Annotated in this window: 49 protein-coding genes and 1 pseudogene; 23 read left to right on the forward strand and 27 right to left on the reverse strand. The window is 69.0% G+C overall.

All coding sequences use genetic code 11. The features are described 5' to 3' along the window. Nucleotides 1-935: anhydro-N-acetylmuramic acid kinase (locus ACM14_RS21545; RefSeq protein WP_065347276.1), on the reverse strand; the 935-nt coding region annotated here is incomplete at its 3' end. Nucleotides 936-1,040: 105 nt separating this feature from the next. Further along, entirely contained in the window at nt 1,041-2,435 is a 1,395-nt protein-coding gene (locus ACM14_RS21550; protein ID WP_012207703.1) for a peptidoglycan DD-metalloendopeptidase family protein, read from the reverse strand. Between the two features lie 167 nt (nt 2,436-2,602). On the opposite strand from ACM14_RS21550, the gene tyrS reads away from it, so the two are divergent. Continuing rightward, nucleotides 2,603-3,835, forward strand: coding sequence for a tyrosine--tRNA ligase (gene tyrS / locus ACM14_RS21555; RefSeq protein ID WP_012207702.1), 1,233 nt, complete (start codon nt 2,603-2,605; stop codon nt 3,833-3,835). Between the two features lie 154 nt (nt 3,836-3,989). Here tyrS and ACM14_RS21560 read toward each other — a convergent pair whose 3' ends face one another. After that, the gene (locus ACM14_RS21560; protein WP_012207701.1) at nt 3,990-4,964 is read right to left on the reverse strand and encodes a LysR substrate-binding domain-containing protein; all 975 of its coding nucleotides are present in this window, start codon (nt 4,962-4,964) and stop codon (nt 3,990-3,992) included. Nucleotides 4,965-5,068: 104 nt separating this feature from the next. Between ACM14_RS21560 and glmU the strand changes: the two genes are divergently transcribed. Next, nucleotides 5,069-6,499, forward strand: a complete 1,431-nt coding sequence (gene glmU / locus ACM14_RS21565; RefSeq protein ID WP_065347277.1) for a bifunctional UDP-N-acetylglucosamine diphosphorylase/glucosamine-1-phosphate N-acetyltransferase GlmU — start codon at nt 5,069-5,071, stop codon at nt 6,497-6,499. 94 nt (nt 6,500-6,593) lie between these two features. Next, complete coding sequence (locus tag ACM14_RS21570) at nt 6,594-7,454, forward strand: ATP-binding protein (RefSeq protein ID WP_012207699.1); 861 nt, start codon at nt 6,594-6,596, stop codon at nt 7,452-7,454. A 25-nt stretch (nt 7,455-7,479) separates the two neighbouring features. Here the strand turns inward: ACM14_RS21570 and ACM14_RS21575 are convergent, their stop codons facing one another. Beyond that, complete coding sequence (locus ACM14_RS21575) at nt 7,480-8,634, reverse strand: sensor domain-containing diguanylate cyclase (protein ID WP_065347278.1); 1,155 nt, start codon at nt 8,632-8,634, stop codon at nt 7,480-7,482. Nucleotides 8,635-8,851: 217 nt separating this feature from the next. Continuing rightward, a complete protein-coding gene (locus ACM14_RS21580) occupies nt 8,852-9,367 on the reverse strand; it encodes an Lrp/AsnC family transcriptional regulator (RefSeq protein ID WP_065347279.1) in 516 nt (171 codons plus the stop codon). A 137-nt stretch (nt 9,368-9,504) separates the two neighbouring features. Between ACM14_RS21580 and glmS the strand changes: the two genes are divergently transcribed. The 3 genes from glmS (at nt 9,505) to ACM14_RS21595 (ending at nt 13,232) form a co-directional block, all read left to right on the forward strand. Further along, a complete protein-coding gene (gene glmS / locus ACM14_RS21585; protein WP_065347280.1) occupies nt 9,505-11,424 on the forward strand; it encodes a glutamine--fructose-6-phosphate transaminase (isomerizing) in 1,920 nt (639 codons plus the stop codon). Between the two features lie 257 nt (nt 11,425-11,681). Continuing rightward, on the forward strand, nt 11,682-11,840 hold the full coding sequence (locus tag ACM14_RS32120) for a hypothetical protein (RefSeq protein WP_016448437.1): 159 nt from the start codon (nt 11,682-11,684) through the stop codon (nt 11,838-11,840). Nucleotides 11,841-12,185: 345 nt separating this feature from the next. Further along, nucleotides 12,186-13,232 (forward strand): hypothetical protein, encoded by a 1,047-nt coding sequence (locus tag ACM14_RS21595; RefSeq protein WP_065347282.1) that lies wholly within the window; start codon nt 12,186-12,188, stop codon nt 13,230-13,232. 90 nt (nt 13,233-13,322) lie between these two features. Here the strand turns inward: ACM14_RS21595 and ACM14_RS21600 are convergent, their stop codons facing one another. From ACM14_RS21600 to ACM14_RS21630, 7 genes and pseudogenes are all read right to left on the reverse strand, one after another. After that, nucleotides 13,323-15,440 carry a TonB-dependent siderophore receptor gene (locus tag ACM14_RS21600; protein WP_065347283.1) on the reverse strand — a complete coding sequence of 706 codons (2,118 nt, stop codon included), beginning with the start codon at nt 15,438-15,440 and terminating at the stop codon, nt 13,323-13,325. A 170-nt stretch (nt 15,441-15,610) separates the two neighbouring features. Next, a pseudogene (locus ACM14_RS21605) lies at nt 15,611-18,094 on the reverse strand (TonB-dependent siderophore receptor). Between the two features lie 142 nt (nt 18,095-18,236). Beyond that, nucleotides 18,237-19,295 (reverse strand): FecR domain-containing protein, encoded by a 1,059-nt coding sequence (locus ACM14_RS21610; protein WP_065347284.1) that lies wholly within the window; start codon nt 19,293-19,295, stop codon nt 18,237-18,239. Beyond that, entirely contained in the window at nt 19,292-19,807 is a 516-nt protein-coding gene (locus ACM14_RS21615; protein WP_012207690.1) for a sigma-70 family RNA polymerase sigma factor, read from the reverse strand. Before ACM14_RS21615 ends, ACM14_RS21610 begins: the two co-directional genes overlap by 4 nt. A 103-nt stretch (nt 19,808-19,910) precedes the next feature. Beyond that, on the reverse strand, nt 19,911-22,022 hold the full coding sequence (locus tag ACM14_RS21620) for an IPT/TIG domain-containing protein (RefSeq protein WP_217491965.1): 2,112 nt from the start codon (nt 22,020-22,022) through the stop codon (nt 19,911-19,913). 103 nt (nt 22,023-22,125) lie between these two features. Next, a complete protein-coding gene (locus tag ACM14_RS21625) occupies nt 22,126-23,181 on the reverse strand; it encodes a helix-turn-helix domain-containing protein (protein WP_065347286.1) in 1,056 nt (351 codons plus the stop codon). A gap of 221 nt (nt 23,182-23,402) precedes the next feature. Continuing rightward, a complete protein-coding gene (locus ACM14_RS21630) occupies nt 23,403-24,041 on the reverse strand; it encodes a TetR/AcrR family transcriptional regulator (protein WP_034397292.1) in 639 nt (212 codons plus the stop codon). Between the two features lie 140 nt (nt 24,042-24,181). Here ACM14_RS21630 and ACM14_RS21635 point away from each other — a divergent pair, with 140 nt between their 5' ends. From ACM14_RS21635 to ACM14_RS21670, 8 genes are read left to right on the forward strand one after another with little or no spacing between them, the layout of a single operon-like run. After that, nucleotides 24,182-25,528: an NAD(P)/FAD-dependent oxidoreductase gene (locus ACM14_RS21635; RefSeq protein ID WP_065347287.1), complete on the forward strand. Its 1,347-nt coding sequence runs from the start codon at nt 24,182-24,184 to the stop codon at nt 25,526-25,528. Next, complete coding sequence (locus tag ACM14_RS21640; RefSeq protein ID WP_065347288.1) at nt 25,525-26,277, forward strand: DUF1365 domain-containing protein; 753 nt, start codon at nt 25,525-25,527, stop codon at nt 26,275-26,277. Before ACM14_RS21635 ends, ACM14_RS21640 begins: the two co-directional genes overlap by 4 nt. After that, the gene (locus ACM14_RS21645) at nt 26,274-27,542 is read left to right on the forward strand and encodes a cyclopropane-fatty-acyl-phospholipid synthase family protein (protein WP_065347289.1); all 1,269 of its coding nucleotides are present in this window, start codon (nt 26,274-26,276) and stop codon (nt 27,540-27,542) included. Before ACM14_RS21640 ends, ACM14_RS21645 begins: the two co-directional genes overlap by 4 nt. Then, complete coding sequence (locus ACM14_RS21650; protein ID WP_065347290.1) at nt 27,539-28,156, forward strand: hypothetical protein; 618 nt, start codon at nt 27,539-27,541, stop codon at nt 28,154-28,156. Before ACM14_RS21645 ends, ACM14_RS21650 begins: the two co-directional genes overlap by 4 nt. 18 nt (nt 28,157-28,174) lie before the next feature. Then, the gene (locus tag ACM14_RS21655; protein WP_065347291.1) at nt 28,175-29,515 is read left to right on the forward strand and encodes an MFS transporter; all 1,341 of its coding nucleotides are present in this window, start codon (nt 28,175-28,177) and stop codon (nt 29,513-29,515) included. Beyond that, the gene (locus ACM14_RS21660; protein WP_065347292.1) at nt 29,512-30,072 is read left to right on the forward strand and encodes a DUF3833 domain-containing protein; all 561 of its coding nucleotides are present in this window, start codon (nt 29,512-29,514) and stop codon (nt 30,070-30,072) included. Before ACM14_RS21655 ends, ACM14_RS21660 begins: the two co-directional genes overlap by 4 nt. Nucleotides 30,073-30,077: 5 nt before the next feature. Further along, nucleotides 30,078-30,869 carry an SDR family oxidoreductase gene (locus ACM14_RS21665; protein ID WP_012207677.1) on the forward strand — a complete coding sequence of 264 codons (792 nt, stop codon included), beginning with the start codon at nt 30,078-30,080 and terminating at the stop codon, nt 30,867-30,869. 5 nt (nt 30,870-30,874) lie between these two features. Next, on the forward strand, nt 30,875-31,315 hold the full coding sequence (locus ACM14_RS21670) for a nuclear transport factor 2 family protein (protein ID WP_065347293.1): 441 nt from the start codon (nt 30,875-30,877) through the stop codon (nt 31,313-31,315). Here the strand turns inward: ACM14_RS21670 and ACM14_RS21675 are convergent. Next, nucleotides 31,299-32,666, reverse strand: coding sequence for a PLP-dependent aminotransferase family protein (locus ACM14_RS21675; RefSeq protein ID WP_065347294.1), 1,368 nt, complete (start codon nt 32,664-32,666; stop codon nt 31,299-31,301). The two genes, ACM14_RS21670 and ACM14_RS21675, sit on opposite strands and share 17 nt — an antisense overlap. A gap of 69 nt (nt 32,667-32,735) precedes the next feature. Here ACM14_RS21675 and ACM14_RS21680 point away from each other — a divergent pair, with 69 nt between their 5' ends. From ACM14_RS21680 to ACM14_RS21690, 3 genes are all read left to right on the forward strand, one after another. Beyond that, nucleotides 32,736-33,140 (forward strand): VOC family protein, encoded by a 405-nt coding sequence (locus tag ACM14_RS21680; protein ID WP_065347295.1) that lies wholly within the window; start codon nt 32,736-32,738, stop codon nt 33,138-33,140. Between the two features lie 63 nt (nt 33,141-33,203). Beyond that, nucleotides 33,204-34,061, forward strand: coding sequence for a PhzF family phenazine biosynthesis protein (locus tag ACM14_RS21685; protein ID WP_043782983.1), 858 nt, complete (start codon nt 33,204-33,206; stop codon nt 34,059-34,061). A 22-nt stretch (nt 34,062-34,083) separates the two neighbouring features. Further along, nucleotides 34,084-34,644 carry a DinB family protein gene (locus ACM14_RS21690; protein ID WP_065347296.1) on the forward strand — a complete coding sequence of 187 codons (561 nt, stop codon included), beginning with the start codon at nt 34,084-34,086 and terminating at the stop codon, nt 34,642-34,644. Here the strand turns inward: ACM14_RS21690 and ACM14_RS21695 are convergent. The 9 genes from ACM14_RS21695 to ACM14_RS21735 form a co-directional block, all read right to left on the reverse strand. Next, nucleotides 34,614-35,372: a glycosyltransferase family 2 protein gene (locus tag ACM14_RS21695; RefSeq protein WP_013800478.1), complete on the reverse strand. Its 759-nt coding sequence runs from the start codon at nt 35,370-35,372 to the stop codon at nt 34,614-34,616. The genes ACM14_RS21690 and ACM14_RS21695 overlap by 31 nt on opposite strands. Beyond that, entirely contained in the window at nt 35,369-35,968 is a 600-nt protein-coding gene (locus tag ACM14_RS21700; RefSeq protein ID WP_065347297.1) for a class I SAM-dependent methyltransferase, read from the reverse strand. The genes ACM14_RS21695 and ACM14_RS21700 overlap by 4 nt, the downstream gene beginning before the upstream one ends. Beyond that, a complete protein-coding gene (locus tag ACM14_RS21705; protein WP_065347298.1) occupies nt 35,965-36,723 on the reverse strand; it encodes a PIG-L deacetylase family protein in 759 nt (252 codons plus the stop codon). Before ACM14_RS21705 ends, ACM14_RS21700 begins: the two co-directional genes overlap by 4 nt. After that, nucleotides 36,711-37,799 carry an acyl-CoA dehydrogenase family protein gene (locus ACM14_RS21710; protein ID WP_065347299.1) on the reverse strand — a complete coding sequence of 363 codons (1,089 nt, stop codon included), beginning with the start codon at nt 37,797-37,799 and terminating at the stop codon, nt 36,711-36,713. The genes ACM14_RS21705 and ACM14_RS21710 overlap by 13 nt, the downstream gene beginning before the upstream one ends. 112 nt (nt 37,800-37,911) lie before the next feature. After that, nucleotides 37,912-39,438 carry a trehalose-6-phosphate synthase gene (locus ACM14_RS21715; protein ID WP_065347300.1) on the reverse strand — a complete coding sequence of 509 codons (1,527 nt, stop codon included), beginning with the start codon at nt 39,436-39,438 and terminating at the stop codon, nt 37,912-37,914. Beyond that, nucleotides 39,435-40,190 (reverse strand): trehalose-phosphatase, encoded by a 756-nt coding sequence (otsB, locus tag ACM14_RS21720; protein WP_232245256.1) that lies wholly within the window; start codon nt 40,188-40,190, stop codon nt 39,435-39,437. Before otsB ends, ACM14_RS21715 begins: the two co-directional genes overlap by 4 nt. 100 nt (nt 40,191-40,290) lie before the next feature. Beyond that, a complete protein-coding gene (locus ACM14_RS21725) occupies nt 40,291-42,840 on the reverse strand; it encodes a cbb3-type cytochrome c oxidase subunit I (RefSeq protein ID WP_065347302.1) in 2,550 nt (849 codons plus the stop codon). Further along, complete coding sequence (locus ACM14_RS21730) at nt 42,819-43,757, reverse strand: c-type cytochrome (protein ID WP_065347303.1); 939 nt, start codon at nt 43,755-43,757, stop codon at nt 42,819-42,821. The genes ACM14_RS21725 and ACM14_RS21730 overlap by 22 nt, the downstream gene beginning before the upstream one ends. Next, complete coding sequence (locus ACM14_RS21735) at nt 43,754-44,140, reverse strand: cytochrome c family protein (protein ID WP_013800486.1); 387 nt, start codon at nt 44,138-44,140, stop codon at nt 43,754-43,756. Before ACM14_RS21735 ends, ACM14_RS21730 begins: the two co-directional genes overlap by 4 nt. Nucleotides 44,141-44,212: 72 nt before the next feature. Between ACM14_RS21735 and ACM14_RS21740 the strand changes: the two genes are divergently transcribed. Continuing rightward, complete coding sequence (locus ACM14_RS21740) at nt 44,213-45,091, forward strand: c-type cytochrome (RefSeq protein WP_065347304.1); 879 nt, start codon at nt 44,213-44,215, stop codon at nt 45,089-45,091. Nucleotides 45,092-45,098: 7 nt separating this feature from the next. Here ACM14_RS21740 and ACM14_RS21745 read toward each other — a convergent pair whose 3' ends face one another. Genes ACM14_RS21745 through ACM14_RS21755 form a run of 3 tightly spaced genes read right to left on the reverse strand, consistent with a single transcriptional unit; the run spans nt 45,099 to nt 46,239 of the window. Then, nucleotides 45,099-45,332 carry a hypothetical protein gene (locus tag ACM14_RS21745; protein ID WP_013800488.1) on the reverse strand — a complete coding sequence of 78 codons (234 nt, stop codon included), beginning with the start codon at nt 45,330-45,332 and terminating at the stop codon, nt 45,099-45,101. A gap of 34 nt (nt 45,333-45,366) precedes the next feature. Further along, complete coding sequence (locus ACM14_RS21750) at nt 45,367-45,888, reverse strand: low affinity iron permease family protein (protein ID WP_043821626.1); 522 nt, start codon at nt 45,886-45,888, stop codon at nt 45,367-45,369. A gap of 27 nt (nt 45,889-45,915) precedes the next feature. After that, the gene (locus tag ACM14_RS21755) at nt 45,916-46,239 is read right to left on the reverse strand and encodes a hypothetical protein (protein ID WP_013800490.1); all 324 of its coding nucleotides are present in this window, start codon (nt 46,237-46,239) and stop codon (nt 45,916-45,918) included. Between the two features lie 271 nt (nt 46,240-46,510). On the opposite strand from ACM14_RS21755, the gene ACM14_RS21760 reads away from it, so the two are divergent. Next, nucleotides 46,511-46,717 (forward strand): hypothetical protein, encoded by a 207-nt coding sequence (locus ACM14_RS21760; protein ID WP_013800491.1) that lies wholly within the window; start codon nt 46,511-46,513, stop codon nt 46,715-46,717. 63 nt (nt 46,718-46,780) lie between these two features. On the opposite strand, the gene ACM14_RS21765 is transcribed toward ACM14_RS21760, so the two are convergent. Then, on the reverse strand, nt 46,781-47,131 hold the full coding sequence (locus ACM14_RS21765; protein ID WP_043821710.1) for a hypothetical protein: 351 nt from the start codon (nt 47,129-47,131) through the stop codon (nt 46,781-46,783). A 342-nt stretch (nt 47,132-47,473) separates the two neighbouring features. Between ACM14_RS21765 and ACM14_RS21770 the strand changes: the two genes are divergently transcribed. Continuing rightward, nucleotides 47,474-48,439: a PA2169 family four-helix-bundle protein gene (locus tag ACM14_RS21770; protein WP_065347305.1), complete on the forward strand. Its 966-nt coding sequence runs from the start codon at nt 47,474-47,476 to the stop codon at nt 48,437-48,439. Nucleotides 48,440-48,475: 36 nt separating this feature from the next. On the opposite strand, the gene ACM14_RS21775 is transcribed toward ACM14_RS21770, so the two are convergent. Continuing rightward, nucleotides 48,476-49,888, reverse strand: coding sequence for a short-chain fatty acyl-CoA regulator family protein (locus tag ACM14_RS21775; protein WP_013800493.1), 1,413 nt, complete (start codon nt 49,886-49,888; stop codon nt 48,476-48,478). A 117-nt stretch (nt 49,889-50,005) separates the two neighbouring features. Here ACM14_RS21775 and ACM14_RS21780 point away from each other — a divergent pair, with 117 nt between their 5' ends. The 3 genes from ACM14_RS21780 to ACM14_RS21790 all read left to right on the forward strand — a co-directional run. Continuing rightward, nucleotides 50,006-50,404 carry an acyl-CoA thioesterase gene (locus ACM14_RS21780; protein WP_043821632.1) on the forward strand — a complete coding sequence of 133 codons (399 nt, stop codon included), beginning with the start codon at nt 50,006-50,008 and terminating at the stop codon, nt 50,402-50,404. Next, nucleotides 50,401-51,588 carry a 2-methylcitrate synthase gene (prpC, locus tag ACM14_RS21785; RefSeq protein WP_065347306.1) on the forward strand — a complete coding sequence of 396 codons (1,188 nt, stop codon included), beginning with the start codon at nt 50,401-50,403 and terminating at the stop codon, nt 51,586-51,588. Before ACM14_RS21780 ends, prpC begins: the two co-directional genes overlap by 4 nt. Before the next feature lie 60 nt (nt 51,589-51,648). Further along, a partial coding sequence (locus tag ACM14_RS21790; protein WP_254662115.1) for an aconitase family protein occupies nt 51,649-52,578 on the forward strand: 930 nt, incomplete at its 3' end.

Genomic DNA, 52,578 nt, shown 5'->3' on the forward strand with positions numbered 1-52,578 from the left:
CCTCCGCCGCAGACCAGCAGCTCGCCGCCGCCACGCCCGAAGCGCTGCACGGCACCGGCGCAGGCGCGGGCCGTGAATTCGGTGAGCGTGGCCTGCACGTCGGCAGGGCGGGCATCGGCGGCGCTGGTTGCACTGGCGGAAAGATGGCCGGCCAGCCAGTCCGCGTGGAACAGGTCGCGCCCCGTGCTCTTGGGGGGCGGCTGCTGCAGGAAAGGCTCGGCCAGCAGGCGGTCGAGCAGGGCGGGCAGCACCTGGCCCGTGGCCGCCCATTGGCCGCCGTCGTCATAGGGCTGGCCGGTGTGCGTCTGGCACCAGCCGTCCATCAGCGCATTGCCGGGGCCGCAGTCGAAGCCCAGCACCGTGCCATCGCCCGCCAGCACGCTGAGGTTGGCAATGCCGCCGATGTTGAGCACCAGCACCGTCTCGCCGGGCCGGCCGAACACGCCCTGGTGGAAGGCGGGCACCAGCGGCGCGCCCTGGCCGCCTGCGGCCACGTCGCGGCTGCGCAGGTCGGCCACCACGGCAACGCCGCTGAGCTCGGCCAGCAGGGCCGGGCTGTTGAGCTGCAGCGTGTAGCCCGTGCCGTCGAACATCTGGGGCCGGTGGCGCACGGTCTGGCCGTGGGCGCCAATGGCGGCGATCTGCGCGGGCGCCATGCCCGTGGCCTGCAGCAGTTCCCGCACCACCTCGGCATAGCTGCGCGCCAGCGCATTGGCCGCCAGCGCCGCGCGGTGGAGCTCGTCGCGGCCATCGGGGGTGTTCAGCGCCAGCAGCTCGGCGCGCAGCGCGGCGTCGAACCCCCGGCTGGCATGCCACAGCACCTGCGTGCCTTCGGCAAAGTCCACAAGCACGCCGTCCACCCCGTCGAGCGAGGTGCCGGACATCAGGCCTATGCAGTAGCGGTGGGCGATGGGGGAGGGGGTGGGCTGGTTCATGCCGGCAATGGTAGCCCTGCGGCCTGGGGCCCGCGATCACAAAAGGATGCGCCTGAAACAACAAAGGCTGCCAGGGCAGCCTTTGCGGGATGGGAGCGCGGTGGCTCAGCGTTCGCTGGCCAGGGCCAGTGCTTCGTTCGATGCCTGCAGCTCGATGCGCATCTGCGCGGCCATCTTGTCGAAGGCGGCGCGGCCGGCCTTGGAGACGGGGCGGGCGGCATCGGTGGCCTGGACGATGGTCATGGGATCGCGGTGCTCGCCGTTGACGCGGAACTCGAAGTGCAGGTGCGGGCCGGTGGCCCAGCCCGTGGAGCCCACGTTGCCGATGATGTCGCCCTGTTCCACGCGCTGGCCGCGCGTGACGCCGATGTGGCTCAGGTGGGCGTAGACCGTGGTGTGGTTGTTGGCGTGGTCCACGAAGATCACGTTGCCGTAGCCGTTCTGCACACCCGCGAAGGAGACGGTGCCGTCGCCCACGGTACGCACCTTGGTGCCCGTGGCAGCGGCGAAGTCCGTGCCCAGGTGGGCGCGCCAGGTCTTGTGGATGGGGTGCATGCGCATGGCAAAGCCGCTGCTGATGCGCGAGAACTCCACGGGCGAGGTCAGGTAGGCCTGGCGGCGGCTCTTGCCGTCCATGGTGTAGTAGTCGCCCTTGGCCTTGCCCTCGTCCTGGAACCACAGCGCCTGCACGACCTTGCCGTTGTTGTGGAATTCGGCGCTGAGCACGCGGCCTGCGCGCAGCGGCTCGCCATCGGCTTCCAGCGATTCATAGACCACGGAGAAGCGGTCGCCCTTGCGCAGGCTGCGGCGGAAGTCCACGTCGCCCTGGAAGATGTCGGCCATCTGCATGGCCACGGCGTCGGGGATGGAGGCCGCGTCGGTGGCGGCGAACAGCGAGCTGCGGATGATGCCGCCGGCCAGGCGGGGCGAGGCCGTCAGCTTGCCCGTCTCGATGCGGGTGCTCAGTTCATTGTTCTTGCGCTCGACCACGAGGCGGCGGAAGCTGCCGTCCTCGTCGGGCGCCCAGCGCACGGTCAGCTGCGACAGCTGGTGGTCAGGCGTGGTCTCGGCCGTCACCAGGCGGCCGGCGCGGCCCAGCACATGCTGGCGAACCTGGTCGTTGCCGCGCATGAAGGCGGCGGCGGCCGGATCGGCCACGCCCAGGCGCTGGAGCAGGGTTTCGGCCGTGTCGCTGCCGCGCGTGTATTCGGAACGGTACAGGGACATGCCCTGCACGCTGTCGGTCAGCTCGGCCAGGGTCTGGCCTTCGGCCAGCGATTCCACGGGCGTGGAGAGCATGCGCACCGGCAGGTCGGCAGGATCGGGTCCCAGGTTGGCCACGGCGAAGGCACCGCCGCCGCCCGTGAGCAAGATGGCTGCCAGTGCTGCGGTGACACGCTTGGGGTGTTGCTGGATCACGGAGGTCAGCCGCGCAACAAGAGCACCGCTGGCATGGTTCAAGCCATATTTCACAACATCAGATCCTTGGGTTGCGCGCATCCGGCCCTGCGGGGGCCGGACAGCATCGCAGCGGCGGGATACGCTCTCCAGACGGGCAACAAGTCCGCGCTCTGCGGTGCGGATAGGCGGGAGTCTAGAATTCGCCGCAGCGGGAAAATCCCCGGAGTATACCGACGCAGTCCTACGCGGCCTGGCGAAAAACCCTTATGAATCAATCTGCTGTTACAACATACCCGGTCACCGACGGTGTAAGCCAAGCGCTTGAAACCACCCTGCGCGGCGTGGATGAGCTGCTGCCCCAGGCGGACTGGGTGCAAAAGCTGGCCCGTTCCGAGGCCACCGGCGTGCCGCTGCGCATCAAGCTGGGCCTGGACCCGACGGCGCCCGACATCCATCTGGGCCACACCGTGGTGCTCAACAAGATGCGCCAGCTGCAGGACCTGGGCCACCAGGTGATCTTCCTGATCGGCGACTTCACCACCCTGATCGGCGATCCTTCGGGCCGCAACAGCACGCGCCCGCCGCTGACGGCCGAGCAGATCAAGGTCAACGCCGAGACCTACTACACCCAGGCCGCCAAGGTGCTGGACCCCGCCCGCACCGAGGTGCGCTACAACAGCGAGTGGTGCGACAAGCTGGGCGCGCGCGGCATGATCGAGCTGTCGGCCAAGTACACGGTGGCCCGCATGATGGAGCGCAACGACTTCCACCAGCGCTTCACCGACGGCAGCTCCATCAGCCTGCACGAGTTCCTCTACCCGCTGCTGCAGGGCTATGACTCGGTGGCGCTGCGCGCCGACCTGGAGATGGGCGGCACGGACCAGAAGTTCAACCTGCTCATGGGCCGCCATCTGCAGCAGGAATACGGGCAGGACACGCAGTGCGTGCTCACCATGCCGCTGCTGGTGGGCCTGGACGGCGAGCACAAGATGTCCAAGTCCAAGAACAACTACATCGGCATCACCGAGGACGCCAACACCATGTTCGCCAAGGTGCTGAGCATCTCGGACACGCTGATGTGGAACTGGTACACCCTGCTGTCGTTCAAGAGCCTGGCCGAGATCGCCGCGCTCAAGGCCGAGGTGGAAGGCGGGCGCAATCCCAAGGACGCCAAGGTGCTGCTGGCCAAGGAAATCACGGCGCGCTTTCACAGCGCGGCGCTGGCCGATGCGGCCGAGCAGGATTTCAACAACCGCAGCAAGGGCGGCATTCCCGACCAGATCGACGAGGTCAGCCTGTCGGGCGCGCCCCTGGGCATCGGTGCCCTGCTCAAGCAGGCCAACCTGGCGCCTTCGACCAGCGAGGCCAACCGCCTGATCGACGGCGGCGGCGTGCGCGTGGACGGCACGGCCATCAGCGACCGGGGCCTCAAGCTCGAAGCCGGCACCTATGTGGTGCAGGTGGGCAAGCGCAAGTTTGCGCGCGTGACGCTGGGCTGATGACCGCGCCGGGCCATGCGCCCGGCTGCGCAGGAATGAAGGACGCCGGCATGCCCGCGTCCTTTTTTTTCATCGCCGGGCCGCCCCAAGGTGAAAACGGCCCCTCGGGGGGCAGCGAACCTTGCACAGCAAGGGGCGCGTGAGGGGGCATTTTTCAAGCCGGGGGCGATTCGACGGTTTCGCGCGTGACCTCGGCCTGCTCCTGCAGCCACCGGCAGAAGGCGGCCACCTCGGGGCGTGCGGCGCTGCGCGGGCCCACGATCAGCCAGTAGGCCAGCGGCGATTCCAGCCGGTGCGCGGGCAGCACCTCGACCAGGTCGCCAGCCGCCAGCGCATCGGCCACCAACGGCAGCCGCGCAATCGCCAGGCCCTGTCCGGCCAGTGCGGCCTGCACGATCTGGTGGGCGTAGTTGAAGTACAGCCAGCGCGGCGGCTGCAGCTGGTCGCAGCCCTGCACGCCGAACCAGCGCTGCCAGCCCAGCCATTCCAGCTGGGGCATGCGGTGGGCGTCGCCGGTCTCGATCAGCGTGTAGCGCGCGGCATCGGCCGGCGTCCTGAGCGGCGGGCCGCCGGCCAGCAGGCGCGGGCTGGCCACCACGGCCAATTGCTCGCCGAACAGGCGCTGCGCCTGGGGCCAGCCGTCGCCCGCACGGCCGTAGCGCAGGGCCAGGTCCACGTCGGTGGTGTCCAGGTCCATCACGGTGTCGCTGGTGTCGATGCGGATGTCGATATCGGGCCAGGCGCGCTGGAAGGACTCCAGGCGCGGGATCAGCCACATGGCGGCAAAGCTGGCCCAGGTGGTGATGGCCACGCTCTTGCGGCCCACGGTCTGGCGGATCTGGCGCACCGAGGCGTCGATCTGCTCCAGCGCGGGCGCCACCGAGCGCAGCAGCTGGGCGCCGGCCCCGGTCAGCTCCACGGCGCGCGTGTGGCGCAGGAACAGCGGCACGCCGACTTCATCCTCCAGCGACTGGATCTGGCGGCTCACGGCCGACTGCGTCAGCGACAGCTCGTCGGCGGCCGCGCGGAAATTCAGGTGCCGGGCCACGGCCAGGAAGGCACGCAGATGGCCGGCTCCGATGGCGCGTGTGCGCAGCAGGGGAACGGGTGCAGTGGTGGCATGGGGCATGGCGCCGCCAGCATACGTCAATCGTGTGACCGGCCGCAGCCCTTGGCGGGCAGATAATCGGCGGCGTTGCCGGCACAGGTTCTGGCGTTTTGGATGAATCACCTATGACAGCACCTCTGGATCTCGTCATCATGGCCGCGGGCAAGGGCACGCGCATGAAAAGCCGCCTTCCCAAAGTCCTGCAGCGCCTGGCGGGGCGCCCGTTGCTGGGCCATGTGCTGTCCACGGCGGCGCAGCTGGACGCGCGCTCGGCCGTGGTGGTCACGGGCCACGGCGCGGACCAGGTGGAGCCCGCCATGGCGGCGGCCTGCCAGGGCGGCTCCATGGCGCTGAAGTTCGTGCGCCAGGAGCCGCAGCTGGGCACGGGCCACGCGGTGCAGCAGGCCGTACCCGCGCTGGCGGGCGACGGCATGGTCATCGTGCTCTCGGGCGATGTGCCGCTGACGCAGGCCGACACGCTGCGCGCCCTGGTCGATGCGGCCGATGGCCAGCGGCTGGCGCTGCTGACCGTGCGCCTGCCCGATCCCACGGGATATGGCCGCATCGTGCGCGGCGAAGACGGCACGGTGCAGCGCATCGTCGAGCAAAAGGATGCCAATGACGCCCAGCGCGCCATCCAGGAAATCTACAGCGGCATCATGGCCGTGCCGGCCCGCCACCTGGCCGGCTGGCTGGCCCGCCTGACCAATGACAACGCCCAGGGCGAGTACTACCTGACCGACGTGGTCGCCATGGCCGTGGCCGACGGCGTGCCCGTGGTCGCGCACTGCATTGCCGACCCGGTGCAGGTGGCGGGCGTCAACAGCCCGCTGCAACTGGCCGAGCTGGAGCGCGCCCACCAGGGCGCCCAGGCCCGCACGCTGATGGAGCAGGGCGTGCGCCTGGCCGACCCCGCGCGCTTTGACCTGCGCGACGACCCGCGCACGGGCCGCGCCGCACGCCTGGCCTGCGGGCAGGATGTGGAGATCGACGTGGGCTGCATCTTCAGTGGCCATGTGGAGATTGGCGAAGGTGCGCGCATCGGCGCCTATTGCAGCATTGCCAACGCCACGATTGCGGCGGGCGCCGTCCTCCATCCGTACACGCATGTCGATGGCGAGAAGGCCGGCGTCAGCGTGGGCGAGGGCGCCCTGGTGGGCCCGTTTGCGCGCCTGCGCCCCGGAGCGCAACTGGGCCGCGAAGTGCACATCGGCAACTTCGTCGAGGTCAAGAACTCCGTGCTGGCCGATGGTGCCAAGGCCAACCACCTGGCCTACCTGGGCGATGCCACGGTGGGCGAGCGCGTCAACTACGGCGCCGGCTCCATCACGGCCAACTACGACGGCGTGAACAAGCACCGCACGGTGATCGAGGCCGACGTGCACATCGGCAGCAACTGCGTGCTGGTGGCGCCCGTCACCATTGGCGCGGGCGGCACGGTGGGCGGCGGCTCCACGGTCACCAAGAGCACCGAGCCCGGCGTGCTCACGGTATCGCGGGGCAGGCAGGTGAGCATCACCAGCTGGAAGCGCCCAGTCAAACTGCCCAAGTCCTGAGACTTCCGAGACACGTGGGCTCGAGGGCCCGCATCGCCGGCGGGTCCCGTACGGGGTACGCCGATTTGCCGAATCTCCTGACCCTGTCCATGCCATGACGGAACCTTTCGCACCCCATCCGCCCCCCGACCCCGCCGCCGACCTGCAGGGCCCTCCCCGCACGTTGCAGGATGCGCTGGAGCGCCTGGCCCAGCGGGAGCAGGAACTGCAGGCCCTGCGCGCCGCGCAGCAGGAATGGCTGCATGCGGTGTCGCACGACCTGCGCGCGCCGCTGCGCCATGTGCTGTCCTTCGGCCCCCTGGTCGATGAGCTGCTGTCGCAGGCCGCGCCTTCGCCGCAGGAGCTGCAGGAGGCGCGCGGCTTCCTGCAGACCATGGACCAGTCGGCGCGCCGCATGGGCGGCATGCTCGACGGCCTGCTGGCCCTGTCGCGCGCCGCGCGCACGCCCATGCAGTGGCAGCCCGTCGCCTTGCAGGAGCTGCTGGAGCAGGCGCGCACGGCCGTGCTGGCGCAGCCGCGCTGGGCGGCCTGCGGCGCGGCGGCACGGCTGCAATGGAGCCTGCCGCAGCAAAGTCCCGCCGTGCGTGCCGACGCGGCCCTGCTGCGCCAGGTGCTGGAGGCGCTGCTGGATAACGCCGTCAAGTTCACCCGGCCCGTGGACCAGCCGCGCATTGCCATCGATGTGGAGCGCCATGCCGACGGCGGCATCACGCTCAGCGTGACGGACAACGGCGTGGGGTTCGATCCCTCGCGTGCGGGAGCGCTGTTCGGCATCTTCCAGCGCATGCACCGCGAATCCGAGTTCCCCGGCCTGGGCACGGGCCTGGCCCTGGTGCGCGGCGTCATGCGCCGCCACGGCGGCGAGGCCACCATCCGCGCCACGCCCGCGGGCGGCTGCTGCGTTTGCCTGAACTGGCCCGGCGGCGAAGTGCGGCGCGCCGATCGCGGGCTCTGAGACCGCCTGCCGCTGGCGCCTGCGGTCAGATCAGCGTGTCGTCCGGCTGGTGCGTGGGGTGGGAGTCCCTGGTGTCCGGGCCCGTGTCGGGGCCAGTATCGGGGTCTGTGTCCGAGCCTGTTCCCGCTCGGGCAGGCGCGCTGCCGGCCATCAGCGGCGCGGCGGGAATCACCTGGTCGCGCCCGGCATCCTTGGCGCTGTAGAGCGCGCTGTCGGCCGCATTGATCCAGTCCTTGACCGACAGAAAGCTCGGGTCCGCCGCCGCCACGCCAATGCTGGCGCTTACGCGCAGCTGGGGATGCTCGCGCACGCGCAGCTGGCTCAACTGGTTGCGTATGCGCAGCGCCACCGCATAGGCGTCGTCCAGCTGGGTGTGCATGCACAGCACGGCGAACTCGTCACCGCCATAGCGGCCCGCCGCGTCGTGCGAGCGCAGGCAGTGCCGGATGGTCAGGCCTATGGCCTGCAGCACCTCGTCGCCCACGGTGTGGCCAAAGCTGTCGTTGATGCGCTTGAAGTGGTCTATGTCCACGATCAGCAGGCAGGCCGAGGCCTGCGTCTGCCGGTAGTCGCGCAGCGCGGCGCGGGCCTTTTGCCACCAGTAGTCCCGGCTGTACAGCGTGGTCAGCGGGTCGATGCGGCTGAGCACCTGCAGCTTCACGTTCTGGCGCGCCAGCTTGCGCACCAGCTGGCGCGTAGACCAGCTGGAGAACACGCTGTGCAGCAGGAGCAGGGGCAGCATGCTCAGCTGCACGGCCAGGCTGGCCTCCCAGTCGGGCACGGGCCGCAGCAGCAGGGCCACCAGCGCGGCGGCCAGCAAGGTGGCCACCAGCGATTGCAGCCAGCCGTCGCGCGTGGCCGTGTGGTTGCGGTCGGCAATGCTGATGGCCAGCAGCGCAATGCTGGGCAATGCGCAGAAATGCATCACGGGAATCCAGCTGCCGATGATCAGCGCGTCTATCTGCAGATTGGCGTGTTCGGCGCGGTGGCTGTCACGGCTGTGGCGGGCGTGCAAAAAGGCGATGTGCGGCCAGACCAGGGCGCTCACCAGCACAAAGCCCCAGACCGCCGGGCTGGCGCCCATCTCGGTCATGGCCGTGCCCACGACGAGGCCGCCCAATGCCATGCTGGAGACGCGCAAGGGGTAGGTTCGGCGATGGATGCGCTGGCGCAAGGACATGGCGGTGCGAGCCGAGTGCGCGCCGATTGCCTAGCGCGTCAGAAAGTGTTGTTGCATCAATTTGTATCATTGTCCCCGTGCGTGCGCAACGCCTTAAAGTTTAACGTTGCCCAAAGTTGGCGTTCGGGACACATTGCAGGCCTGTTGTCCTACGCGGCCCCGATGCAGCGTAGCTTCCTGATGAGCACAAATACTCACAAAATCAAGGCTCCTGGCCTCATTCGGCGGCCGTTCCGGGATTTGTGGACGGCAGCGGCATGGCGGTGGAAAACTTGGCGCGCTTGACGCTGAAAAAACTCTTGACATTGCGCACGTTGGCGTCGCCCGTGAATAGCGCGCGGCTCAACTCCAGGTAGGCCGGCATGTCGGGCGCGGCCACCACGAGGATGAAATCAGGCCCGGCCGACACGCGCCAGCACTGCTGCACGGCCTCCAGCGCCACGGCGCGGCGCTCGAAGCTGTCCAGCGAATCACTGTCCTGGCGGTCCAGCGAGACTTCCACGATGGCCTGCAGCCCGTGGCCCAGGGCGGCGGCCAGGCGTTCCGGCTGGAGGATGGCCACCTGCCGCTCGATCAGCCCGGTCTCCTGCAATCGCCGCACGCGGCGCAGGCAGGTGGGCGGCGACAGCTGCAGCAGCGCGGCCAGGGCCTGGTTGCTGCGGCTGGCATCGACCTGCAGCAATTGCAGCAACCGCAGATCGGTGGCGTCCAGTTCTATGGAATTTTGTGTCATTGAATTCTGTGAATTGAAATAATATTTCTTGCACTGGTTTTGATGAAATATTAGTTCAATAGACAAAGAAATTTGGCGAGAAATTTCTTTTCAACCTGCGTAGCATCCGTCGTCATCTCGAAACAAGGAGCTTGTCCATGTGTGGCATCGTCGCAGCGGTTTCCTTCCGCGATATCGTCCCCGTCCTCGTCCAGGGCCTGCAGCGCCTGGAATATCGCGGCTATGACTCCTGCGGCGTGGCCGTGCAGGCGCTGGACGCCCAGGGCGTGCACAGCCAGGGCCTGCAGCGCGCCCGTTCCACGGCGCGCGTGGCCGAACTCATGGCCCAGGTGCAGCAGGACAAGGTCATCGGCCACACCGGCATTGCCCATACCCGCTGGGCCACGCATGGCGAGCCGGCCGTGCGCAACGCCCATCCGCATTTCAGCCACGGCCCCGGCGTCTCGCCCGTGGCCGACACCGACCAGCCGGCCCGCGTGGCACTGGTGCACAACGGCATCATCGAAAACTACGAAGCCCTGCGCGCCGAGCTGCAGTCCAAGGGCTATGTCTTCGCCAGCCAGACCGATACCGAGGTCATCGCCCACCTGGTGGACAGCCTCTACGGCGGCGACCTGTTCGAGGCCGTGCAGGCCGCCACGCAGCGGCTGCATGGTGCCTTCGCCATCGCCGTCATGCACAAGGACGAACCGCAGCGCGTGGTCGGCTCGCGCGCCGGCTCGCCGCTGATCCTGGGCGTGGGCCAGGACGGCGCCGAACACTTCCTGGCCAGCGACGCCATGGCCCTGGCCGGCGTGACCGACCAGATCGTCTACCTGGAAGAGGGCGACATCGTGGACCTGCAGCCCGGCCGCTACTGGCTGGTGGGCAAGGGCGGCGAGCGCCTGGCGCCCGAGCAGCGCCCCGTGCGCACCGTGCACGCCCACAGCGGCGCGGCCGAGCTGGGCCCCTACCGCCACTACATGCAAAAGGAAATCTTCGAGCAGCCGCGCGCCATTGCCGACACGCTGGAAGGCGTGCAGGCCATCGTGCCCGAGCTGTTCGACGGCGCGGGCTCGGACGGCAAGTCCGGCGCCTCGGCCTGGCGCGTGTTCAAGGAAATCGACCGCGTGCTCATCCTGGCCTGCGGCACCAGCTACTACAGCGGCTGCACGGCCAAGTACTGGATCGAAGCGCTGGCCGGCCTGCCCTGCAGCGTGGAAGTGGCCAGCGAGTACCGCTACCGCACCAGCGTTCCCCATCCCAAGACCCTGGTCGTCACCATCAGCCAGTCGGGCGAGACCGCCGACACCCTGGCCGCGCTGCGCCATGCGCAGAGCCTGGGCATGAAGCACACGCTGACCGTCTGCAACGTGGCCACCAGCGCCATGGTGCGCGAATGCGAGCTGGCCTACATCACGCGCGCCGGCGTGGAGATCGGCGTGGCCTCCACCAAGGCCTTCACCACCCAGCTGGCCGGCCTGTTCCTGCTGACCCTGGCCCTGGCGCAGTCGCAAGGGCGCCTGAGCGAGGAAAAGGAGCAGCAGTACCTGGCCGCCATGCGCCACCTGCCCGTGGCCCTGCAATCGGTGCTGGCGCTGGAGCCCCAGGTCATCAGCTGGTCCGAGGACTTCGCCAAGCGGGAGAACGCGCTCTTCCTGGGCCGTGGCATCCACTACCCGATTGCGCTGGAAGGCGCGCTCAAGCTCAAGGAAATCAGCTACATCCACGCCGAGGCCTATCCGGCGGGCGAGCTCAAGCACGGCCCGCTGGCCCTGGTGGACAGCGCCATGCCCGTGGTCACGGTCGCGCCCAACGACGAGCTGCTGGAAAAGCTCAAGAGCAACATGCAGGAAGTGCGCGCGCGCGGCGGCGTGCTCTACGTGCTGGCCGATGCCAAGACCAACATCGAAAGCAGTGAAGGCATGCACGTCATCCGCATGCCCGAGAACTACGGCGCCCTGAGCCCCATCCTGCACGTGGTCCCGCTGCAGCTGCTGGCCTACCACACGGCCTGCGCACGCGGCACCGACGTGGACAAGCCGCGCAACCTGGCCAAGAGCGTGACGGTGGAGTGAGGCAGAGGGCCGGGGGCAGCAGGGCGCAGGTCGTGACCTGCCCTGGTCCTTCGTTGCCCCTGTGCGAAATGTCCGTCGGACACCCGGCGGCTGGCCTACCTGCGGTATCGCAACATGGGGCTGCGCACGCTCTGGCCGGTCCTACGGCTGAGCCGCATGTCTGGTCCCACACTGGTTACCAGCGCAGTGCATATCTGCGCTGCAGTCGGGCGCTTCGTTTGACGCGCCTCTTTGACCACCATGTGAAGGAGATACCCATGGCTCAGCAAAACGACCAGCAACAGCAGCAGCAAAACAACCCGCAGCAGCAGAACCCGAACCAGCAAAACCCGGGACAGCAGCAGCAGGACAACCCCCAGCACAAGCAACCTGGCCAGAACCAGCCAGGCCAGCAGCAGCCCAATCAGCCCCGCTGACGGGCTGGGCGGCGTTCCGTTTGACGTGAGGATGGAACCATGAAACAGCTTCTTCCCACGAGAGGCCCGCTGCATCCGGTCCATTTTCCCATGCAGATGGGACAACCCATCACGGACAGGAACTACAGCCAGATGCAGTGCAAGGCGAACGTCCGCCAACAAGGGCAGTCTTTGCGCCAGCCACAGCAACGCTGATTGATCGCAGCCAGCGCTGGTGCAGCGCTCCCTGGAACCGGCCGCCTTCGGGCGGCTTTTCCGTGTCGAGGGCCTGCCCCTGGCCGGCGTCGCCGGAGATCTCCCCGCAAAATGACGCCTTTCCAGCATCAACCCCGAAGGATTTCAACGATGACACTGCAGCGCCCCTGTTTCGTTTTGCCGACCCTGGTGCTCGCCCTGGGATTGTCAGGGTGTGCCGCGCCGCCTTCCAGCGGACAGCTCGAGAAGGAGGAGGCGGAGCAGGCGAAGACGCTGTGGGTGATCAGCGAAGCCTTGAAGGCCAACATGGCCGTGGTGCTGGTGGCTGACCTGACGCCGCACAAGTCGCTGGCCGACGCCGATGGCATGTCGAAGTGGACTCCCAACGTGGTCTGGACCCATGAGGACAAGCCGGAGATCGTGTTTGGCCGCAAGTTCCAGAACAACGCGCTGCAGCGCGACCCCAAGACCACCTATCTGTTCAAGGCCTTCGAGGTCCATGTGCTGCCGCCGGGCAAGTACCTGATGACGGGGGGTGACGACTACCGGCTCAATGCCCAGCTTGGCCAGCTGGGCGCCAAGGCCGGGGCCACCGGCGCAGGCCGCGGCACCCTTGGAACGGCCACGTTGTCGCCGGAAACCTATCGCCAGTTCTATACCGAGATGAACTGGAAGGAGGGCACGACGCACTCGCAAAGCCGGATCGAGAAGTACTGCACCACGGTGCACCGCGCCTCGGGCAATTGCGTGGCCTGGGGCGAGCGCATGGTCACCGACAGCACGCCGGGCATGGCGGCGGGCTACTACCAGGACACGGATTCGCGCGACATTCCCGCACTCAAGGTCCAGGTGCGCGTGCCGCCCAGGCAGGCGCTGGCCAGCTTCACGCTGGAGGGCGGCCAACTGGTGCTGAGCCAGCGTTCGCACCTGAAGACGCCCAGCTACCAGTTCCGCCAGGCAGGCTGCCGCAAGGTGGCGGCCGAGAAGGTGGAATGCCCGCTGGAAGACTTCACCGTTCACACACTGCCGCCGCCCATGGAGTTCACGCGCAACTATCTGGCCACGCGCGCCAATCTCAACGCCGAGCAGGAAAAGCTGATGGCACGCCTGGTGCCCATGCAGGTCACCACGCTGGGCCGCCAGGGCGCGGCCGACCCGGTCTGGGGCACGCCGATCTCGCTGCGCAAGGGGCCATGAAGCCGGGGCGCAGCCGGCGCCCGCCTATCGGCGGTGCCGGGTTGCGCACCTTGGCTGAAAGGCTCGCATGCTTGAAGGAGCCAGTCAGCCTCAGTACTTGAACCTGGCACTCACCATCAGCGTGCGCGGGCTGCCGAAGCTCAGCAGCTGCGCGTTCGGTGTGGTGCCCTGGACGTAGTCCTTGTCCAGCAGGTTCTTGATGGCCAGGCTCAGGCCCCATGACTTCGCTTCATAGCCCAGGTTCAGGTCGAGCAGGGTGTACTTGGCCAGGTTGACGAAGGCCGTGCCGCGCTGCGCCGTGCGGGCGCCCTGCATGCGCAGGCCTGCGCCCATGTTCCAGCCCAGGCGGTCGGGGTTGAAGTAGTACTGCGTGAAGACGGAGCCCGCGTTCTTGGGCACATGGTTGATGCGCTTGCCGATTTCGCTGGCCGTCAGGCTTTGGGAGGTCCGGGCCGAGGGGATGTAGCTGTAGGCGGCCGAGACATTCCATTGCCGCGTCAGCGAGGCTGCGACTTCCGCTTCGAAACCCTTGGTGGTCTGCTCGCCGGTCTGGACGGCGTAGCCCAGGGTGGCGTCGTTCTCGGTGACGTTCTTGCGCCGCAGGTCATACACCGCCAGATAGCCTTGCACGCGCCGGTCCAGGGCCTGGAATTTCACGCCCAGTTCGGTCTGCTTGCCCTCTTCGGGATTGAGCAGCGTGCCGTTGATGCCGGCATCCGTCACGGGCATGAAGGAGGTGGAGTAGCTGACGTAGGGTGCCAGGAACTCGCTGGCCTGGTACATCAGCGAGGCGCTGCCCGTGAAGGCGGTGTTGCTGTTGCTGACGGAGCCGCCGGCCAGCCTGTCCTGGATTTCCACGCGCGTCCAGTCATGGCGGCCGTTCAGGCCGACGATCCATTTCTCGTCGATCTTGATGGTGTTGCGCAGGTACAGGCCCACGTACTGGCTGTAGGTCAGGTTGTGCGAGGGCTTGCCCTCCTTGATGGACGTGACGCCATAGACCGGGTTGTCGGCGTTGAAGGGGTTGATGTTGTCCACGCGCTGGTAGTAGTCGCTGCGCTCTCGCATCATGTCGATGCCGGCGGTCAGCTCGTAGTTCACGCGGTCGAATCGGAAGTTGCGCTGCAGGTAGTTGTCCAGGGCGATGTTGACGTCCTGCTTGTCCTGGTAGTTGATCTGGCGCGCCACCAGGGGAAACCTGGCATTGGCCGCCGCAAAGACCGAGTTGCTCAGGCTGCTGCCCTTGGTGAGCGCGAAGTTCTGGCGGAACACCCATTCGTTGTCGAAGTAGTGCGCGTAGTTGGCTCCCAGGCGGTAGGAGTCCACCTCGTAGCTGCGGTCGGGTTCGCCGATGAAGACATTGCGCCCGTACTTCTCGTAGTTCTGCGGAATGCCCTGGTTGCGGATGTAGTTGCGGTGCTGGTAGCTGGCGATGACGGACAGCTCGTTCCTGCCGTCCAGGTCGAAGTTGTACGAGCCCGCCAGGTACTGGTTCTTGAAGTAGACGTAGTCCGTGGGATCGTTCTGGTCGGATGCGCGGCCCACGATGCGGAAGGCGCCCTTGCGGCTTGCGTCGGGCGAGTAGTTCAGGTCGAAATTGGCTTCCTTCAATCCATAGCTGCCCACGCTGATGCCGGCGCGCGAGAACGACTCGGCCTGCGGGCGCTTGGTGGTCAGGTTGACCAGGCCGCCCGGCAGGGCCAGGCCGAAGCCCACCGAGGTGGGGCCTTTGACCACTTCGATGGAGCCGATGCCGAAGATGTCCTCGGAGCGCAGCACATTGGTGGAGGTCTGCGCCCGCAGGCCGTCCACATAGGTTTGCGCGCTGGAGATCTGGCCGCGGATGATGAAGTCATCCCAGCCGCGCCGGCCGTACGAGCCGGACGCCACGCCGGCCACGCTCTCCAGCGCCTCGGCCACGGACCTGACCTGTTTTTCCTCGATCTGGCGCTGGGTCACCACGCTGATGGACTGCGCGGTCTCGAACAGCGGCGCATCGGAGCGCAGCACGCCCGTGGTTTTGCGGGCGACGAAGTTGTCTTCGTTGTTCTGCTGCTTCTCGGCCTGGATCTGCACGGTTTCCAGTTGCGTGGACGGTGCGTCGGCAGCCTGGGAGAAGGCCATCACGGGGATGGCAGCCAGGGCAAGGCACAGGCAGGAACGGGGCATGCCGGCAATGGTGGGGAGGGTGTGGAAGGAGGAAGGCATGCGCAATGGCCAGTCAATAGAGGAAAAAAGCGTTTGGCGGGGCGTTCGGCGAGGCGATAAGCGGCGGAGATAAGTTCATGGAGGTGATGCGTGATGCGCGGCATCGCATGCGGCTGCGGGCCGGGACAGACACAGAAAAAGGAAAGGCCGGGGGCGGGGCTGGCGCCCGCTCAGAACTCGACCGTGGCGCGCAGCAGCACCTGGCGCGCGTCGCCCATCGAGATGAAGTAGGTGTTGGCGCTCGACGGGTAGTAGGTGCGGTCGAACAGGTTCTTCACGTTGAGCTGAAAGCGTGTCCTTTAGCCGTTGATCCGCGTGTCATACGTGGCAAAGGCATGGGCCACGGTGTAGCCCGGCAGCCAGAAGGAGTTGGCCGAGTCGCCGGGCCGCCTGCCCACGTACTGCAGGCCGCCGCCCACGCGCAGCCGGCCCTCGCCCAGCACATCGCCCAGCACATCGCCCAGGACCTGGCCAAAGTCGTACACGGCCGACAGCGAGGCCGTCTGCCGCGCCACGTTCCACAGCTGGTTGCCCTGGTAGAGCGGGTCCTGCGTGGTCTTGGCATCCACATAGGCAAAGGCCGCGATGGCGCTCCAGTGGCGGCCCAGCTCGCCGGCCACATCCACCTCCAGCCCGCGCGATCGCGCCGCGCCCGAGGTGCGCCAGTCGGTCAGCTTGGTGGCGTCGTTGAACTGCGAGACCAGCACGTTCTTCTTGCGGATGTCGAACAGCGCCAGCGTGCCGGTGAGCTGCCCTGGCAGGTCCAGCTTGGCGCCGGCTTCCCAGGACCGGGCCTCCTCGGGCGCCACGCCCGAGTCGATCACGGTGCCGCTGGCCAGCGGCGCGATGGTGGAGGTGGGCCTGAGCGACTGCGAGTAGTTGCCGTAGAGCGACAGGCCGCCGGCCAGTCGATAGACCAGGCCGGCGCGCGGCAGCCAGGCCGTGCCGTCGGCCTGGGTGTTGGCCTTGAACGGGCGGCCCCGGCCGGCGGTCTGGCGCCAGGTCTGGTAGCGCAGGCCGGTGGTCAGCACCCAGCGGTCGCCCAGGTGAATGGCGTCCTGCAGAAACAGCGACTGGTTGTGCAGCTGGTCCCTCTGGTCGCTGTCGCTGGCCGAGACGGTGGCCGAGGGCTGCTCCAGCCCATAGACGGGGTTGGTGTAGCTGAAGGTGGAGGTGACGGCCTGGCGCAGCAGGTCGGAGCGGTAGATCAGCCGGTACTCGGCATCGGCGCCGAACTGCAGGTCATGGCGCAGGCCGGCCAGCTGCACGCTGCCGTCCACATAGGCCGAGCCATAGCTGTCGGTGCTGAGTGCGCCGTGCGTGGCGTCGTTGCTGCGCTGCAGGGTGCCGCGCGCGGTGTTCACGCCGTTCACGCGCAGCTGGTTGGCGTCGTAGATCTCGCGGTTGTAGCTCAGGTTCAGGTGGGCGGCCCAGCCGCTGCCCAGGCGGTGGTCCACGGAGAGCTGGGCCAGGTGGGTCTCGCCCGTCATCTGGTTGAAGGGCTCGTCCAGGCGGCGCGTGGGCGGAAGGTCCAGCGGGCGCCGGGTGACCGGGTCCAGCGCCGTGCCGCGATCGAAGGGCGTCAGGTACTTGCGGTATTCGTACCAGAGCACGGCCTGCGTGTCGTCGCCATACCAGGCCAGCGACGGCGCCACCAGCGTCTCGCGGTGCTGGCCGAAGTTGCGCCAGTAGTCCTCGTCCACATGGTCGACGACCAGGCGGTAGGCCAGACCGTGCTCACCGATGGGGCCGGTGGTGTCCAGCGTGGCACCCGTGCCGTTGCGCCCGCCCGCGTAGCCCGAACCCTGCAGCGACAGCGCCGTGCGCTGGCGCAGCTGCGGCTTCTTGCTGACCACGTTGATCACGCCGCCCGGGTCCATGAGGCCGTACAGCAGCGAGGACGGGCCCTTGATCACTTCCACGCTCTCGGCGGCGGCGTTCATGCCGCGCCCCTGTACCAGGGGCATGCCGTTGTGCATGACGGAGCCGTCGCGGTTGGTGCCGAAGCCGCGCTTCATGATGGTGTCCTGCGTGCTGGCCAGGGTGTTGCCCTGGGTGACGCCGCTGACATTGGCCAGCGCCTCGTCCAGGTTGCGCGGGCGCTGGTCGCGGATCACCTGGGCCGGCACCACGTTGACCACCTGCGGGATCTCCAGCACGGGCGCCGTGGTGCGCAGGCTGGAGGCATCGGGCGTGGGCTGGTAGCGCTCGCCGGCATCGACCGGGGCAGGGGCCGCCCGGGCCACGACGCGCACGGCGGGCAGCTCGGTGGCTTCGGCCGCTGCAGCGCCGGCCGTGGCGGGCATGGCCGCCTTGCGCACGATGAATTCACCCGCGCCGCCTTCCACCGCCTCCAGCCCGGAGCCCGCCAGGATGGCCGCAAAGCCCGCGCCCACGGTATAGCTGCCGCGCAGGCCGCCCGACTGCCGCTGGCGCGTGCTGGCCGGGTCATAGGACAGGGCCACGCCTGCGGCCGCCGCAAACTGCCCCAGCACCGAGGCCAGCGGGCCGGCCCCGATCTCATAGGCCCTGGCGGCCTGGCGGGTCTGCGCCAGGGGCTCGGCCGCATGGCCGGGGGCCGCACATGCCACCGTCGCAGCCAGCAGGCAGGTCAGCGCCGCGCGGGCGGGTGTCGGTGTGAAGGGCGTTTGCATTCGGGTTTCCTGGCCATGAACAGCGGTGAGACAAGGGCTTTCATGAAGGGAGCCGAACGAGATCGCAAAAGATGAAAATGGGCCGCGAAGTTTTTTGTGCGGCATGGGGAACTGGCTGACCCTGGCTCGCCCTGGGCTGGCCCTAGACGGGCACCAGGGTCAGCCAGTAGCGCGACAGGCCGGCCGCGCGCACCGGGAAGGCGCGGGTGATGACGGCCAGCGCCTTGTCCGTGTCGGCCAGCGGAAACACGCCGGACACGCGCAGGCCGGCCACGGCCGGGTCGCAGGCCAGGCGGCCGGGCCGGTAGCGTGCGAGTTCGCGCACCACGTCGTCCAGCCGCCAGCCGTCCACGATGAGGCTGCCGCCCAGCCAGCTGACCAGGGCCGGGTCGGCGGCCTGGGCGGGAAGCATGCCGTTGCGGCTGAAGCTGGCCTGCTGGCCGGCCTGCAGCCGCAGGCTGCGGCTGGCGTCCTGCAGAGGCTGGATTTCCACGGCGTCCTGCAGCACGCTCACCACGGTGTCACCGCCCGCGCCCCCCTGGCTGCGCACGGTGAAGCGCGTGCCCAGCGCCAGGATGCGGCCCTGCGGCGTGTGCACCATGAACGGGCGGCCATCCTTGGCGCCCGCGCCGGGCCCGGCCAGGGAATGGGCGGTCTGCACCAGGATCTCGCCCTCGCGCAGCACCAGCAGCCGGCGCGTGGGGTCCATGGACACATCCACCGAGGTCCGGGTGTTCAGCGTCAGCTCGGACCCGTCGGCCAGCGTGACGGTGCGGCGCTCGCCCGTGCCGGTGCGGTAGTCGGCCCGCCAGGAGCGCACGCCGCCCTGCCCGCCGGCCAGCTGCCATGACAGGCCCGCCACGGCCCCGCTGCCCACCAGTGCGCCGATGCCGCGCAGCACCCGGCGGCGGCTGCGCCGGCTGGCCTGCAGCGTGGAGGCGGCCAGGTGGCCGGGCACGCGCTGCAGCATGGACTGCAGGGCGTCGAAATGCCGCCATGCGCGCTGGTGCTCGGGGTGGGCCTCATGCCAGCGCTGCCAGGCGGCATGGTCGGCGTCGGTGGCATCGCCGGAGCACAGGCGCGCGTACCAGGCAATCGCTTCCTGGCGGATGCGGGCCTGTGCCTGGGCTGGGGTGGTGGGGGTGGGCGAATGTGCAGCCGCGTCCAGGGCGCTGTCGCTGTTCGAGGGCAAGGCCGTCATGCGCCGTCTGCCACGATGAGGTAGCAGTGCTCCAGCGCCTTGAGCATGTAGTTGTTGACGGTGCGCACGGTCACCTGCAGCCGCGCGGCGATCTGCGCATAGGTCAGGCCTTCGAGTTGGGAGAGGATGAAGGCCTGGCGCACGGCGGGCTTCATGCCGTCGAGCATGGCGTCGATGGCCACCAGGGCCTCCAGCACGATGGCGCGTGCCTCGGGCGAGGGCGCCTGCGGCTCGGGCAGGGCGGCCAGCGATTCCAGATAGGCCCGCTCCAGCGCCCGGCGCCGGTGAAAGTCCACCACCAGGCCGTGGGCGATGGTGGTCAGGTAGGCGCGGGGGTCCACCGGGTCCGCCCGCTCCTTGCGGCCGAGCAGGCGCACGAAGGTGTCGTGGGCCAGGTCGGCGGCATGGTGGGAACAGCCCAGTTTTCTGCGCAGCCAATCGCGCAGCCATCGGTGATGGTCACGATAGAGCGACTGGACCTCGTTGTGCAGCGCGAATTCGCCGGATGACATGCTGACCCCCACCATCGCAAGGAGGATCCCCTTGGCATCAATGACTCAATGCGATTGGTTCTCATTCTATCCGCTGGCGTGTGCAATGCCGGGGCGCCGGGGGCTATCCCCTTTTGCGATGTCGAAGGCCGCCTGCCACCAGGCCTGCAATGGCCAGGGACAGCAGTGCCAGTGAACCAGGTCCGGTGGCCGGCACGGTGGCCGGCGTGGCGGAGGCCGCGGGCACGGCAATCATGATCGGATCGTCGATGCTGCCGGGCGCGGGATCGTTGTCCCCGGTGACACGTGCGGTGGAGCTGCCATCGTTGTCGGTGACCGCAAACCCGATGTTCGCGCCGTTCACGCTCGCATCCCATGGCAGCCATTGCCCGTCCACCAGCTTGTAGAGCACGGCGCCCGGGGGCACTTGCCTGGGCAGCGTGAGCGCCACGCGGAGTGTTCCGCCGTTCGTGCAGCCGGTGGCCTTGAAGGCGATCTGGCCATACGGAAAGCCGAAGCCCGGGGGGGCGCCGCTGGACGGCGCTGCCGCATTCGTCGGCATGCCATCGAAGCCGCAGTCCGCGCCGGACAGGTGCATCGCCACGGTCCCTGCGGCAAGCTGCAATGAGGCCGAGTCCGCCTGGTAGCTGAACTGTGCCGTCGCGCTTGCGGGGCTGGTGCCCTCGGGGGTCGTTACCGAAACCGCCACGGTGCCCGGGGAACCCGCGGGGGCGGTGGCCGTGATCCGGGTGGCGCTGTCCACCGTGAAGCCCGTGGCTTGGACTGCGCCAAACCGGACCGCGGTCGCTCCCGTGAAGTCGCTGCCGGACAGGATCACCGAGCTGCCTCCCGAGGCTGGACCGCGTTGCGTGGACAGGCCCGTGATGGCGGGAGCGCCCGCATAGCTGAACCGGGCCGAGCCCGTGACCGAAGAAGTGCCGCCGGGACTGGTCACCGTCAGATCGACGGTCCCGCTGCCTGGGGGTGAAATCGCGGTGAGCTGCGTATCGCTGAGCACCGAAACGCCGCTGGCGTATTGATGGCCGAATTTCACCGTGCTGGCGGCGCTCAGGTGGGTTCCGGTGAGGGTGACCTGTGTGCCTCCCGCGCTCGGGCCCGTCGCCGGGGCCAGCGAGGCGACGGTCGGTGCCTCGGCATAGGTGAAACGGTCCCCGGCGCTGGCGGCGGAGGTGCCGCCGATGGTGGCCACGGTGACATCGACGGTGCCGGCGGCGCCCGCGGGCGCCATGGCGGTGATTTGCGTGTCGCTGAGCACCGTGTAGGCGGCAGCGGCGGCGCCGAACCGCACGGCTCCCGTGGCCGGTGCTGCAGCGAATCCCGTGCCGATCAGGGTCACCGGGCTGCCCCCGGCGGTGGGGCCGGCCACGGGGCTGATGGCCGTGATGGCAGGGGCTGCCACATAGGTGAAGCTGCCGCTGGTGGATGCGCCATTGGCGGCGGTCATGAGTTTGATGCCCACGGCACCCGGTGAATGCGCAGGTGATGTCGCCGTGATCTGCGTGTCGCTATCCACCTGGAAGTGAAGCGCGTCCGTATCGCCGAACTGGACGCCGGTGGCGTCCAGAAATCCTGTGCCATCGAGCCTGACCGGCGTGCTTCCTGTGGCCGGGCCGGCAGAGGGAAGAATCTGGTTGACGGTCGGCATGGCAATGGCATCCACTTTGACCGCGAATAGATAGCCAAAGGCGCCGGAGGATGCCCCGGGAATGACCTTGGGTCCGAGATAGATGCCGTATCCGGCGCTGCCACTGCAATTGCAGTCGAAGATGATGCGCACAGATGTGTTGGCATACGCAGGGTAGGCACCTGTGAACCTGTAGGTATCGCCGATGGTTTCCTGGTAATCGAGCTGTTGGCAGTTGGCAGAGGCGCTGTCGCAAAGTTTCAGTCGCGGGAATCCGCCGCCAAATACTTCAAAAATGCGAACGGATACATCGGAGATGATGACATTGGTTTCACCCGTCCTGAATTCCTGGTATCTGGGATAGCTGCCGTTCGCCCAGACATTGCCTGTGGCCGCATCGAGAGTGGACAGCAGTGTCCTGATCGTGGCCGCATGGGCACCGGACGCCGATAGAAGGATGGCAAGCAGTACCCATGAGATGGGCAGCCAACGCAGCGCATGGATGGAAAGATGCCTTCTGTTTTTTTCTGGCATGGTGTTCTTGGCTGTTGGATGTCGGGTGGATTGGGGACGGCCGGGCGCGGCCGCCATGCAGGCTGCAAACCGGGCGCGGCTGCCTGCGGCTATCTTGCGGGAGGGGTGGCCCGAAGGCTTGACCGTGCGTTGGTCCGCCGCTTGACCCAGCATCCGGCTCTCAGGCCATGAGCCCGAGAAGCCAGTCTGCGTATTCCACCGATGCCGCCGTGCTGGCGGCGGAGGGTGACATGCGCGCCGCGTGCGCCGCCTCGGCCATGGCCCGCACATCGCTGGGCGTGTGGCCGAACGCGGCGCGGAAGGCGCGGCTGAAGTGCGCCTCGCTGGCAAAGCCCAGGCGTGCGGCCACCTCGGCAATGCGCAGGCGCCGGTAGGCGGGATTGGACAGCGTGTGGAAGGCCCGCTGCAGACGGCGCTGCTGCACATAGCGCATCACGCCGCCCAGGGGCTCGAAGAGGTGGTAGAGCCGGTGGCGCGAAATGCCGAAGCAGCGGCACAGTGCCTCGGGCGAGAGCGGCGTGCCCAGGTTCCGCGCGATATGGCGCTGGATGCGCTCCAGCGTGGCGGCATGCACCTCGGCGCGGGCTTCGGCCAGGGTGCGCTGGCTGGGGCGCAGGCAGGCGGCCAGCATTTGCAGGGTGGCGTGCACCACGTCATCGGCCTGCGCCGGGCCGATGGAGGGCAGGCGCCGGTGCAGTGCGCCCAGGTGGTCTGCCAGCAGGCCGCCGAACAGGCTGTCGGCGGCCAGCACGGTGCCGTGGGGGCCCGGGGACCCGCAGGCAGCCTCGCCCAGCCTGCGGGGAACGATCAGCGAGAGTACATGGGAGTCCTGGGCCACGGTGTGCTGGGTGCGGGCCATGTCGAAGACGACCACGTCACCGGGGCGGACCCGCAGTTCGCTGCCGTCGCCATGCTGGCCCACGAAACCCCCTGCGCGGTACCACTGCACCAGATAGTGGTCCAGGCCGTCGTGGGCGGCGCGTGCCTGGCCGCGCGAGAAGCGCTGCGCGCCGAAGCGCAGGTCGCCCAGCAGCAATTGGCCCAGGTGGACCGCATGCACCGAGGCATGGAAGCGCCCTGGCGACGCGCCGTGCTCCAGCGGCGCCACGTCGAAAAGCACGGAGATGCTGCTGCGCCACGCCTCGAAGCGGTCTGCCTGCGCCAATTGGTCGGTGGCGAACGTCGTGCTGGGCAGGGCTGTGGCCGGGGGCTGCATTGCGAGGTATCAGCGCAGTAAAAGACAGGACCTGGCAGGACAATCCCGCACGGCGCGGGGTGTTGCCGTGGTCGCCAGGCCGCAACTATACAGGCGCCCCCGGCTGTGTTTCGCAGGAGTCGCGAAGGCGGCACGATGCGCAACAGGGAGCCCGCGGGGACCGGCTGCCGGCCATGCTGGAGCCGGGTCGACGCATCGCAGCTGTCGCTGCGCGGCCTAGGTCAATCCGCCGCCGCCAGCCCGTCGAACGTGGTGCTCGTCACCCAGTCGATGATTTGCGCGTGCGTGTACTGGCCCGATTCCTTGAGCAGGGCCACCACCGGATCGCAGGCCCGCGCGAACAGCGTGTAGAGCACCAGCTCGGCCGGCAGCGCGGGCTGCAGCTGGCCGCTGGTCTGGGCCTCGGTGATCCAGATGCTCAGGCGGTTGCTCAGGGCGATCAGCCGGTCCATGTAGGCATCGTTGGATTGCAGGGAGGCGCTGAGGTTGGAGTTCTGCGCCGGCAGGGAGGGCATTTCGCCTTCCAGCTGGGTCTGCATGGCCCAGCACGTCACGGCCTTGAGCTGGTCCAGCGGGCGCACCGGCGTGCCGGCCTCGGCGGCCTGGGCCGCCGTGTCGCGCAGGCCGTCCACAAAGGCCAGGGCGCGGTCCAGCACGCCCACCATGGCGGCGCCCGCCAGTTCTTCCTTGGAGGTGAACAGCTTGTACAGGCTGGCCTTGGCCATGCCGGCCTCGGCCGCGACCTCGTCCACCGTCATGGCGTCGTAGCCCTTGGTGGCCAGCAACCGGTTGACGGCCGCCACGATGGCCTGCTCGCGCACGCGCTGTATCTGTTCTTTGATGGAGGAGCGGCTAGTCATAGCGATATTTTAGACCTCGCAGGTCATATCTGATACCAAATAGTGCAAAGCGGGTATGTTTGGTTTATAGTTTGAACTCATCAGTTCACGATTTGGTCTTTGTGGTCTAGTCGGGCTGTTCAACCAAGAAGGGCGCCTCCATGCATCGCATTGCTGTCATCGGTTCGGGGATTGCGGGGCTGGCCGCAGCGAGCCGCCTGGCCGCTGCGCCGGGCGGGCCTGCCGTGACCTTGCTGGAGGCGGGCGGCCACTTCGGGGGGCACGCCAACACGGTGGACCTGACGCTGGGCGGCGTGAGCCAGGGCGTGGACACCGGCTTTCTGGTCTTCAACCACCGCACCTATCCGCTGCTGACACGTTTGTTCGAGCAGCTGCAGGTGCCCACGGCTGCCGCCGAGATGTCGTTTTCCGTGCAGGTGCCTGAGGCCGATGGCCGCGCGGGCCTGGAATGGAGCGGCAGTTCGCTGGGCGGCGTGTTCGCGCAGCGGGGCAATCTGCTGCGCCCGCGCTTTCTGAAGATGCTGGCCGAGATCCTGCGCTTCAACCGCCTGGCCACGCGCATCGCCCAGGAAGGCGATGAAGTGCGGCTGCGCAGCGCCATCGGCGATTTTCTGGACGACCACGGCTTTGGCGCCGCCTTCCGTCAGGACTACCTGCTGCCCATGATGGGCTGCATCTGGTCCTGCCCCACCGAGCAGATGCTGCGCTTTCCCGTGGCCACGCTGATCCGCTTTTGCCACAACCACGGCCTGATCCAGGTCACGGACCGGCCGCAGTGGCACACCGTGCGCGGCGGCTCGCGCCAGTACGTGCGGCGCATGGTGGCCGCGCTGCTGAAGGACGGCCGCCACGAGGCGCGCCTGAATGCGCCCGTGCTGGGCCTGCGCCGCGCCGCGCATGGCGCGCTGCTGCAGACGGCGAACGGCACGGAGCCGTTCGACGCCGTGGTGCTGGCCTGCCACAGCGACCAGGCCCTGCGCCTGCTTGGCAGCGATGCCACGCCACAGGAGCGCAGCGTGCTGGGCGCCATCCGCTACCAGCCCAACCAGGCCGTTCTGCACACCGATGCCAGCGTGCTGCCGCGCAGGCAGGCGGCCTGGGCCGCCTGGAACTACGAACGCGCGGCCGACCCGGGGCGGGACCAGGCCGGCGTCTGCCTGCACTACCTGCTCAACCGCCTGCAGCCCCTGCCGTGGCAGCAGCCCGTGATGGTTTCGCTGAACCCGGTGCGCCCGATCGATGAAGGCCAGGTCCATGCGCGCATCGAGTACAGCCACCCGGTGTTCGACCTGGCGGCCATCGAGGCCCAGGGCCGCGTGGCCGGCGTGCAGGGCCAGCGCCGGACCTGGTTCTGCGGCGCATGGTGCGGCTACGGCTTTCACGAAGACGGCCTGCGCTCGGGACTGGACGCGGCCGATGGCCTGCTGCGCGCCCTGCCGGCCTTGCCCGTCCTGCCCGCCAGCGCGGCCTTCGAGGGGGTCGCATGACGGCCCGCCCCCTCATCGGCTTCGGCCATGTCTGGCACCGCCGCCTGCGGCCTGTCGAGCATGCCTTCCGCTATCCCGGCTACTTTCTGATGCTGCCGCTGCGCAGCCTGCGCACGCAGCCGGACGCCGCGCTGCGGCGCAACCGGCTGGGCTGGCTGAGCTTTCATGACAGCGACCACGGCGAGGGCGGCTGCGACGCACTGGCATGGTTCGAGCAGCTGCTGCACAGCGAAGGCATAGCCGACGCCGATGGCGAGGTCTGGCTGCACACCTTCCCGCGCGTGCTGGGCTACGTGTTCAAGCCCGTGAGCTTTTGGTATGCGCACCGCGCCGACGGCTCGCTGGCCGCCGTGCTGGCCGAGGTCAACAACACCTTTGGCGAGCGCCATGCCTACCTGCTGGCGGGGCCGGACCTGGACTGGGGCCGCGAGCAGGTGGCGCGCAAGCAATTCCATGTCTCGCCGTTCTGCGAGGTGCGCGGCGAGTACCGCTTCCGCTTCGAGCGCGGCGAAGACCGCACCCTGGCGCGCGTGGACCTGCACGACGAGGACGGCCCGCTGCTGCAGACCAGCGTGGGCGGCGTGCTGCACCCGCTCGGCGGCGCCACCGTGCGCCGCGCCTTCTTCGGCACGCCCCTGATGACGCTGGGCGTGGTCGCCCGCATCCACTGGCATGCGCTGCGCCTTTGGGCCAAGCGCGTGCCTTTCCATGGCAAACCCTCCGAGCCCAAGCGCTTCGTCACACGATGAACACTACCGCCGCCCCCCTGCTGAGCCCCTCCGCGGCAGCGCCGCGCCGCACGCCTGCACGGGCGCGCCGGGTGCTGAACCTGCTCGAACGCCTGCCCCACGGGCAGCTGGACCTGGAGCAGCCCGATGGCCGCCTGCTGCACCTGCCCCGCCCCCCGTCGGGAGCTGCCGATGCGCATTGCGTGCTGCACGACTGGCAGGCGCTGGAGCGCACGCTCAAATCGGGCGACATCGGGCTGGCCGAAGGCTATATCGCCGGCGAGTGGGACAGCCCCGACCTGGCCGCCCTGCTGCGGCTGTGCATGGCCAACCGCGACCATGTGCAAAGCCTGGTCTATGGCAGCTGGTGGGGCCGGCTGGGCTACCGCCTGCGCCATCTGCTGCAACGCAATACGCGGGCCGGCAGTGCCAGGAACATCCATGCCCATTACGACCTGGGCAATGACTTCTACCGCCTGTGGCTGGACCCGGGCATGAGCTACAGCGCGGCCTGGTTCCAGGGCCGCACGGGCCAAGCGCTGCGCAACGCGGACCTCCAGGAGGCCCAGCAGGCCAAGCTCAGGCGCACGCTGGACGAGGTGCGGCTGCAGCCCGGCCAGCGCCTGCTGGAAATCGGCTGCGGCTGGGGCGGGCTGGCCGAGGCGGCGGCGCAGGAGTTCGGCGCCCGGGTCACGGGCGTGACCCTGTCGCGCGAGCAACTGGTCTGGGGGCAGCAGCGCATGCAGCAGGCGGGCCTGGCCGACGCGGTGGAGCTGCGCTACCAGGACTACCGCGACCTGCCCGCGCGCCATGCGGGCGAGCCCTTCGACGCCATCGTCTCCATCGAGATGTTCGAGGCCGTGGGCCGCGAATACTGGCGCGGCTACTTCCAGACGCTGCGCGACTGCCTCAAGCCCGGGGGCCTGGCCTGCATACAGACCATCACGCTGCGCGAGGACCTGTTCGCGCGCTATCTGCGCTCCACCGACTTCATCCAGCAGTACATCTTCCCGGGTGGCCTGCTGCCCAGCATCCCCGCCTTCGAGCAGGAGGCGCGCCGCGCCGGCCTGGTGGTGGAGCGCCGCATGGCCTTTGGCTGCGACTATGCGGAGACGCTGCGGCGCTGGCGCCAGTCCTTCGAGGAGCGCCTGGAGGCCGTGCGTGCCCAGGGCTTTGACGAACGCTTCGTGCGCATCTGGACCTTCTACCTGGCCTACTGCGAGGCGGCCTTCGACACCGGCAACACCGATGTCGTCCAGTTCACGCTGCGCAAGCCCCTGCCATGACAGCCCCGCAACCCCACGCGTGCCGCGCGCCGCATGCACCCCATGCACCCCGCCGCAAGGCCCTGGCCTGGGGCGCCGCCTGCGTCCTTGCCCCTTCATTGATCACCATGTCCAACGCCCTGCACGCCATCACCCCGACCGCCGAACTTCCGGCCGAACTGCGCAGCGCCCTGCCGTCCGCGCGCCTGATGGGCACGGCCGTGCTGCGCTTTTTCGGCCTGCGCGTCTATGAGGCGCGGCTGTGGGCCGCGCCCGGACTGCTGCCCGAGGACTACGCCCGCCACCCGTTTGCGCTGGAGCTGGTCTACGACCGCAAGCTCGAAGGCGCGGCCATTGCCGAGCGCTCCATCGCCGAAATGCGCAGGGTCGGCAGCTTCACCGAAGAGCAGGCCCGCCAATGGCTGGACCTGATGAAGCAGGCCTTTCCCGATGTGGTGGCCAAGGACCGGCTGCTGGGCCTGAACGACGGCCAGGGCGATGTGCGCTTTTTCCACAACGGCCGGCAGACGGCGCAGCTGCGCGATGCCGACTATGCGCGCCTGTTCTTCGGCATCTGGCTGGCGCCGCAGACCTCGGCGCCTGCCATGCGCACCTCGCTGCTGGGCCAGGGCTGAACGCCAGCGGACCATGCCATGACCTCCGTCCCAGTCCCCGCTCCCGCCCCCGTGCTGCCCTGGCGCACAGGGCTGGCCTATGGCGGGCTGGCCGCGCCGCTGGCCTTTGTGTCCCTGCCCCTGTATGTGAATCTGCCCTACCACTACGCCAGCGTGACCGGCGCGCCGCTGGCCGGGCTGGGCGCCGTGCTGCTGGCCACGCGGGCGCTCGATGCCGTGGTCGATCCGGCCATTGGCCGCCAGGCCGACAGGCTGCTGCGCGGCGGTGTGCGGTCGGCCTGGCGGGCGGCTGCGCTGGGCAGCCTTCTGATGGTGCTGGGTTTCGGGGCGCTGTGGCATCCGCCGCGCGGCTCCGAGGCCGCCATGCTGGGCTGGCTGGCCGGCAGCCTGCTGGTGTGCACGCTGGCCTACAGCTTCGTCACCATCCTCCACCAGGCCTGGGGCACCCGCTGGGGCGGCCAGCCCGCCTGGCGTGCCCGTGTGACGGCCTGGCGCGAGGGCGCCACGCTGGCGGGCGTGCTGCTGGCCAGCGTGCTGCCGGCCGTGATGGGCCTTGACGCCACCAGCGCCGTGCTGGCGCTGGGCCTGGTGCTGGGACTGATGGGGCTGTACCGGCTCCGGGCGCCCGTGGCTCCTGTGCCCCATGTGTCCCATATGTCCCATTTGTCCCATGTGTCCTCTGCGCCCCGCATGCCGCAAGCGGAGTCCCCGGCCTCGTCCACTTCTCCGTGGGCGGATGCCGGGTTTCGCCGGCTGCTGGCCATCTTCATGCTCAATGGCGTGGCCGCGGCCGTTCCCGCCACCTTGCTGCCCTTCTTTGTGGCCGACAGGCTGCAGGCGTCTGCACTGCAGCCCCTGCTGCTGCTGTGCTTCTTTGGCGCGGCGGCCCTGGGCCTGCCGCTGTGGGTGAAGGCCGTCTCGCGCTGGGGCCTGGCGCCCAGCTGGCGCGCGGGCATGCTGGCCAGCGTGCTGGCCTTCGGCTTCACGCCCTGGCTGGGCGCGGGCGACGCCATGGCCTTTGCCGTGATCTGCCTGGCCAGCGGGCTGGCCCTGGGCGCGGACCTGGCCCTGCCGGGCGCACTGCTCACGGGCGTGATCCACGAGTCCGGCCAGGGCGGCCGGGGCGAGGGCCGCTACCTGGGCTGGTGGACCTGCGCCACCAAGCTCAACCTGGCCCTGGCTGCGGGCCTGGCCCTGCCCCTGCTGTCCGCCGCGGGCTACCGCAGCGGCGGAACCGACCCGGCCGGGCTGCAGGCGCTGGCCTGGGCCTATGGCGGGCTGCCGTGCCTGCTCAAGCTGGCGGCGGCGCTGCTGCTTTGGCGCGCCGAGCGATTGCATTCTTCCTGGAGTCACACATGAGCCACATTACCCACTCCACTTCGTTTTCGCCGCTGCGGCGCGTCTGCCTGGGGGCGGCCTTGGCACTGTCCCTGGCGGGCTGTGCCGGGCCTTCGGTCCAGGACTACGCCAAGGAGCAGCCGACGCTGGACCTGCGCCAGTATTTCAACGGGCCGCTGACGGCGCACGGCATGTTCACGGACCGATCGGGCAAGGTGGTCAAGCGATTCACCGTGCGCATGACGGGCCGCTGGAATGGCGACGAGGGATCCCTGGAGGAGCATTTCGTCTACAGCGACGGCAGCACCCAGGAGCGGGTCTGGCATATCCGCCACCTGGGCGACGGCCGCTACAGCGGCCGGGCCGACGACGTGGTGGGCGAGGCCCAGGGCCAGAGCGCGGGCAATGCCATCCGCTGGAGCTATGTGCTGGCTCTGCCCGTGAATGGGCGGGTCTGGAACGTCCACATGGATGACTGGATGTACCTCATGGACGGGCGCACCCTGCTCAACCGCACGGCCATGAGCAAGCTCGGCGTGCACCTGGGCGATGTGACGCTGTCCTTTGTCAAGGAGTGATGGCCATGCCGCTGTTCTCGCGCGGGCTGAACCCGCTGCTGGCTGACTGGAAGGGACGCTCGGCATGGGTGGTGGGCGCCTCCTCGGGCATAGGGCGTGCCACGGCCGAGGCGCTGCACCGGCAGGGCGCCCGCGTGATCGTCTCCGCACGGCATGGCGGCGCGCTGCAGGACTTCGTGCGCGGCCGCGAGGGCTGCCTGGCCCTGCCGCTGGACGTGACCGATGCCGCCGCCGTGGATGCGGCCGCCCAGGCCGTGCTGGCCCACGCGGGCGGGGCGCCCGACCTGATCCTCTACTGCGCGGGCCACTACCGGCCCCTGCGCGCCACCGAGTTCGACCTGGCCGAGATGCAGCACCACCTGGCCGTGAACTATGGCGGCGTGCTGCACCTGCTCGATGCCGCGCTGCCCATGCTGCTCAAGGCTGGCCGGGGCCATCTGGCCCTGGTCGGCTCGGTGGCCGGCTACCGTGGGCTGCCCATGTCCCTGGCCTACGGCCCCACCAAGGCGGCGCTCAACAACCTGGCGGAAAACCTCTATCTGGACCTGCATGGCCTGGGCCTGGGCGTGTCCATCATCAATCCCGGCTTTGTCGATACGCCGCTGACGGCGCAAAACAGCTTCAGCATGCCGGCCCTGATCGGAGCCGACGAGGCAGCCCGGCATATGCTGCAGGGCTGGGCGCAGGGGCGTTTCGAGATGAATTTCCCGCGCCGCTTCACGCGCTGGGTGCGCCTGCTGCGCTGCCTGCCAGACGCCTGGTATTTCTCTGCGGTCCGCCGCTTCACCGGAGCATGAAACCCATGAGCAGCGGCATATCCGATCCGCGACTGGCCCGCTTGGCCCAGGCCTACGAGGCCCTGCGCCGCGACAACCTGCCGGCGCTGCTGTCCCTGTATGCCGAGCAGGCCCTGTTCAAGGACCCGTTCAACGAGGTGCGCGGCCACGCTGCGATCGAGCGCGTGTTTGCCCACATGTTCGAGCAGTTGGACCGGCCCCGCTTCGCTGTCAGCCACGGCGCGGTGCAGGGCGACAGCGGTTTTCTGCTGTGGGAGCTGGGCTTTGTGCGGGCATCCGGCCAGCCCATGCACATCTGCGGCACCAGCTACCTGGAGTTCGATGCGCAGGGGCTGGTGGCAGTGCACCGCGATTTCTGGGACCCGGTGGAGGAAATCTTCGCCAAGGTTCCCGTGCTGGGCGCCGTGGCCAGGGCGCTGCAGCACAAGCTCAGGGCGCCGCAGTAAGCAGCCGGGCCAGCTGCGCCAGGGCGCCGTCCAGCGCGTCGAAACGCGGCGCACCCAGGCAGATGCGCAGCCCGCTGGCCTGCTCCTGCGGGTCCACCATGAGCGAGCCCGGATCGGTCAGCTTCAAACCCAGCGCCGCTGCGGCCGATACCAGGCGGTCGGCGGCTTCGCGCTCCATGGGCAGCCAGGCGTTGTAGGCCTCGGGGTGCAGCACCAGGCCGGAGCCACTCAGGTGTGAGGCGAGGTGTGATGCGGCCAGCCGGCAGCGCCGCTGTGCCTCATGGCGCAGGTCGGCCTGCAGGGAAGCGACCACGCCGTGCGACAGCCATTCATCGATCACGGCGCAGGAGAGGGCCGAAGGCGCCATGGACATCCCCTGCACAAGCTCCACAGCCGCGCCGCACAGCGAAGCGGGCAGCACCAGCATGCCCACCTGCAGCCCCGGGCCCAGGGACTTGGACAGCCCGTTCACATGCAGCGTGATTTCGGGCGCCAGCGTGGCCAGATGGGCCAAGGGTGCGTGATCGGGCAAGCAGGCGGCATACACGCCGTCCTCGATGATCCAGGCGCCTGCGCTGCGGCAGATGTCCACGATCGCCTGCCTGCGCTCCGCGCCCATGGTGGCCGTGGTCGGGTTGTGCAGCGTGGGGGTGAGATAGACCACCTTGCCTTCGGCGGCGGGAATGCCCTCCAGCGCATCGGCCAGCGCCTGCGGCAGCAGGCCCTGCGCGTCGATGGCCAGGCCCTGCAGGGCGCAGCCCTTGCGCCGGGCCAGGGCAATGGCGCCGGGGTAGGTGATGCGCTCGGTCAGCAGCCGGCCCCGGGGCTGGCAGACCAGGTCAAGGGCCAGCGACAGCGCCTGGCGCGCGCTGCTGGTCAGCACCATGTGGTCGGGTTCCACGTTCAGGCCCAGCGTCTGCAGCCAGCGCACGAGCACGCGCCGATGCTCCAGGTGGCCCTGGGGCGGGGCATAGAAGTTGAAATGATCGGCATCGATGCTGCGCGCAATCCCGGTCAGCGTACGAGCCAGGACGCGCGCACTGATGGCGGCCGGCGGCGCGTTGGAAGACAGGTCGATGTCCTCGCCAGCCTGCGCCTGCTGTGACGCCACGAAGGTGCCCCGGCCCTTGACGCTGCGTGTCAGCCCCCGGCGCTCCAGCAGCGCATAGGCCCTGGTCACCGAGCCCAGGCCGATCTGCAGCCTGTCGGCCAGGTCCCTGTGGGCGGGCAGGCGGTCGCCGCCGGCCAGCCGGCCTTCGACGATGTCGTCGGCCAGGGCGCGCGCCAGCCGCTCGGCGGCACTGGCTTCAATGCGCGCAAGACGGGGCGTCCAGGGGGAGGGCAGGAGCATGGTCGGGGCAAGGAAAAAATGAGTGTGCCGTGACACTATTTCATTTGTCGATAGTGTAACGTTCACTCCATGTTCAGCCACATCACCGTCGGCGCCCGTGATCTCGAGCGGGCCGGCCGCTTCTATGACGCGGTGCTTTTCCCGCTGGGACTGCAGCGCCGTGCCGTCCAGCCCGATGGCGGGCCGGCCGCGCTGTGCTGGGTGGCGCCGCCGGCGGCCTTGCCGCGCTTTTATGTCTACAGCCCCTTCAACGGCGAGCCGGCCACGGCGGGCAATGGCGCCATGGTGGCCTTTGTGGCCCCGTCGCCCGACGCGGTGGATGCGGCCCATGCCGCCGGCCTGGCCCGGGGCGGCAGCGACGAAGGCCCGCCCGGCCCGCGCCCGCACTACGGCGATGGCTACTACGGCGCCTACCTGCGCGATCCCGACGGCAACAAGGTCCATGTGGTGCATCGCGCCGATGTGCAGCCGTAGCGCAGATCGGGCCCGTCGCCCGTCTCCCTTTCTTTTCCTTTCCATGCAACAAGGACCGTCTTCATGAGCATTGCCGTTCATATGGTCGACGTTTTCGCCAGCGGCCCGCTGTCCGGCAATCCGCTGGCCGTGATCACCGGTGGGCAGGCGCTGACCACCGCACAGATGCAGCAGCTGACACGCTGGTTCAACCTCTCCGAAACCGCGTTCCTGCTGCCGCCCACGCAGGCGCAGGCCGACTACCGCGTGAGGATTTTCACGCTGGACCGGGAGATGCCTTTTGCCGGCCATCCCACGCTGGGCAGCTGCCATGCCTGGCTGTCCCAGCACGGTGCGCCCAGGAACGCAGGCCACATCGTCCAGGAGTGCGGGGCGGGACTGGTGCAGATACGGCAGGAGCATGGGCGGCTGGCATTCGCCGCGCCGCCCATGCTGCGCTTTGGCGCGCCCACCGCCGATGAGCTGGATGCCGCGCTGCGCATGCTGGGTATCACTGCCGAAGAGGTGCAGGCCGCCTCGTGGATAGACAACGGCCCCGGCTGGCTGGGCATCCGCCTGGCCTCGGCCGAGCAGGTGCTGGCGCTGAACCCGGCCCGGCAGTGGCCCACGCGCATGGACGTGGGCGTGGTGGGACCCTATGCCAGGGGTGTCGGCGGTGCCAGCCCTGCCGCCTGCGAGGTGCGCGCCTTCTTCTCCGATCACCAGGGCGCCATCGTCGAAGACCCCGTCACCGGCAGCCTCAACGCCTCGCTGGCGCAGTGGCTGTTTGCGACAGGGGTGATGGACAGCGACTACATTGCCGCCCAGGGCCGCTGCCTGGGCCGGGACGGCCGCATCTTCCTGACCCGTGACGGCACGGGCCAGGTCTGGGTGGGCGGCACGGCGCGCACCCATGTCGAAGGCGCACTGAGCGGCCTTTGATCCACACCGAAAGAAACCACGAATGACAGCGATCCAAGAGAGCCCCCGCGCTCCCGTCTCATCGGCCAGGGCCAACCTGAAAATGCTGGTGCGCTACAAGGCCTGGGCCAACGGCCTGACCTTCAAGAGCGTGATGGAACTGCCCGAAGGCGAGGCCCTGAAACAGCGCCCCACGAGCTTCGGCAACATGGTGCGCACGCTGAACCACGTCCTTGTGGTGGAGGACATCTTCAGGCACCACCTGCAGGGCCGCAAACATGGCTACACCATGCGCAACACCGACGACACGCCCACGCTGCAGGCGCTGTGGGAATCCGTGCAGGCAATGGACCGCTGGTATGTGGAGTTCGTCGATGCGTGCCCGGATGAAGACCTGGCGAAGGTCGTGCACTTCGAGTTCGTGGGCGGCGGGCAGGGCGCCATGACGCGCGAGCAGATCGTGCTGCACGTGGTGAACCACGGCAGCTACCACCGTGGCTTTGTCAGCGACATGATGTACCAGGTGCCCTTCGTGCCGCCGGCCAACGACCTGCCGGTGTTCCTCAGGGACTGCTACCGCGTGGACGAGCCGGCCTGCGGTTGAGGCAGGGCCAGGGCCTGCTGCGCCAGGGCGCCCTGGAGCACGGGCAGCTCAGGCGGCGTGTTGCCGGGCAGGGCCCATCCCTGGCGCAGCGCACCGGCAAAACCGTCGGCCACACGCGAGTAGGCGCGGCCGCTGGTCATCACCCGGGGCCGGGCCGACCAGGCGATGCGTGCGCCGCCGGCCGCCAGGCGGTCCACCAGGTCCTGGTCCTCGCCGCAGGTGCGTGCGTCGAACCCGCCGGCCTGGCGGTAGTGCCAGGCTGAGATGCCCAGGTTGGCGCCGTGCACGTGGCGGTGGCCGTCGCGGTCCGTGTAGGTGGTCTCGAAGTGCCGCCGCGCCGTGTCCGCCTGGACGCCGTGGGCCGACCAGTCGGCCACTTGCACCGTGCCGCAGACCACGTCGGACTGAAGCGCCAGCTGGTCGGCCAGCCAACTCTGGGAGACCGTGGTGTCTGCGTCCGTGAAGGCCAGCCAGCGGGCGCCCAGCAGCAGCAGGTACTCCGACCCCAGGGCCCGCGCCTTGCCCACGTTGCGCGCGGCAATCGGCAACGGGATGGCGGGCCAGCGGCGCACGGCCGATTCGGTGGCGTCCTGGCAGCTGTCCAGCACCACGACGACGGCCACGGTCTCGCCTTGCAGGTCGGCATGGGCGGCCGCGCAAAACACGCTGTCCAGGCAGCGGCCTATGAGGTCTTCCTCGTCATGGGCTGGGATGCACACGCCGATCATCTGTCCGTCCTTTCAGGGGTTTTCTGCCAGATGTCCAGCTGGAAATCCGGCTCGCTGTGGCTCAGCAGCAAGTGCAGCTGCGCATGGGCCGACACGCTGTCATGCAGGGTGCGAGTGGTCTGCAGGTGATCGTGCGCCCCATGCCGCCAGTGGCACATGAGCCAGTGGCCGCCGCCCTGCAGCGAGGCCAGGCACTGGCGGTTGAAATGCGCCAGTGCCGCGTCGTCGAAGTAGTAGGCGAGCTCCGAGACCACGATGAGATCGAAGCCTTGCTGGGGCACCTGTGGCCATTGCCAGGGCAGGGGCAGGGCCTGCAGGTCCAGGCGGGCGCGGTCCTGCGGCGCAATCCGCTGGCGGCAAAGATCCACGGCCCTGTCCGAGAAATCGACGGCGCACAGCCGGTCGCAGCGCTGCAGCAGGCGCTGCGTGGCCTCGCCATTGCCGCAGCCGGGCTCGAAGCCGTGGGCATAGCGCTCGCGCGGCAGGGCGGCCAGCAGCAGGTCGCGCTTGCGCCGCTCGTACCAGCGCGATGCGACCTGCCAGGGGTCGGGGTCTGCCTGGTACATCTGCTCGAAGTGCTGCCTGGCGCCGTTCATAGAAACACCACTTCAAACGGACGCAGCAGGCGCTGCGTGGCCCAGGACGGCAGGACGGCGTCGCGGCCCGTGGACGGGTCTGGCAGCAGCTGGCTGCGAAAGCACGACAGGGCCTTGCGCTTGAGCGCCAGTTCCTGCGGTGCCAGCGCAATGGCGGCGGCACGGTGCCAGGGCACGCGTGCGTCGCCGGGCTCGGCCCAGTGCCAGGCCCAGATCGGCAGCTCGAAGAGCCTGCAGCCCGTGTGCCGGGCCGCCGTGGCGCAGGCCTGTCCCGTGGCCTCGTGGTCCGGGTGGCCGTCTTCGCGCCAGGTGCACAGCAGCGCGTCCGAGGGCTGCAGCAACTGCTCCAGCCGCTGCAGCAACTGCGCTGCATGCTCGGCGATATGGCCGTCGGGCAGGCCCAGCCGCAGCACCTGCGCCTGCGGCGCAAGCAGGGCCAGGGCCTGGGTGCTCTCCTGCACGCGCTCGCGCTCCAGACGCTGCGGCGGCCACAGCGTCGAGTCGGGGTGGCTGGCTCCGCCATCGGTCACGGAGACGATGAGGCAGGGCATGCCCCGCTCGGCACAGCGGTGCAGCAGGCCGGCGCAGCCCAGGATCTCGTCATCGGGGTGCGGCGCGACGATGACGACGCGGCGCCGGCCGTCCAGTAGGTCGTCCATGGATACCTGCGCTGGCCGGCGTTGCGCAAACCAGGCCTGCCAGCGCGATTCGGGCGTGCCCCGGCCCTCTATGAGGCGCGGCTTCACAGCATCCATGCCGCGCCTCCCGGTGCCTGCGAGGCCTGTGCCTTCTCGGCCAGCAGGCGGCCCAGCGCGGCCTGGTCGCGCTCGGCATGGCTTTGGCGGATGAAGACGGGCAGGTCGGCCATCAGCTGCGCCAGGCCCCTGTTCTTGCACAGCGGGCCGGGACCGATGGCGCGCGGCACGCGCCGCAGCACCTCTTCGGCGGCGGCTTCCACGGCCAGGCGGGCGCGGCTCACGGCCAGCAGGCAGGGGTCCGAGGGCGTGGCATCGATGCAGGCCGCAGCGTCGCGCAGCAGGCCGGCCGCGCTGGCCAGGGCCACGTCCAGCGCGCCCAGGTGGGCCTGGCGGTGCGGGTCCTCGCCTTGACCAACGGCCTGCTGCAGATGGCTGGCGATGCGCGCTGCCGCGCCATGCCAGCAGGCCGCAACGCCTGCGCCGCCATGGTGAAAGCCGGGGCGGCTCAGGTACTGGCCCGGAGCCCCGACCAGCACGCCGGTGGCGCCGTCGAAGTGCACATCGGCGCTGGCGCTGGCGGCCATGCCCACGGCCTGCCAGTGGCTGTCGTCCCTGCGGATGCCGGGCTGGTCCATGGTGACGGCGATCAGGCAGCGCTGGCCGTCTGCCAGCCAGCCGCTGACCAGGGCGCGGTCCACGGCGCGGGCGCCTGAGCACCAGGGCTTGTGGCCGGACAGGCGAACCGCAGAGCCTGCCTGCAGCGTCGTGCGTTGCGTGGCGTCGGGAGATGCCGCCGTGGCCTGCACGCGCTCGCCCGGCGGCTCGGCGCACCAGACGGCCCAGCGCAGTCCCTCGGTGGCCAGGTCGGCCTGCAGTTCGGACAGGATGGCCAGGGCATCGGTATGGCCTTCATAGAGCTTGGCCAGGCCCAGGCTGTGGGCGGCCACTTCGGCCAGTGCTCGCCAGCGCTGCAGCGTGTGGCCATGGCCCGGCAGCGGCAGGCGGTCGGCGCCCTGCGCTACCAGCAGGGCCAATTGGTCCGCCGGCGACAGGTCCGCATGGCCGCGCAAGGCCTGGGCCAGCGTGTCGCTGCATGTCCACGCATTGGCGTGCTCGTCGTTGTGCTGGGCCATCACCGCTCACCTTCCTTTTTCGTGCCTTGCGCAGCCTGGAAAATGGGGGGAGACGCCAGGCGATGCCATGGTGCCGGGAGGATGAACGCGGCGCCGCAGGAGCAGGAAGGCATTACCTGTCGGAGATCACCGACCGGCAGGCGTCCCGTTCCACGCCGTCGGCAGGGCAGGCGGCCAGTTCCAGGCGCAGCGGCGCCTGCTCCTGCCTGATCGAGGGAACGGGGATGCCGAAGTCTTCCCTTTCCCTGTGCTCCATCGGCCTGGCCTCTTTCAAGGCAGACAGAAAGGCCTTGCGCCACCAGTGCACGTCCTGCTCGGCAATGCGCTGCAGCAGCCGCTGGTGCCGCTGGCGCCTTTCCTGCAGCGGCATCTGCAGGGCCTGCTGCACCACGGCTGCCGTGCCGTGCACGTCGTAGGGATTGACCAGCAGCGCCTCCTGCAGCTGCTCGGCAGCGCCGGCAAACCGCGACAGCACCAGCACGCCCGGGTCGGCCGGGTTCTGGGCCGCCACGTACTCCTTGGCCACGAGGTTCATGCCATCGCGCAGCGGGGTGACCAGCCCCACGGCCGCCGCGCGGCACAGTCCCGGAATGCCGTCGCGCGGCAGGGTCTGGTGGATGTAGCGCACGGGCATCCAGTCCAGCTCGCCGTAGTCGCCGTTGATGGCGCCGCACAGCGATTCGAGTTCACGCCGTATGTCGGCATACGCGTCCAGGCCCTCGCGCGTGGGCGAGCCGATCTGGATCAGCGTGGCGCTGCGGCGCTGCTCGGGATGGCGGGCCAGCAGCTCCCGGAAGGCGCGCAGGCGCTGCGGCAGGCCCTTGGAGTAGTCCAGCCGGTCTATGCCCAGCAGCAGGCGGCGCTGGGCGTATTCGTGCTTCATGCGCTCGTACATGTCCCGCGAGGCGTCGCCCTGTGCAAGCGCCATGAAACCTTCCACATCGATGCCTATGGGGAAGGCGCGGCAGACCAGGCGCTGGCCATGGGCGCGGAATGCGCCGTCGCCCAGGGCCTGACCGCCCGCCTCCTCGCAGACATAGCGCTCGAAATGCTGCACGTCCTGGCGGGTCTGCAGGCCCACGAGGTCATAGGCGAACAGGCAGCGCATCAGCCATGCATGCTCGGGAATGGCCGCCAGCAGGGTCGGCGGGGGCAATGGGATGTGCAGGAAAAAGCCGATGCGCTGGCGGCAGCCCAGGGCGCGCAGCTCGGCCGCCAGCGGGATCAGGTGGTAGTCATGCACCCAGAGGATGTCGTCCTCCGCCAGCAGGGGCAGCAGCCGGCGCGCAAGCAGCTGGTTCACGCGGCGGTAGCCGGCCGCAAGGCCCGTGTCGAAATTCGCCAGGTCCAGCCGGCCATGGAAGACGGGCCACAGCACGCCGTTGCTGTAGCCCGCGTAGTAGCTGTCGTGGTCCGCGCGGTCCAGGTCCACCGTGGCCAGCGTGACCTTGCCGGCCTGGGTGCGGTGCACATGGCCGGCAGGCGCGGCCTGGGCACCGTCGTCGGTGACGGTTCCGCTCCAGCCGAACCACAGGCCGCCCGTCTGCCGCAGCGCATCGCCCATGGCCACGGCAAGGCCCCCGGCTGCGGTCCTGCACGGATCGGCCACGCGGTTGGAGATCACCACCAGCCGGCTCATGGCAGGGCCTCCGCGCAGGTCTGTGCCGCCAGGTGCATGCATGCGGACTGCAGCCAGGCGTGCACGGCCTGCGGGCTGTCCAGCCGGTGGCGGGCCCCGCTTGCGCCTTCGCCCACCTTGATCGCCATGCCGCCGTGCGCCTGCACCACGGCAAAGCCGCTCTCGTCCGTGACATCGTCACCGGCAAACACGGGGGTGCGGCCGGCGAACGGCTCTTCGCGCAGAAAGGCCGCAATGGCGCGGCCCTTGTCCACGCCCGCAGGCCTGACCTCCAGCACGCATTTGCCGTGCAGCAGCTCCAGACCGGGCAGGTGCCGCAGTGCGCGGCTCAATGTATCCAGGCACAGCGCCGCCAATTCTGGCGCGCGCCGGTAGTGCAGTGCGACCGAGGAGCGCTTGCGCTCCACCAGCAGGAAGGGATGATCGGCCGCCAAGGCATTGCACAACTGCAGCACGGTCTCTGGCATGGCCAATGGCTGCGGGTGCAGGCGGCCTGCGGCATCCCGCCGCTGCAGGCCATGCTCGCAGGCGGCGGGCAGATGCAGCGGCGTCAGAAAGTGGTCCAGCACCTCGATCTGACGGCCTGTGACGATGGCCAGCGCGCCATCGAGCCGGCCCTGCAGGCCGGCCAGCAGCGGGAGCAGGGCGGGATCCGGCCTGATGGCGTCCGGTGTCTCGGCCAGGGGCACGAGCGTGCCATCGAAGTCGAGGAACAGCGCGGATCTGCAGGTGGGGAGCGGAGGTGTTTCCATGGAGAGACCAAGGTATCGAGTGCCAGGTCCATCGGCCGTCAGCCGAGCGCTTGTGCGGGGATCGGCCATGCGCCGCAGTCTCTCGATGAAAGCGGCCCGGTCAGCCCATGAGCGCCGGCACCAGGCGCAAAATGGCCTCGCCCAGAATGCCCTGCAGGGCTGCGGCCTGCCAGAGCAGGCCCACGTTGTCCAGCGTGGCGCGCGCCCGGGGCTGCAGATGGCCGGACCATGATCGGGCCAGCAAAAAGCCGCCCAGCACCATCATCAGCACGCAGTGAAAGCCCTGGTAGGCCACGATGACGCCCACGGCCGCGCTCCAGCCGTCCGCACGCGGTGAAAGCCCCGCGTCCAGATGGCCTGCCAGCGACAGGCCAAAGGCTCCCACCGCGCACACCAGGGTCCCCAAGGCGCAGGCACGCAGCAGGCGCTGCCTGTGCGGTCCGTCTCCCAGAGGTGAGCGCGTGCAGTGCCGCAGCAGCAGGGCACTGGCAGCCAGCAGCAGCACGTTGGCCATGGCCCGGGAGGACGCAGGCAGGGCCGCGCCCGGCGGAGGGCAGACCTCCAGCGCCATCGACAGGTGGATGTAGGCATAGGCGAAGGAGGCGAAGACCGTGAAGTCCACGGTGCACAGGATGAGCACGGCCCACCAGGAATGCGATCGCCTGCCGGCCGGCTGCACGGGCAGGAAGACGCCCGTGGCCACCTCGGCCCGTGGGGCCGGCGCAGTGCGGTCCAGTTGCCAGATCCAGGCCAGCATGGCGGCGATGGCGCCCAGGCCACAGGCAAAGGCCAGCGCCACCCATTCCACGGTCAGCAGCAAAAAGAAGGCGGCCGTGCCCGCTGCGGCCAGCAGCGGCGGCCAGCCGTCGGTGGGCAGGCGCAGCAGTTGCACGGGCCGGGCGCTGCGCGCATCGGTGAGCAGGGTTTCCCGGCCGCCGAAGACGGTGCCGGGCAGCCAGTAGCGGCCTTGCTCCACTTCCTGCGCCAGCGATGGCCTGTCCCACAGCGGCTCGGTGCCGCGCACTTCGGGAATGCTGCGCACGCCGTACTCGCGCGGCGGCAGCCATTCCAGCGTGCCTGCGCGCCAGGGATTGCCATGGTCGCGGTCCGGCCGGCGCACGGCCCGGGCCACGTCGATGAACAGCAGCAGCACGCCCAGCGCAAAGATGAAGGCGCCCACGGTGGACAGCAGGTTCAGCCCGTTCCAGCCCAGCGCGTCCGCGTAGGTGTAGACACGGCGCGGCATGCCCAGCAGGCCTGTCAGGTGCATGGGGAAAAAGGCGATGTTGAAGCCGCCGAACAGCAGGGCGAATATCCAACGTCCCAGCCGCTCGGACAGCGCCGCGCCGTTGAACACGGGCAGCCAGTAGTACAGGGCCGCGAACACGGGGAACACCATGCCGCCGATCAGCACGTAGTGCAGGTGGGCGACGATGAAGTAGCTGTCATGCGCCTGCCAGTCGAACGGAATCACGGCCACCATCACGCCCGTCAGCCCGCCCAGCACGAAGATGAAGTGAAAGCCCAGCAGGAACAGCGTGGGCGTGTCCATGCGCACGCGGCCCTGCCAGAAGGTGGCAATCCAGGCGAAGACCTGAAGCCCGCTCGGAATGGCCACCACGAAGCTGGCGATGGAAGTCAGCAGCAGCGCCGTCAGCCCCAGGCCGGCCGCGAACATGTGGTGTATCCACAGCAGCAGGCTGACCACGCCCACGCCGGCCAGCGCCCAGACCACGGCGCGCTGGCCCACCAGCGGCGTGCCTGCCATGGCGGGCACCATCATGGACACCATGCCGGCCGCAGGCAGGAAGATGATGTAGACCTCCGGGTGGCCGAAGAACCAGAAGAGATGCTGCCAGAGCACCGGATCGCCGCCGGACTGCGGATTGAAGAAGGGCCAGTCGAAGGCGCGCTCCAGCTCCAGCAGCGTGGTGGCCGCGATCACGGCCGGGAAGGCGAACACGATCATCAGCGCGCTGACCAGGGTGGCCCAGGCGAACACCGGCATCCGGCCCAGCGTCATGCCCGGTGCGCGCGTGAAGAGAATGCCGACGATCAGCTCGATGGCGCCCGCAATCGCCGAGATCTCGATGAAGCCGATGCCCAGCAGCCAGAAGTCCGCGCCGATGCCGGGCGAGTACTGCTTGTTCGTGAGCGGCGGGTACATGAACCAGCCGCCATCGGGCGACACGCCCCAGAAGATGGTGCAGAAGAACGCCAGGCCGCCGATCGCATAGGCCCAGAAGGCATAGGCGGACAGCCGGGGAAAGGGCAGGTCCCGGGCGCCCAGCATGCCCGGCAGCAGAAAGACTGCAATCGCCTCCACCACGGGCACGGCGAACAGGAACATCATCACCGTGCCGTGCATGGTGAACATCTGGTTGTAGGTGGCGGCGTCCAGCAGGTCGTTGTCGGGCACGGCCAGCTGCACGCGCATCACCAGCGCCAGGATGCCGCCCAGCACGAAGAACAGCAGTGCCGTCACGATGTAGAAGGCGCCGATCTGCGTGTTGTTCACGGCGCTGAAAATGCGCCAGCCGCGCGGGCGTGCCCAGGCACGCTCCAGTGCTTCGCGCTCGCCGGCGGGGCGGGGCAGGGCGCTGGGAAAGCCGTGCGGCGGGGCAGCATCTATTTCAGGGTGCTCAGCCATGCGGCGATGTCTTCCAGTTCGTGGTCGGGCACACGCCCGGCGCCCGAGGGCATGCGCGCCCCGGCCTTGAGCTGCTGGGTATGGGTGATCCAGGAGCGAAGGTTCTGTGGCGTGTTGGGCAGGCTGGCGGCGGCCAGCGACAGGCGGCCGCCCACATGGGTCAGGTCCGGCCCCAGGCCGCGCGAGGCCTCGTCGGCCACGCCGCGCACGCGGTGGCAGAAGCTGCAGCGGTGCTTCTCGAAAGCCTGCAGCCCCGGGTGGTTCACGGCAACGGAGGCGGGCCGCGCCTGCGCGGCGGACCAGCGCTCGAACGCCTGGGGCGCCACCACCAGTACGTCGAGCGCCATGCGCGCATGCTGCTCGCCGCAATACTCGGCGCATTGCCCGCGCCAGCGGCCCTCGGTTGTGGGCTGTACCAGCAGGTGCTGCAGACGGCCCGGCACCATGTCCATTTTTCCGCCCAGTGCCGGCACCCAGAAGCTGTGGATCACATCGCCGCTGGCCAGCGCGAAGTACACGGGCCGGCCCACGGGCAGCCGGACCTCGTTGGCCGTCACGAACTCGGCGCCCGTGCGCGGATCGCTGTAGCGTATGTCCCACCACCACAGGTGTGCCGTCACGGTCACCACCAATGCGTCGGCCGGGGGCATGGGGCGCCAGTCGGGGCGACGGCTTTCTCCATAGAAGAACAGGGCTGTCAGCACGGCAACGGGCAGGGCGATGCCGCCACCCGCCAGCCACAGGCGCACGCGCACCGGGCGCGCGCGGCCCAGCGACAGGGCCAGCAGCAGCATCACGCCCAGCAGCAGCGCCGCCGCGCCCACGGACAGCACGGCACTGAGTTCTCCGAACGAGGCCGCCTGCACGCTGCCCGCATGCAGCGATGACTGGGGGGTGGCGGCCGCCGTACCGCTCATTGGAGGCTGCCCAGGTAGGCCGCCATGTCGCGCGCCTGCGCGGCCGATACGCCCAGCGACGGCATGGTGGTGGAGGGCACCAGTGCCTGCGGGTGCACGATCCAGGCGCTCAGGAGGTCCGGAAGGTTGGGCAGCCGCCCGGCGATATAGCTGCGCCGCCCGAAGCCGTCCAGCGGCGTGGCGTCCCGTCCCCGGGCATCGGCCACCCCCGGAATGCTGTGGCAGCTGCCACAGCGGTACTGGGCCAGCAGGAGCCTGCCGCGCTCGACCGACGCGCTTTCCTGGCCAGCTGCCGCACCGCCGCACGCAAGCCAGAAGGCAGCGCACAGGCTTGCGGCGACTCGCTGGCGCCGGTGCAGGAAGGAGGGGAGCGCCTCGGGCATGGGGAAATTATTCCGCGTCCCCAATCAGGATCTGCTGACATTCGCGCAGCAGGGCGGGTAGGACAATTTCTCATGGCCTCCACCAAGCTGCGCACCGTGGCACTCACGCTTTTGGCCGTTGCCTGCGCGGCAGCGGGGCTGGCTGCCGCCCTGGTGTCCAGCGGCGTCTACAACGTGGCCGCCAATCGCCAGCACCTGAAGCCGGTCTACCAGTTGCTGGACATTGCCATGCGCCAGTCCGTGCGCTACCACGCGCGGGGCCTGGAGCCGCCGCGCGTGGCGGACGAAGCCATGCTGGCGCGCGGTGCGCAGTGCTATCGCCAGCACTGCGTGCAGTGCCACGGCGGCCCCGGCGTGGCGCAGGGGGCGGCGGGCCAGGGCATGCAGCCGCTGCCCGGGCCCCTGATCGACGCCACACAGCGATGGAGCGCCGGCCAGCTGTACTGGCTCACGCGCAACGGGCTGAAGATGACGGGCATGCCTTCCTGGGAATTTCGCCTGTCGGAGGACGATCTCTGGGCGGTGGTCGCCTTCGTGCAGAAGATGCCTCAGCTGTCGCCGCCGCAGTTCGCCGCGATGGCGGGGCAGGACTGGGTGGTGGGCTCCGCAGGACACGCGGGCCGGGACGATGCCTTCCAGCCGTGCAGGCCGCCCGTGCAGGCGCTGCGGCCCGGTGATGCCGTGCGCGGGCAGCGGGCCCTGTACCAGTACGCCTGTGTGGGCTGCCACACGGTGGCGGGCCAGGCCCAGGCCAGCCCGCAGGTGGGGCCGCCGCTGGACGGCATGGCGCGCCGCACCCGCATTGCCGGCGTGCTGGACAACACGCCCGACAACATGGTGCGCTGGCTGGTGCAGACCGACGCCGTCAAGCCGGGAACCGCCATGCCCGCCATGGGGGTCGCCGAGCAGGATGCACGGGACATTGCTGCCTACCTGGCCAGCTTGCGCTAGCGCTGGCTCAACGCTCGGCCTTGATGGAGCCGCGGATGTTGGTGATGGCCAGGCAGGCCTGCAGCGTCACCAGTGCCCAGGCGCCGGAGGACCATCCCCACAGCGCCCACAGCACATTGCTGAGCATCAGGATCCAGAAGCCCACATTGCGCCGCCCGGCGGAACGCGAGCCCACCCACCATGCGCCGATGAGGGAGGCCGCAAAGGCAGGCCACTGGAGCCAATCGGGAATGTCTGGCATGGGTTCTACCTGGATGGAGTGCAGTCAGGCCGCCTCAGTTGCCGGGCCGTGCCGGGTCGTCCTCGTCGATGGAGTGGCATTCCTTGCAGGCTCCGCTTTCGCGCGCGCGGGCGGCCAGGTTGACGTAGAAGGCCGCCACTTGCTGCAGCTGTTCCTCGTCCAGCCCCTCGATGCCGATCATGCGGTTGCTGGCAATCTTGTTGGCTGCCAGCAGCTCGTTGAGCTTCAGGTGCAGGGCCACGCTGTCCTTGTTCTGGCTTTGCTGGATGAGGAACACCATCAGAAAGGTCACGATGGTCGTGCCCGTGTTGATGACCAGCTGCCAGTTCTCCGAGAAGTGGAACATCGGCCCCGCCACGGCCCATACGGCCACGCAGATCAGGGCCACGCAAAAGGCCATGGGCGTGCCGGCCCAGCGCGTCACCCTGCTGGCGAAATGATCGAAGGCCGACAGCAGGCGCGAGTGGTCGGCATACGAGGCACTGCTGGTCTCGGGCATGGAGCCCAGGGCGTCTCCCGGTGTGCGGCGGCTTGGTGTGGAACTTGTGCTTTGCATGGGGGAAAACCGTCCGGAAAAAATCGATCAAGGCTGCTTGCGCACCATCTTCTTGCGCCGCTCGGCATCCAGTCCCGGCGTCTGCCGCATGTCGGTATCCACCTGGCCGGAAACAATGTCGTCATGGGCCTGTCGCATCACCGGGTCGGGCGCATCGCTGGTGGCGTCCAGGCTCTGGTCGCGCTCGTGCGGAAGGCGCAGGCCTTGTTCGGATGCGTCGGCTGCATCGGATTCACCGGGCGCATGGGGCGCCTTGCCCACCTGGCCGGGCAGCTTGGTCTGGCCATCGCCCGACGGCTTCGCCTGTGTGGGTGCAGAGGACTTGGATGCGGATGGGGTCTTGTCTTTCATGGCGTCTTCCTTTCGTTCGCGGGCCTGCGCAGGCGGCGCTTGGGCCATGGTCTCTTCGCTCGCGCGCAGCCGCCGTGGGACCACGCCGAAAGCGCAGGAACGAAAAGATGCCTCGCGCATGAACGCCGTTCTCAGGCACGTCGTTTGCCCTGTGGGAGACGCCCCACGCCGGCGGGCGCCCATGGCCCGCTGCCTGGGCCTTGCGCGCTGCCTAGACTGGAAGTCCGGCCCTGCAGCGATGGGGCCCGGCACCCTAGAAAAGGAGCGCGATATGAGCAGCGACAGACAGGAGCCCGGCAAGGGCAAGGTGGAGAACGATCACAACCGCCAGGGCGCGAAGCCGCCCACGCAAAGGAACGAAGGCCAGCGAACGCCCGAAAGCCGCCATGACCGCGAGGCCCATGTCGGCAGCGGCAACCAGGCCCAGACGCGCCAGAACAAGGGCGGCGGCCCAGGCGGTGACCGCGGCGCTGGATGAATTGCCGTTTCCTCGCGACAAGGGCACCCTCGGGTGCCCTTTTTTCATGGCTGCGAGGTTGCATCAACGCCCGTTCTTGCGGTCGCTGGGGCCATTGCGGTCGGACAGGATTTCGGCGGGCGGCCTGAGGCTGCCGCTGTCCGCGCCCTCGGCCTGCCAGGTGCCGCCCTCGCGCTGCGTGTTGCCGCGCGGGTGGCCCATGTCGGTTCCATCGTCGAAGTTCAGCGGGCCGTCCTGCGGCATGTCGTCGAAACGGTGCGCCGAGGCCTCGGCGATGGAATCGGCCACATCCTTTTCCGCGCTCAGGTGCTCGTTGATGTCCTTGCCTTCGGGCAGGTCGGCGCTGGCGTCTTCGCTGCGGTCGATCCGGGGAGTGTCGCTGCCGGTGGCAGCCGTGTTGTTCGGGGTGCGCATGATGATCTCCAAGGGGGTCCGGCCACCGTGGCCGGGTCATGGACCAAGCCTGCCTGCGCGGGCTTGCAGCGGGGGTGGGCACAGCACTTTCCTGGAGGTAGGAGCGTGCCGATGCGCTCGGATGCGCTCGGATGCAGTCCGATGCGGGAGGGCCGGCAGGCACGTCGATTGCTCTGTGTTTGCCCTGTGCGGCAGTGCGAAAAATGGCCACAGGGGACTGGCGCGATGTCCGCAAGGGCAGGGCGCTGCGTTCCTACGGCACATGGCCGCAAGCGCGCACGCCGGACGGCCGCCGCGGCCATCAGCATAGGAATCACTTTCAACTGCCAAGGAGCACATTCCATGACGCAATCGAACCCCGCAAACCGTGACCCGCTGTCCGACGCACCCGGCGCGCACCCGGTGGGCACCGGCATAGGCGCAGCAGGCGGCGCCGTCACCGGCGCTGCATTCGGCGCAATGGGTGGCCCCATCGGCGCTGCCGTGGGCGGCGTGGCCGGTGCCGTGGTCGGCGGGCTGGCCGGCAAGGGTGCAGCCGAGGCCGTGAACCCCACGGTTGAAGATGCCTACTGGCGCGATGCCTACCAGAGCGAGCCCTATTACGTGGCTGGCCGCAGCTACGAGGAATACCGCCCCGCCTACGAGCTGGGCTGGAACGCTGCCGCCGCACGCCGCGATGCCGACTTCGATGCCTTCGACGCCGAGTGGGAGCGCGAATGGACCACCCGCCGTGGCGCCAGCCATCTGGACTGGGACCAGGCCCGTCCCGCAGCCCGCGCCGCCTGGGCGCGCGCAGGCAGCCGTGATGTCCGTGACGAGACGGGCACCATCGTCGCTCCCGCCTATACGGGCGATATCGACAACGACGATGTGGTGGACGTGCTCAACGACCTGCTTGAATCCTGCCGCGATGGCGAGTACGGCTTCCGCACCTCCTCCGAGAACGCCGACTCGCCCGATCTCAAGGCCCTGTTCATGCGCCATTCCACCGAGTGCGGTGTTGCCGCGCGGGAGCTGGAAGCGGAAATCCGCAGGCTCGGCGGAGAGCCTGCATCGGGCGGCACGGTGGCAGGCGCGCTGCACCGGGGCTGGGTGTCCGTGAAGACGGCCCTGACCTCGCAGGACGACAAGGCGGTGCTGGAGGAATGCGAGCGCGGCGAGGACTCCGCCCTCGCCCAGTACCGCAAGGCGCTCAAGCAACCGCTGCCACCGGCCGTGCGCGTGGTGGTGGAGCGCCAGGCAGAGGGTGCCCAGCGCAACCACGATGAAGTGCGCGACCTGCGCGACCGTTACCGCAGCGCAGCCTGACCGCGCATCCCGCGCACCGCGCGGGCCACGGAATCGTCAGCCGCCCACGCCATAGGGTGCAAAGCGGCTGGCGTTCTCATCCACATGCAGCGCCTTTCCCACATAGGGAAAGGCGCGCTGCGTGCACTGGTCGCGTTCGCAGACCTTGCAGCCCATGCCGATGGGCGTGGCCGATTCCGGATCGCCCAGGTCCAGTCCCTTGGCATAGACCAGGCGCGCGGCATGGCGTATGTCGCAGCCCAGGCCGATGGAGAAGGTCTTGCGCGGCGAACCATAGCCGCGCTGCCCATGCGAGACCGAGCGCGCAATCCACAGGTAGCGCCGCCCATCGGGCATGCTGGCCAGCTGGCGCAGCACCTGGTCGGGCTGGCCGAAGGCCTCGTACACCGTCCACAGCGGGCAGGTGCCGCCCGTGCGGCTGAAGTGGAAATGCGTGGCCGACTGGCGCTTGGAGATATTGCCCGCGCGGTCCACGCGCACGAAGAAGAACGGCACGCCCGGTGCGCCCGGCCGCTGCAGCGTGCTCAGCCGGTGGCAGACGGTTTCAAAGCCCACGCCAAAGCGCTGGCCCAGCAGGTCGATGTCGTAGCGCAGTTGCTCGGCCGTCTCCAGGAACAGGTCGTAGGGCAGCAGCAGTGCGCCCGCAAAGTAGTTGGCCAGGCCCACGCGGGCCAGCTTGCATGACGCCGGATCGCCCTGGAAGGCGGCGGTGGCGATCAGCCGGTCCAGCGTATCGCCCATCTCCAGCAAGGCCAGCTGCGTGCCCAGCTGGAAGGCCTGTTGCGCAGGCTCCAGCGCCGAGGACAGCCACAGCGAGCGCGTGGCCGGGTCGAAGCGGCGCTGGCTTTGCCGGGAGTCTTCCGAGCGATGCACCTGCACGCCGTGGCGCTGCTGCAGCCGCCGGACCAGCCAGTCCGCCAGATGGCCCGGGTCCGCACGCGCCTCGCCGGCCAGGGCCTGGGCCGCGCGGTCCACTTCATCGAAATAGTTCTGGTGCGCAAAGAAGAAATCGCGCACGGCCTCGAACGGCATGGTGCGCGCCACCGGCATGTCCGAGCGGTCATCGCCCAGCCTGAGCGACATGCTCTCGATGCGCTCCAGGGCTTCCAGATGGCGGCGGTGCAGCGCCATCACCGCACGCCCCAGGGCGGGCATCTGCGCGGCGACTTCCTGCAGCTCGGGCAGGGCAATGGATTCGGGCGCCTCGGCAAGGGCCTCGCGCAGGCCGGCGACCAGGCGCGCCTCCTCGTCCTCCGAAAACTGCTGGATATCGACGCCCAGCGCACGGTTGAGCTTGAGCAGCACCGACACCGTCAGCGGCCGCTGGTTCTGCTCCAGCTGGTTCAGGTAGCTGGGCGACAGGCCCAGCGCGTGGGCCAGGGCGATCTGGGACAGGCCGTGCTCCGCGCGCAGTTTGCGCAGCTTGACGCCCATGAATGTCTTCTTCATGCCTGTTTCCTCGGGTGGCTGTTATTCGCAGAATTCGCAATATCGTGGGATTCGTTTCGCAAGAATTCGCCTTTTCAGCCCTATGGCTGAGCCGCTATTTTGCGTAGATTGCGAAGCATGACAACACCTGCTGGAACCGCCGAGCTGCGCGAACTGGTATTGCCCGCGCTGGCCAACCACCACGGCACGCTGTTCGCAGGCCAGGGCCTGCAGCTCATGGCCAAGGCCGCCTTTCTGGCAGCGCGCAGCCTGGCGCAGCGCGAGGTGGTGATGGCCGCCGTCACCGGCGTGGACTTCCTGGCGCCCGTGCCCGTGGGCCACGAGATCGTCCTGCGCGGCTGGGTCAGCCGCGTAGGGCGCAGCTCCATGACGGTCTGCGTCACCGCATCGGCCCAGGCGCCGGGCATTGCCTGCGAGGACGTGCTCAAGGGCCTGTTCGAGATGGTGGCTGTCGACCACAACGGCCTTCCTGCCGCCATTGCCCATTCCTATCTGAACCAGGAGACCCTTCCATGAGTACCACGATCATCGACGCGCCATCTGCGCCATCTGCGCCATCTGCGTCCGCATTCAAGCCCAAGAAATCCGTCGCGCTGTCGGGCGTGACCGCCGGCAACACGGCGCTGTGCACCGTGGGCCGCTCGGGCAACGACCTGCACTATCGCGGCTACGACATCCTGGACATTGCCGAGGTCTGCGAGTTCGAGGAAATCGCCCATCTGCTGGTGCACGGCAAGCTGCCCACGCGCCCCGAACTGCAGGCCTACAAGACCAAATTGCAGGCGCTGCGCGGCCTGCCGGCCAGCGTCAGGCAGGCGCTGGAGCAGCTGCCTGCCGGCGCCCACCCGATGGACGTGATGCGCACCGGCGTCTCGGCCCTGGGCTGCGTGCTGCCCGAAAAGGACGACCACAACCTGGCGGGTGCCCGCGACATCGCCGACCGGCTCATGGCCAGCCTGGGCTCCATGCTGCTGTACTGGTACCACTGGAGCAATTCGGGCCGGCGCATCGAGGTGGAGACCGATGACGACTCCATCGGCGGCCACTTCCTGCACCTGCTGCACGGCCACCGGCCTTCCGAAGGCTGGGTGCGCGCCATGCACACCTCGCTCAACCTCTATGCAGAGCATGAGTTCAACGCCTCCACCTTCACGGCGCGCGTGATCGCGGGCACGGGCAGCGATATGTATTCCTCCATCGCGGGCGCCATCGGCGCGCTGCGCGGGCCCAAGCATGGCGGCGCCAACGAGGTGGCCTTCGAGATCCAGAAGCGCTACGACACGCCCGACGAGGCCGAGGCCGACATCCGCCGCCGCGTCGATGCCAAGGAAGTGGTGATCGGCTTCGGCCACCCGGTCTACACCGTCAGCGACCCGCGCAACGTGGTCATCAAGGGCGTGGCCAAGCGCCTGTCCGACGAGGCGGGAACCACCCGCATGTACGACATTGCCGACCGATTGGAAGCGGTGATGTGGGAGGTCAAGAAGATGTTCCCCAACCTGGACTGGTTCAGTGCCGTCAGCTACCACATGATGGGCGTGCCCACGGCCATGTTCACGCCGCTGTTCGTGATCGCGCGCACCAGCGGCTGGGCAGCGCACGTGATCGAGCAGCGCCAGGACAACAAGATCATCCGCCCCAGCGCCAACTACACGGGGCCGGAGGACCAGAAGTTCGTGCCCCTCGATGCGCGCGCCTGAGCCGCCGCTGTCCTGAACCTGGCGGGCGGGCTGCAGGCCCGCCCGCATTGCATCCGCCCCATGAACCACACCCACAAGAAACCCCTGCCCGGCACCGCGCTGCACTACATCGACGCCCGCGCCGCCGTCGATGCCCTCTCGCCCGGTGCCTGGGCACGCCTGCCCTACACCGCCCGCGTCCACGCCGAGAACCTCGTGCGCCGCGCCGATCCCGCGCAGCTGGACAGCTACCTGCTGCAGCTCATCGAGCGCCGCCGCGACATCGACTTTCCCTGGTACCCCGTGCGCGTGGTCTGCCACGACATCCTGGGCCAGACCGCCCTGGTGGACCTGGCCGGCCTGCGCGACGCCATTGCGGCCCAGGGCGGCGACCCCGCCCAGGTCAACCCCGTCGTTCCCGTGCAGCTCATCGTGGACCATTCGCTGGCCGTGGAGTGCGGCGGCTTCGATCCCGATGCCTTTGCGAAGAACCGCGCCATCGAGGACCGCCGCAACGAGGACCGTTTCCACTTCATCGAGTGGACGAAGAAGGCCTTCGCCAACGTGGATGTGATCCCTGCGGGGAACGGGATCATGCACCAGATCAATCTGGAGAAGATGTCCCCTGTGGTCGCCGTGCAGGATGGCCTGGCCTTCCCCGATACCTGCGTGGGCACGGACAGTCACACGCCCCATGTGGACGCGCTGGGCGTGATCGCCGTGGGCGTGGGTGGGCTGGAGGCCGAGAACGTCATGCTGGGCCGCGCCTGCTGGATGCGCATGCCCGAGATCGTGGGCGTGCGCCTCACGGGCCGGCGCCAGGGCGGCATCACCGCCACCGACATCGTGCTGGCCCTGACCGAATTCCTGCGTCAGCAAAAAGTCGTCGGGGCCTATGTGGAATTCTTTGGCGAGGGCGCCGACAGCCTGAGCATTGGCGACCGCGCCACCATCTCCAACATGTGCCCCGAATACGGCGCCACGGCGGCCATGTTCTCCATTGATGACCAG

Origin of the sequence: Delftia sp. JD2 (assembly GCF_001682645.1) — a bacterium.
GTDB classification, from domain to species: Bacteria; Pseudomonadota; Gammaproteobacteria; order Burkholderiales; family Burkholderiaceae_C; genus Comamonas; species Comamonas acidovorans.

What these genes read in the sequence shown, in the direction of transcription:
- ACM14_RS21550 (WP_012207703.1), bottom strand. Translation starts at nt 2,435, where the DNA reads ATGCGCGCAACCCAAGGATCTGATGTTGTGAAATATGGCTTGAACCAT.
- tyrS (WP_012207702.1), top strand. Translation starts at nt 2,603, where the DNA reads ATGAATCAATCTGCTGTTACAACATACCCGGTCACCGACGGTGTAAGC.
- ACM14_RS21560 (WP_012207701.1), bottom strand. Translation starts at nt 4,964, where the DNA reads ATGCCCCATGCCACCACTGCACCCGTTCCCCTGCTGCGCACACGCGCC.
- glmU (WP_065347277.1), top strand. Translation starts at nt 5,069, where the DNA reads ATGACAGCACCTCTGGATCTCGTCATCATGGCCGCGGGCAAGGGCACG.
- ACM14_RS21570 (WP_012207699.1), top strand. Translation starts at nt 6,594, where the DNA reads ATGACGGAACCTTTCGCACCCCATCCGCCCCCCGACCCCGCCGCCGAC.
- ACM14_RS21575 (WP_065347278.1), bottom strand. Translation starts at nt 8,634, where the DNA reads ATGTCCTTGCGCCAGCGCATCCATCGCCGAACCTACCCCTTGCGCGTC.
- ACM14_RS21580 (WP_065347279.1), bottom strand. Translation starts at nt 9,367, where the DNA reads ATGACACAAAATTCCATAGAACTGGACGCCACCGATCTGCGGTTGCTG.
- glmS (WP_065347280.1), top strand. Translation starts at nt 9,505, where the DNA reads ATGTGTGGCATCGTCGCAGCGGTTTCCTTCCGCGATATCGTCCCCGTC.
- ACM14_RS32120 (WP_016448437.1), top strand. Translation starts at nt 11,682, where the DNA reads ATGGCTCAGCAAAACGACCAGCAACAGCAGCAGCAAAACAACCCGCAG.
- ACM14_RS21595 (WP_065347282.1), top strand. Translation starts at nt 12,186, where the DNA reads ATGACACTGCAGCGCCCCTGTTTCGTTTTGCCGACCCTGGTGCTCGCC.
- ACM14_RS21600 (WP_065347283.1), bottom strand. Translation starts at nt 15,440, where the DNA reads ATGCCTTCCTCCTTCCACACCCTCCCCACCATTGCCGGCATGCCCCGT.
- ACM14_RS21610 (WP_065347284.1), bottom strand. Translation starts at nt 19,295, where the DNA reads ATGACGGCCTTGCCCTCGAACAGCGACAGCGCCCTGGACGCGGCTGCA.
- ACM14_RS21615 (WP_012207690.1), bottom strand. Translation starts at nt 19,807, where the DNA reads ATGTCATCCGGCGAATTCGCGCTGCACAACGAGGTCCAGTCGCTCTAT.
- ACM14_RS21620 (WP_217491965.1), bottom strand. Translation starts at nt 22,022, where the DNA reads ATGGCGGCCGCGCCCGGCCGTCCCCAATCCACCCGACATCCAACAGCC.
- ACM14_RS21625 (WP_065347286.1), bottom strand. Translation starts at nt 23,181, where the DNA reads ATGCAGCCCCCGGCCACAGCCCTGCCCAGCACGACGTTCGCCACCGAC.
- ACM14_RS21630 (WP_034397292.1), bottom strand. Translation starts at nt 24,041, where the DNA reads ATGACTAGCCGCTCCTCCATCAAAGAACAGATACAGCGCGTGCGCGAG.
- ACM14_RS21635 (WP_065347287.1), top strand. Translation starts at nt 24,182, where the DNA reads ATGCATCGCATTGCTGTCATCGGTTCGGGGATTGCGGGGCTGGCCGCA.
- ACM14_RS21640 (WP_065347288.1), top strand. Translation starts at nt 25,525, where the DNA reads ATGACGGCCCGCCCCCTCATCGGCTTCGGCCATGTCTGGCACCGCCGC.
- ACM14_RS21645 (WP_065347289.1), top strand. Translation starts at nt 26,274, where the DNA reads ATGAACACTACCGCCGCCCCCCTGCTGAGCCCCTCCGCGGCAGCGCCG.
- ACM14_RS21650 (WP_065347290.1), top strand. Translation starts at nt 27,539, where the DNA reads ATGACAGCCCCGCAACCCCACGCGTGCCGCGCGCCGCATGCACCCCAT.
- ACM14_RS21655 (WP_065347291.1), top strand. Translation starts at nt 28,175, where the DNA reads ATGACCTCCGTCCCAGTCCCCGCTCCCGCCCCCGTGCTGCCCTGGCGC.
- ACM14_RS21660 (WP_065347292.1), top strand. Translation starts at nt 29,512, where the DNA reads ATGAGCCACATTACCCACTCCACTTCGTTTTCGCCGCTGCGGCGCGTC.
- ACM14_RS21665 (WP_012207677.1), top strand. Translation starts at nt 30,078, where the DNA reads ATGCCGCTGTTCTCGCGCGGGCTGAACCCGCTGCTGGCTGACTGGAAG.
- ACM14_RS21670 (WP_065347293.1), top strand. Translation starts at nt 30,875, where the DNA reads ATGAGCAGCGGCATATCCGATCCGCGACTGGCCCGCTTGGCCCAGGCC.
- ACM14_RS21675 (WP_065347294.1), bottom strand. Translation starts at nt 32,666, where the DNA reads ATGCTCCTGCCCTCCCCCTGGACGCCCCGTCTTGCGCGCATTGAAGCC.
- ACM14_RS21680 (WP_065347295.1), top strand. Translation starts at nt 32,736, where the DNA reads ATGTTCAGCCACATCACCGTCGGCGCCCGTGATCTCGAGCGGGCCGGC.
- ACM14_RS21685 (WP_043782983.1), top strand. Translation starts at nt 33,204, where the DNA reads ATGAGCATTGCCGTTCATATGGTCGACGTTTTCGCCAGCGGCCCGCTG.
- ACM14_RS21690 (WP_065347296.1), top strand. Translation starts at nt 34,084, where the DNA reads ATGACAGCGATCCAAGAGAGCCCCCGCGCTCCCGTCTCATCGGCCAGG.
- ACM14_RS21695 (WP_013800478.1), bottom strand. Translation starts at nt 35,372, where the DNA reads ATGATCGGCGTGTGCATCCCAGCCCATGACGAGGAAGACCTCATAGGC.
- ACM14_RS21700 (WP_065347297.1), bottom strand. Translation starts at nt 35,968, where the DNA reads ATGAACGGCGCCAGGCAGCACTTCGAGCAGATGTACCAGGCAGACCCC.
- ACM14_RS21705 (WP_065347298.1), bottom strand. Translation starts at nt 36,723, where the DNA reads ATGGATGCTGTGAAGCCGCGCCTCATAGAGGGCCGGGGCACGCCCGAA.
- ACM14_RS21710 (WP_065347299.1), bottom strand. Translation starts at nt 37,799, where the DNA reads ATGGCCCAGCACAACGACGAGCACGCCAATGCGTGGACATGCAGCGAC.
- ACM14_RS21715 (WP_065347300.1), bottom strand. Translation starts at nt 39,438, where the DNA reads ATGAGCCGGCTGGTGGTGATCTCCAACCGCGTGGCCGATCCGTGCAGG.
- otsB (WP_232245256.1), bottom strand. Translation starts at nt 40,190, where the DNA reads ATGGAAACACCTCCGCTCCCCACCTGCAGATCCGCGCTGTTCCTCGAC.
- ACM14_RS21725 (WP_065347302.1), bottom strand. Translation starts at nt 42,840, where the DNA reads ATGGCTGAGCACCCTGAAATAGATGCTGCCCCGCCGCACGGCTTTCCC.
- ACM14_RS21730 (WP_065347303.1), bottom strand. Translation starts at nt 43,757, where the DNA reads ATGAGCGGTACGGCGGCCGCCACCCCCCAGTCATCGCTGCATGCGGGC.
- ACM14_RS21735 (WP_013800486.1), bottom strand. Translation starts at nt 44,140, where the DNA reads ATGCCCGAGGCGCTCCCCTCCTTCCTGCACCGGCGCCAGCGAGTCGCC.
- ACM14_RS21740 (WP_065347304.1), top strand. Translation starts at nt 44,213, where the DNA reads ATGGCCTCCACCAAGCTGCGCACCGTGGCACTCACGCTTTTGGCCGTT.
- ACM14_RS21745 (WP_013800488.1), bottom strand. Translation starts at nt 45,332, where the DNA reads ATGCCAGACATTCCCGATTGGCTCCAGTGGCCTGCCTTTGCGGCCTCC.
- ACM14_RS21750 (WP_043821626.1), bottom strand. Translation starts at nt 45,888, where the DNA reads ATGCAAAGCACAAGTTCCACACCAAGCCGCCGCACACCGGGAGACGCC.
- ACM14_RS21755 (WP_013800490.1), bottom strand. Translation starts at nt 46,239, where the DNA reads ATGAAAGACAAGACCCCATCCGCATCCAAGTCCTCTGCACCCACACAG.
- ACM14_RS21760 (WP_013800491.1), top strand. Translation starts at nt 46,511, where the DNA reads ATGAGCAGCGACAGACAGGAGCCCGGCAAGGGCAAGGTGGAGAACGAT.
- ACM14_RS21765 (WP_043821710.1), bottom strand. Translation starts at nt 47,131, where the DNA reads ATGCGCACCCCGAACAACACGGCTGCCACCGGCAGCGACACTCCCCGG.
- ACM14_RS21770 (WP_065347305.1), top strand. Translation starts at nt 47,474, where the DNA reads ATGACGCAATCGAACCCCGCAAACCGTGACCCGCTGTCCGACGCACCC.
- ACM14_RS21775 (WP_013800493.1), bottom strand. Translation starts at nt 49,888, where the DNA reads ATGAAGAAGACATTCATGGGCGTCAAGCTGCGCAAACTGCGCGCGGAG.
- ACM14_RS21780 (WP_043821632.1), top strand. Translation starts at nt 50,006, where the DNA reads ATGACAACACCTGCTGGAACCGCCGAGCTGCGCGAACTGGTATTGCCC.
- prpC (WP_065347306.1), top strand. Translation starts at nt 50,401, where the DNA reads ATGAGTACCACGATCATCGACGCGCCATCTGCGCCATCTGCGCCATCT.